The organism is Yoonia sp. (assembly GCF_042093035.1).
GTDB lineage: Bacteria > Pseudomonadota > Alphaproteobacteria > Rhodobacterales > Rhodobacteraceae > Yoonia.
Genome location: NZ_JBELFI010000010.1, coordinates 1 through 43,989, shown reverse-complemented (window position 1 = coordinate 43,989; position 43,989 = coordinate 1). Strand labels below are relative to the sequence as shown.

General features: G+C 55.9%; 45 protein-coding genes. 24 read left to right on the top strand and 21 right to left on the bottom strand.

Features of this window, described 5'->3' with window-relative positions; genetic code table 11:
- Positions 1-175: 175 nt before the first annotated feature.
- Positions 176-1,024: a LysR family transcriptional regulator gene (locus ACFDSS_RS03085; protein ID WP_375254294.1), complete on the bottom strand. Its 849-nt coding sequence runs from the start codon at positions 1,022-1,024 to the stop codon at positions 176-178.
- Between the two features lie 107 nt (positions 1,025-1,131).
- On the opposite strand from ACFDSS_RS03085, the gene ACFDSS_RS03080 reads away from it, so the two are divergent.
- Entirely contained in the window at positions 1,132-2,670 is a 1,539-nt protein-coding gene (locus tag ACFDSS_RS03080) for a trimethylamine methyltransferase family protein (protein WP_375254293.1), read from the top strand.
- A gap of 9 nt (positions 2,671-2,679) precedes the next feature.
- Positions 2,680-3,579: an NAD(P)-dependent oxidoreductase gene (locus ACFDSS_RS03075; protein ID WP_375254292.1), complete on the top strand. Its 900-nt coding sequence runs from the start codon at positions 2,680-2,682 to the stop codon at positions 3,577-3,579.
- A gap of 93 nt (positions 3,580-3,672) precedes the next feature.
- Here ACFDSS_RS03075 and ACFDSS_RS03070 read toward each other — a convergent pair whose 3' ends face one another.
- The 8 genes from ACFDSS_RS03070 to ACFDSS_RS03035 all read right to left on the bottom strand — a co-directional run bounded on the left by ACFDSS_RS03070 (position 3,673) and on the right by ACFDSS_RS03035 (position 13,448).
- A complete protein-coding gene (locus ACFDSS_RS03070; RefSeq protein ID WP_375254291.1) occupies positions 3,673-4,464 on the bottom strand; it encodes a hypothetical protein in 792 nt (263 codons plus the stop codon).
- A 20-nt stretch (positions 4,465-4,484) separates the two neighbouring features.
- Positions 4,485-4,772, bottom strand: a complete 288-nt coding sequence (locus ACFDSS_RS03065) for a hypothetical protein (RefSeq protein ID WP_375254290.1) — start codon at positions 4,770-4,772, stop codon at positions 4,485-4,487.
- 150 nt (positions 4,773-4,922) lie between these two features.
- A complete protein-coding gene (locus tag ACFDSS_RS03060; RefSeq protein WP_375254289.1) occupies positions 4,923-5,768 on the bottom strand; it encodes a dynamin family protein in 846 nt (281 codons plus the stop codon).
- Positions 5,765-7,846, bottom strand: coding sequence for a dynamin family protein (locus ACFDSS_RS03055; RefSeq protein ID WP_375254288.1), 2,082 nt, complete (start codon positions 7,844-7,846; stop codon positions 5,765-5,767). Before ACFDSS_RS03055 ends, ACFDSS_RS03060 begins: the two co-directional genes overlap by 4 nt.
- Before the next feature lie 159 nt (positions 7,847-8,005).
- Complete coding sequence (locus ACFDSS_RS03050; protein WP_375254287.1) at positions 8,006-9,322, bottom strand: hypothetical protein; 1,317 nt, start codon at positions 9,320-9,322, stop codon at positions 8,006-8,008.
- The gene (locus ACFDSS_RS03045) at positions 9,322-10,410 is read right to left on the bottom strand and encodes a PP2C family protein-serine/threonine phosphatase (RefSeq protein ID WP_375254286.1); all 1,089 of its coding nucleotides are present in this window, start codon (positions 10,408-10,410) and stop codon (positions 9,322-9,324) included. The genes ACFDSS_RS03050 and ACFDSS_RS03045 overlap by 1 nt, the downstream gene beginning before the upstream one ends.
- The gene (locus ACFDSS_RS03040) at positions 10,394-11,275 is read right to left on the bottom strand and encodes an FHA domain-containing protein (protein ID WP_375254285.1); all 882 of its coding nucleotides are present in this window, start codon (positions 11,273-11,275) and stop codon (positions 10,394-10,396) included. The genes ACFDSS_RS03045 and ACFDSS_RS03040 overlap by 17 nt, the downstream gene beginning before the upstream one ends.
- A 52-nt stretch (positions 11,276-11,327) precedes the next feature.
- Positions 11,328-13,448 (bottom strand): serine/threonine protein kinase, encoded by a 2,121-nt coding sequence (locus ACFDSS_RS03035; protein WP_375254284.1) that lies wholly within the window; start codon positions 13,446-13,448, stop codon positions 11,328-11,330.
- A gap of 465 nt (positions 13,449-13,913) precedes the next feature.
- Here ACFDSS_RS03035 and ACFDSS_RS03030 point away from each other — a divergent pair, with 465 nt between their 5' ends.
- From ACFDSS_RS03030 to ACFDSS_RS02985, 10 genes are all read left to right on the top strand, one after another.
- Complete coding sequence (locus tag ACFDSS_RS03030; RefSeq protein ID WP_375254283.1) at positions 13,914-14,891, top strand: type I glyceraldehyde-3-phosphate dehydrogenase; 978 nt, start codon at positions 13,914-13,916, stop codon at positions 14,889-14,891.
- Positions 14,892-15,602: 711 nt separating this feature from the next.
- A complete protein-coding gene (locus ACFDSS_RS03025) occupies positions 15,603-16,529 on the top strand; it encodes an ABC transporter ATP-binding protein (RefSeq protein ID WP_375254297.1) in 927 nt (308 codons plus the stop codon).
- On the top strand, positions 16,526-17,287 hold the full coding sequence (locus ACFDSS_RS03020; protein WP_375254282.1) for an ABC transporter permease: 762 nt from the start codon (positions 16,526-16,528) through the stop codon (positions 17,285-17,287). The genes ACFDSS_RS03025 and ACFDSS_RS03020 overlap by 4 nt, the downstream gene beginning before the upstream one ends.
- A 38-nt stretch (positions 17,288-17,325) precedes the next feature.
- Positions 17,326-18,120: a S49 family peptidase gene (locus tag ACFDSS_RS03015; RefSeq protein ID WP_375254281.1), complete on the top strand. Its 795-nt coding sequence runs from the start codon at positions 17,326-17,328 to the stop codon at positions 18,118-18,120.
- 160 nt (positions 18,121-18,280) lie between these two features.
- On the top strand, positions 18,281-19,057 hold the full coding sequence (locus tag ACFDSS_RS03010) for an SDR family oxidoreductase (protein ID WP_375254296.1): 777 nt from the start codon (positions 18,281-18,283) through the stop codon (positions 19,055-19,057).
- Between the two features lie 287 nt (positions 19,058-19,344).
- Complete coding sequence (gene uvrC / locus ACFDSS_RS03005; RefSeq protein ID WP_375254280.1) at positions 19,345-21,204, top strand: excinuclease ABC subunit UvrC; 1,860 nt, start codon at positions 19,345-19,347, stop codon at positions 21,202-21,204.
- Between the two features lie 53 nt (positions 21,205-21,257).
- Entirely contained in the window at positions 21,258-22,016 is a 759-nt protein-coding gene (locus ACFDSS_RS03000) for an HpcH/HpaI aldolase/citrate lyase family protein (RefSeq protein ID WP_375254279.1), read from the top strand.
- A 53-nt stretch (positions 22,017-22,069) separates the two neighbouring features.
- Positions 22,070-22,738, top strand: a complete 669-nt coding sequence (pgsA, locus tag ACFDSS_RS02995) for a CDP-diacylglycerol--glycerol-3-phosphate 3-phosphatidyltransferase (protein ID WP_375254278.1) — start codon at positions 22,070-22,072, stop codon at positions 22,736-22,738.
- Complete coding sequence (moaD, locus tag ACFDSS_RS02990; protein WP_375254277.1) at positions 22,735-22,980, top strand: molybdopterin converting factor subunit 1; 246 nt, start codon at positions 22,735-22,737, stop codon at positions 22,978-22,980. The genes pgsA and moaD overlap by 4 nt, the downstream gene beginning before the upstream one ends.
- Positions 22,980-23,420, top strand: coding sequence for a molybdenum cofactor biosynthesis protein MoaE (locus tag ACFDSS_RS02985; protein WP_375254276.1), 441 nt, complete (start codon positions 22,980-22,982; stop codon positions 23,418-23,420). The genes moaD and ACFDSS_RS02985 overlap by 1 nt, the downstream gene beginning before the upstream one ends.
- Before the next feature lie 8 nt (positions 23,421-23,428).
- Here ACFDSS_RS02985 and ACFDSS_RS02980 read toward each other — a convergent pair whose 3' ends face one another.
- The gene (locus tag ACFDSS_RS02980; RefSeq protein WP_375254275.1) at positions 23,429-24,031 is read right to left on the bottom strand and encodes a DNA-3-methyladenine glycosylase I; all 603 of its coding nucleotides are present in this window, start codon (positions 24,029-24,031) and stop codon (positions 23,429-23,431) included.
- A gap of 67 nt (positions 24,032-24,098) precedes the next feature.
- Between ACFDSS_RS02980 and ACFDSS_RS02975 the strand changes: the two genes are divergently transcribed.
- The 4 genes from ACFDSS_RS02975 (at position 24,099) to ACFDSS_RS02960 (ending at position 28,284) form a co-directional block, all read left to right on the top strand.
- Positions 24,099-24,905, top strand: coding sequence for an EAL domain-containing protein (locus ACFDSS_RS02975; RefSeq protein WP_375254274.1), 807 nt, complete (start codon positions 24,099-24,101; stop codon positions 24,903-24,905).
- A 162-nt stretch (positions 24,906-25,067) separates the two neighbouring features.
- A complete protein-coding gene (locus ACFDSS_RS02970) occupies positions 25,068-26,243 on the top strand; it encodes an acetyl-CoA C-acetyltransferase (protein ID WP_375254273.1) in 1,176 nt (391 codons plus the stop codon).
- Between the two features lie 68 nt (positions 26,244-26,311).
- Positions 26,312-27,037 carry an acetoacetyl-CoA reductase gene (gene phbB / locus ACFDSS_RS02965; protein WP_375254272.1) on the top strand — a complete coding sequence of 242 codons (726 nt, stop codon included), beginning with the start codon at positions 26,312-26,314 and terminating at the stop codon, positions 27,035-27,037.
- A 305-nt stretch (positions 27,038-27,342) separates the two neighbouring features.
- Complete coding sequence (locus tag ACFDSS_RS02960; RefSeq protein WP_375254271.1) at positions 27,343-28,284, top strand: transcriptional regulator GcvA; 942 nt, start codon at positions 27,343-27,345, stop codon at positions 28,282-28,284.
- Between the two features lie 36 nt (positions 28,285-28,320).
- Here ACFDSS_RS02960 and ACFDSS_RS02955 read toward each other — a convergent pair whose 3' ends face one another.
- The 3 genes from ACFDSS_RS02955 to ACFDSS_RS02945 form a co-directional block, all read right to left on the bottom strand.
- The gene (locus ACFDSS_RS02955; protein WP_375254270.1) at positions 28,321-28,488 is read right to left on the bottom strand and encodes a DUF465 domain-containing protein; all 168 of its coding nucleotides are present in this window, start codon (positions 28,486-28,488) and stop codon (positions 28,321-28,323) included.
- A 116-nt stretch (positions 28,489-28,604) separates the two neighbouring features.
- Complete coding sequence (locus ACFDSS_RS02950; RefSeq protein WP_375254269.1) at positions 28,605-29,360, bottom strand: tRNA1(Val) (adenine(37)-N6)-methyltransferase; 756 nt, start codon at positions 29,358-29,360, stop codon at positions 28,605-28,607.
- The gene (locus ACFDSS_RS02945) at positions 29,353-29,571 is read right to left on the bottom strand and encodes a DUF2007 domain-containing protein (protein ID WP_055297113.1); all 219 of its coding nucleotides are present in this window, start codon (positions 29,569-29,571) and stop codon (positions 29,353-29,355) included. The genes ACFDSS_RS02950 and ACFDSS_RS02945 overlap by 8 nt, the downstream gene beginning before the upstream one ends.
- Before the next feature lie 56 nt (positions 29,572-29,627).
- Between ACFDSS_RS02945 and ACFDSS_RS02940 the strand changes: the two genes are divergently transcribed.
- Entirely contained in the window at positions 29,628-30,626 is a 999-nt protein-coding gene (locus tag ACFDSS_RS02940; protein ID WP_375254268.1) for a polyprenyl synthetase family protein, read from the top strand.
- Here ACFDSS_RS02940 and ACFDSS_RS02935 read toward each other — a convergent pair.
- The 3 genes from ACFDSS_RS02935 to sfsA all read right to left on the bottom strand — a co-directional run bounded on the left by ACFDSS_RS02935 (position 30,602) and on the right by sfsA (position 33,499).
- A complete protein-coding gene (locus tag ACFDSS_RS02935; protein WP_375254267.1) occupies positions 30,602-31,594 on the bottom strand; it encodes a phosphatase PAP2 family protein in 993 nt (330 codons plus the stop codon). The genes ACFDSS_RS02940 and ACFDSS_RS02935 overlap by 25 nt on opposite strands.
- Positions 31,595-31,870: 276 nt before the next feature.
- Positions 31,871-32,743, bottom strand: coding sequence for a type I methionyl aminopeptidase (map, locus tag ACFDSS_RS02930; protein ID WP_375254266.1), 873 nt, complete (start codon positions 32,741-32,743; stop codon positions 31,871-31,873).
- 54 nt (positions 32,744-32,797) lie between these two features.
- A complete protein-coding gene (sfsA, locus tag ACFDSS_RS02925; RefSeq protein ID WP_375254295.1) occupies positions 32,798-33,499 on the bottom strand; it encodes a DNA/RNA nuclease SfsA in 702 nt (233 codons plus the stop codon).
- Between the two features lie 42 nt (positions 33,500-33,541).
- Here sfsA and ACFDSS_RS02920 point away from each other — a divergent pair, with 42 nt between their 5' ends.
- From ACFDSS_RS02920 to ACFDSS_RS02905, 4 genes are read left to right on the top strand one after another with little or no spacing between them, the layout of a single operon-like run.
- The gene (locus tag ACFDSS_RS02920; protein WP_375254265.1) at positions 33,542-34,264 is read left to right on the top strand and encodes a competence/damage-inducible protein A; all 723 of its coding nucleotides are present in this window, start codon (positions 33,542-33,544) and stop codon (positions 34,262-34,264) included.
- A complete protein-coding gene (locus ACFDSS_RS02915; protein WP_375254264.1) occupies positions 34,261-34,986 on the top strand; it encodes a GNAT family N-acetyltransferase in 726 nt (241 codons plus the stop codon). Before ACFDSS_RS02920 ends, ACFDSS_RS02915 begins: the two co-directional genes overlap by 4 nt.
- Positions 34,987-34,989: 3 nt before the next feature.
- Positions 34,990-35,556 carry a peroxidase-related enzyme gene (locus tag ACFDSS_RS02910; protein WP_375254263.1) on the top strand — a complete coding sequence of 189 codons (567 nt, stop codon included), beginning with the start codon at positions 34,990-34,992 and terminating at the stop codon, positions 35,554-35,556.
- On the top strand, positions 35,553-36,485 hold the full coding sequence (locus tag ACFDSS_RS02905; RefSeq protein WP_375254262.1) for an OmpA family protein: 933 nt from the start codon (positions 35,553-35,555) through the stop codon (positions 36,483-36,485). Before ACFDSS_RS02910 ends, ACFDSS_RS02905 begins: the two co-directional genes overlap by 4 nt.
- Here the strand turns inward: ACFDSS_RS02905 and ACFDSS_RS02900 are convergent.
- The 3 genes from ACFDSS_RS02900 to ACFDSS_RS02890 all read right to left on the bottom strand — a co-directional run bounded on the left by ACFDSS_RS02900 (position 36,479) and on the right by ACFDSS_RS02890 (position 40,481).
- Positions 36,479-37,192: a GGDEF domain-containing protein gene (locus ACFDSS_RS02900; protein WP_375254261.1), complete on the bottom strand. Its 714-nt coding sequence runs from the start codon at positions 37,190-37,192 to the stop codon at positions 36,479-36,481. The two genes, ACFDSS_RS02905 and ACFDSS_RS02900, sit on opposite strands and share 7 nt — an antisense overlap.
- A gap of 148 nt (positions 37,193-37,340) precedes the next feature.
- On the bottom strand, positions 37,341-38,246 hold the full coding sequence (locus tag ACFDSS_RS02895; protein WP_375254260.1) for a LysR family transcriptional regulator: 906 nt from the start codon (positions 38,244-38,246) through the stop codon (positions 37,341-37,343).
- A 210-nt stretch (positions 38,247-38,456) separates the two neighbouring features.
- A complete protein-coding gene (locus tag ACFDSS_RS02890) occupies positions 38,457-40,481 on the bottom strand; it encodes an FAD-dependent oxidoreductase (RefSeq protein ID WP_375254259.1) in 2,025 nt (674 codons plus the stop codon).
- A gap of 152 nt (positions 40,482-40,633) precedes the next feature.
- On the opposite strand from ACFDSS_RS02890, the gene ACFDSS_RS02885 reads away from it, so the two are divergent.
- The 3 genes from ACFDSS_RS02885 (at position 40,634) to ACFDSS_RS02875 (ending at position 43,076) form a co-directional block, all read left to right on the top strand.
- Complete coding sequence (locus tag ACFDSS_RS02885) at positions 40,634-41,617, top strand: fatty acid desaturase (protein WP_375254258.1); 984 nt, start codon at positions 40,634-40,636, stop codon at positions 41,615-41,617.
- Positions 41,614-42,462: a sugar phosphate isomerase/epimerase family protein gene (locus tag ACFDSS_RS02880; RefSeq protein WP_375254257.1), complete on the top strand. Its 849-nt coding sequence runs from the start codon at positions 41,614-41,616 to the stop codon at positions 42,460-42,462. Before ACFDSS_RS02885 ends, ACFDSS_RS02880 begins: the two co-directional genes overlap by 4 nt.
- Positions 42,463-42,701: 239 nt before the next feature.
- Positions 42,702-43,076 (top strand): GNAT family N-acetyltransferase, encoded by a 375-nt coding sequence (locus ACFDSS_RS02875; protein WP_375254256.1) that lies wholly within the window; start codon positions 42,702-42,704, stop codon positions 43,074-43,076.
- A 27-nt stretch (positions 43,077-43,103) separates the two neighbouring features.
- On the opposite strand, the gene ACFDSS_RS02870 is transcribed toward ACFDSS_RS02875, so the two are convergent.
- On the bottom strand, positions 43,104-43,595 hold the full coding sequence (locus ACFDSS_RS02870) for a fasciclin domain-containing protein (RefSeq protein ID WP_375254255.1): 492 nt from the start codon (positions 43,593-43,595) through the stop codon (positions 43,104-43,106).
- 121 nt (positions 43,596-43,716) lie between these two features.
- Positions 43,717-43,989: hypothetical protein (locus ACFDSS_RS02865; RefSeq protein WP_375254254.1), on the bottom strand; the 273-nt coding region annotated here is incomplete at its 5' end.

Sequence of the window (43,989 nt, the reverse complement as noted above, 5' to 3'; positions counted from 1 at the left end):
GTCAGGCTCATAACCTGAAGGTCGTAGGTTCAAATCCTACTCCCGCAACCAAATCGATGGTGAATATCCCTAAGTCCTCCCGAAATCGGAAACGGCTAAGGGCCGACTTTTACGCCGCACGCGACACCACAATGATGCCGTTACCGTGGCTGCGTGCTGCTCCGCCGTTCACGGATCATTGTCCGTACTGCAACTTCAGAACGCTCAAGAGTTGCCGATAGTAGCCTCGATGCCGGTGACGCATATGCAGTCCTGCGAAAACCGGTTGGGTGATGATCGGCGCATCTTTCACGCCAATGCACGTGCCTGCCGCAGTCAGCTTATTTGCAGAGTTTTCCAACACATAGGCTGTGCCAGATACCGACATCAGCAGATCGACCATGCCAGCGTTTTGCCCGATCGACAATGACGCTTCGGTCAGTTGTGGAAGAAATGCGGCGTGGGTTTGTGAGAAGGCAGGCGCATAATTTGCCAGAATGTAGCTGGATTTGTCGACATTTTCCAGTACGTCCGTTTCCGTTGAAACCATCACGTATGATACCTCTCCCAATTGTTCGAAATACAGGTCAGGCTGCATCTGCGGGGTATAGAGGACGGCGATGTCCTGCGCGCCGGACACGAGGTCTGCACACATCTGACTGGAATAATCGGCCTCAAAGAAGAAGGCCGTTTCGGGGAGGACACGCCGAAATTCGTCAATCAGCCGGTTAATCCGAATACCCAGCAAATCATGTTGAAGGCCCACACGGGTTGTGACACCTGCCAAGCCGACATCGCGCGTCGCATTCAGGGCAATCACCCAGTTGTGCCGTAGCGCGCGTGCATGTGGCTCAAACCGCAACCCTTGCGTCGTCAACGCCGTGCCCGAACGGGACCGCGCGAAAAGACGCGCGCCGACAAGCCCCTCCAAGGTCTTTATGCGACCCGACACCGTTGATTGCGTGACCTGCAGCCTTTCTGCCGTTTGGTTAAAGCTCTTGGTCGCGCAGAGATCAAGAAACGTGTCGATAAGTTCAATTTGCATTGACGCCTTATGCACTAATCGAAAAAGCCGATCAATAATGCGCTCATTTGGTGATTGATTAATTTCCGATCCGGCAAAATAATCACACCAATCGGGAGGCGAGACACATGACCACAACACGAACAAGACCAGGGCGAAGTGGCGGCCGCGCCGCGCGTGTCGCCCTGAGAAGTGCGCCGCTTGCGGAAGACGTTCGCCCGGTTCGCCCGGGCATGTCCGGGGGGCAATATAAACCCCTTTCCGATGCTGATGTTGCCAAGATACACGGCTCTGCCCTTGATGCGTTGGAGCAGATTGGCCTGTCGCAAGCGCCGCCATCTGGTGTGGAAATCCTGACGAAAGCCGGTGCGATTCTCGGCGACGATGGTCGGATCCGTTTCCCCCGTGCATTGGTGGAGGACATGCTTTACAAAGCCGCAAGAAACATCACTTTGCACGGCCGTGAAGAGAAATACGACCTCGACCTGTCAGGGTCCAAAGTCCATTTCGGGACGGCTGGTGCTGCGGTTCATGTCGTTGATCTGGAAACAAACACTTATCGCGACAGCACCGCGCAGGATTTGCATGATGCCGCCCGCATCACACATGTTCTTGATAATCTGCACTTCTTTCAGCGCGCGATGGTCGCGCGCGATGTTCTGGACCCCCTGGAGCTAGACCTCAACACGATTTACGCCGCCTGTGCCGGCACGACCAAACATATTGGCACGTCTTTTGTCGGCCCAACCCACGTCCCTCCCAGCATTGAGATGTTGCACCGGATTGCCGGTGGTGAAGATGCATGGCGCGCGCGGCCGTTCATGTCCAATTCGAATTGTTTCGTGGTGCCGCCGATGAAATTCGCGGAGGAAAGCTGCGAAGTGATGGAGGCATGTATCCGGGCCGGAATGCCTGTTTTGTTGCTTTCTGCAGGGCAAGCGGGCGCGACTGCACCAGCCCCGATCGCATTGGCCATTGTTCAGGCGGTTGCGGAATGCCTGGCTGGTGTCGTCTATGTCAACGCGATGGCGCCGGGGCATCCGGCGATCTTTGGCACCTGGCCTTTCGTGTCGGATTTGCGCACGGGTGCGATGTCAGGCGGGTCGGCGGAACAGGCTTTGCTGACCGCCGGTTGTTCGCAGATGCACAAGTTTTACAATCTGCCCGGCGGCGCTGCTGCCGGTATCTCTGACTCCAAGCTGCCGGACATGCAGGCTGGATGGGAGCAGGGTATCACGAACGTCCTTGCCGGATTGTCTGGCCTGAATATGGTTTATGAAGCGGCGGGGATGCACGCGTCGCTTCTGGGGTTCTGTCTTGAATCGCTCGTACTCGGCGACGATATTCTGGGGCAAGTGATGCGCACTGTCAGAGGCATTGATGTCACCGAAGACAATACATCCATCGAGGCGATGAAAGCGGTTTGTCTTGGCGGTCCGGGCCATTACCTGGGCTCAGATCAGACGCTTGCATTAATGCAGACCGAATACATCTACCCGACCCTTGGCAACCGGATGAGCCCGAAGGAATGGAACGAGGCTGACCGTCCTCAATTGCTGGATCAGGCAATCAAGCGCAAGAATGAAATCCTTGCCAACGAGAAGATCAAATTCGACCCTGCCTTCGATGCGGCCATGCGTGCCGACTACAATATTTTCTTCAAATAGGGGCGTTCCATGCACTACGGCTATATTGGACAGGGTAATCTTGGCGCAAACTGTGCGGCCTGCCTGCTGCGCGCGGGACTGGACGTCACTGTAACCGACATCAGCAAAGATGCTGCAGGGACTGCGATGGCAGAAGGCGCGTCATGGGCAGACACCCCGGCAGAATTGGCCGCAAAGGTCGATCATGTGATTACCTGCCTGCCATCGCCAGCAGTGTCCGAAGCCGTCAGCGCTGAAATGTTGCCGCTGATGCGGGAGGATGCGCATTGGATCGAAATGTCGACGCTGGGGCGGGAGGACGTGCTGGCATTCGAAAAAATTGCCGCCACGCATAATGTGCGGATGATGGAGCTACCTGTGACGGGTGGTGTTCACCTTGCGGCGCAGGGCAATATCACAATGCTGGCGGGTGGTGACAAGGATATGTTTGACCTGCATTTGCCCGCGCTGAAGGCGATGGGCAACCAAGTGTTTCATATGGGGCCGCTTGGCTCTGCTTCGATTATTAAGGTGATAACGAATATGCTTGCCTTCATTCACCTGAAGGCATGCGGTGAAGCGTTGATGCTGGCAAAGCGCGGCGGCCTTGATCTGGCCCAAGCATGGCACGCGATAAAAGCCTCATCGGGGACGTCTTTTGTCCATGAAACCGAAGGCGCATTGGTGCTGAACGGGTCGTATGACGTAGCTTTCAACATTGATCTCGCTTTGAAAGATCTCGGCTTTGCGATGGGCTTTGGTCGTGAATTTGAAGTCCCGCTTGATCTCGCGGCAGCGACAGAGCAAACCTACGTTGCCGCCCGTGCGGTCTATGGGGGTGATGCGCAATCGCCGATGATCGTGAAACTTCTTGAGGATCTGTTGGAGACTGATTTGCGCGCAGAGGGTTTTCCTGCACGGCTGACCTAGGGGTATTCGCCGGTCGAAAATGTCCGATTTCGGCGACGATTTTCAGGTCAGAGCGTGAAACTCAATGTACCCAAGCCATTGCCCGTGGCCCGCTCAACGAAAGATTGCCTGCCAAGTGCGGTGCAATTTACCCAACAGGGCCGGATCATGTGCTAGTAGGGCGACGTCATTGTCCGACACGATCAGGGTGACGCCGGTGTCGTCTGTCATCACACTATCGAGCGAGATCAGCTTTTGCGCGTCAGACTGCTCTGAAAGCGCAGCTTCGGCCTCCAGAAAGTCGTTTGCTTGATCTTCCCAGATTTTCTCAAGTGCCGTGACTTCACCCTCGCTGTTCACGACCTCACCAGCCCTGATATGCAGCATGGCCGAAATGCCAGCAGCATTGGTTTTCAGGAACCGCTCAATTGGTGTGCCGGTCATATCAACAGAGGCATCATCTGCCGCAACATCCCAGATATCCATCAGGTCAGCGGCGGGCACACCTCGTTCGCCGGACCCTTCAAATGGCTCTGGCGGCAAACTGCGGACCGTCACTCGGTCGGCTGCGTCAAAAACCCCTGACAGAAGCGCCAAAGCCATGTCCAACGTCTCCGGTTCTTCGCGAGAGATCGTCTTGCCGATGATCGCTTCATCAAATGTGCCACGCCCGGACACAGACGTGAAGCCACGCAAACGGCGTCCGGCAGCGACAAGCTGCACCGACGTCTGGCCAGATGAGAACACCAGCGCACGCTCCAGGATCGTTTCATCAATTTCGCAGAGCATCGCGAAAAGCGGTGATGGTGCACCCAAATCAGAGATCACCCGCGCACCGTCTTCAAACACATCATCCGTGCCGACGAAGGCCTGCAGTTTCTGCGCCAATGCTGTCAAATCGCTCATAAGTTTGATCCCGGCTTCGTCTATTCACTCTGGCCGCTGCTGATGCGGTTCACGCATGCCGTTGCATCGGCCACAAATCCATTCAGGTCCACATCCGTCGTGCAAACGCAACATAGCACGTCGTCGGGTTCATCGGCTGCTCGTAAGAACACATGAACAGCTGATTTATCTGCCAAAACAGCCGTTTGGCCCGGCTTTTCGCCCAAGACGGCTTGGCCGCTCAAACCCAATGTGGCAGCTGCCTGTTTGCACAGCCGGTCCAGCGCCTCACGTGGCAGCGTAGAGGCCGTGTCTGTGACCAAAATCATCTGTGTCGAAAGATCCGCAAATGCAATCGTGCGGCAATCCGCATGGTTTGAAAGCAAAGTATCCAACTCATCCACAACCATCTCAGGCCTACTCTACACAGTTGCTGTTTGCACCGTATTGGCAGGCCTTTCCGCAGAATGCAATCTTGCTTAATTCTGCGGCTCAATCCGGGTAATGGGACGTGTCTTGCGGCGCTCTGTGCCCTCCGGGCGGGCGACCCTGCGCGGCGAAACGGATCTTGGCACGATGGGCGCAGGTGCGGGGATCGAATCCTCTGTGCCATGGGTATAGAGCGGGTGATCCGTGCGCGCGGTGAGAGCAGAGAGTTTCTCAATCGTGTCAATCAGATGTTCTGTGAACGGGCCAGCACCACTGGCATCCCAAAGCTCATAATCCTCACCAGCCTTGATCGCTTGTAGCAGGGACACAGGAAAGATGCCGCCAAACTGGCCCTTTGTCTCACGCGAGACACGTTTGAAGACCCGCAGGCGATCACGTTCATTGGTCAATTTGTCATAGCGTGTAATCAACAGAATCGAATTTTGCTGCACGATCTCCGGCATGTTTTCCCAAACCGCCGCCTCTGATTGACGCCAGGCTTGGTTCGCGTGGGTGCACCAGATCACGGCATCGATTTCTTCCAGCATCCGTTCCCAGACGATGGATGACATATTTGGATCGGAAATACCGGGAAAGTCGATGAGATCGCAAACTTCAAGAATATCGGCCTCAATCGAGAGGTTAATGTAGCGGGTTTCTTCAACTGGCACATCTTCGAGGCGGTTAATCGATACCGGGCTTTGCGACCCATCCACATTCACCCGGTAGGGCGCCTCGCTGCCATATTTGATCCACACGGGAGAAAGCCGCGTCGCAGTCACCTTTTCAGGCAACGGGCGAACACCCATCAGGAGGTTGGAGAGCGTACTTTTTCCGGCGCTGAATTCGCCCATAAGGGCGATCCGGGGTTTGCGCGGTGCGGTGCCAGTGCTCATTCATCACTCCCGATTGCGACGGTTTCGTCGCGCAATTCCTCGAATATATATTCAAACATCTCTTCGCGTTCTTGCTGTGCTTTGATGCCGAATACGTCCTCAAGATCTTCAAAATCCAATTCGGATTTGCGGCTCAGATCGCTGAGCAGGCTGCGCTGCTCGATCAGGAATTGATGTAGCTCGCGCTCTGCGCTTTCGCGGATGTCAGTGGCCTGGCGCTGTTTCAACTCATCAACGATCGGCTTCGTTTCAGCCTCAATCAAATCGTAGAAGCCACTTGCGAATGCGCGATAGCCCTTGCGGCGCTTCCACCAGCCCTTCCACCAAGACGTCTGCAAATCGAGTGCGATCGTTTGCCCCAGAGAGACTGGCGCCGGCACTTCGGGCGGTGTTGGTGGCGTGATCGTGAAGTTCTCAACGGCCACACCAAAGGCTTCGCGACAGATATGTGCAAGGTCTTTGGCAGCAGAGGCGTAGATCTCTTCACAGGTTGATGCCACGTTGCGCCGCATCACCTGATAGCTGGTACGCAACAACATGCGCAGCCCATCCGGGCTATATTGCCAGACTTCTTCTTCGCCTTTGGTTTCCAGATGCTGCAACAGCGATTCAAGCGCGCGATCGAGGAACCGTTTGTGCGATTGGTCAACGCGACCACTGAATTGTTGGAATACCGCATCTAGCCGGTCGTTCAGCAAACTCACATTCTTTGCCTGCAACGTATCGAGATGTTTTTCCAGCTCATCAGGCATCATCACAGCAACGGTATCGCCATCCAGACGCATTGACACCATCGTATTTTGCGCACGTACACCACTGACCAGGTTCAGGGCGCGCTTGCGTGAGGCAGCCAGAATTTCGGCGCCCGATCCTTCATAAATCCGTTCAGACAGGGCGGCGTAGAGCTCCGGCATACCTGAGAGCTGCCAAACCAGTTCTTGCGTGTCCATTTCAGCGACGTCGGCGTTGATCGCTGTTTCAGCCCAGTTATAAAGTGCATCTGCGCTATCTACGTTGATGCCATCCAGTTCATTCTGGAGCGCAATATTTGCCCAATAGGCGCTGCCGAAGATGACCTGCGGGTTTTCGGGGCCGTTGTTGTCTTCAAGTGTTTGCAGGATGCTGTCGCGGATTTCCGGAACCTGCGCTGACGGATCTTGCAACTCGTCGATCCGGTTCACGAAAATCACAACTTCGCGGGCTTTCACGTTTGATATCAATCGGATAAGGCCCATGTCCATTGAGCTGAGCGCTTGATGCGCAGACAGAACCACAACGCAGATACGGCTATCGCGCAATGCATTGATCGTGATCTGCTCACGCATCATGAAGGTATCATTCACCCCCGGCGTGTCACGAATACACAGCGGAATAGGCAGCGCGCTGGAGTTCAAATACAGATCGGCGGATTTCGTAATGTCGGCAAACCGACCCTGCTGATCTTCTTGTTCGAGATCCTCAAAATCATCGCCCATACACACATAGCGCTGGATCAGATCATCCGTGACCTCAGCGTAATTATGCTTCTGGCCCAGAAGCAGTTCAAACTTGCGGCCAAGGCGCTGTTTGGTCTTATCGCGCATGTTGATGATTTGCGCGCGTACTTTTTCAAGTTCTTCGTCGGCTCCGGCACGCGCGGCCAATTCTCCGATTCGTCCACCGTTCTCGATCAGGTGATCCCATTCGTCCTTGCTGAAGAATTGAAACGCCGCAGACGGCGCATCGGGTGGCAACTGCGTGTTCAAATGCAATGAGGTCACAACCGACGTCCACGGATTCACATCGGCTGGCAGCAAATCGGGGTGGCCGACCATGGCGTTTACAAGCGATGTCTTGCCAGCTTTGACCTGACCAATCATCGTCACGCTCGGTTCAAAAGCGTGTAACTGTTTGATGAGCCTGTTTGATTTTTTCTCAGCTTCAGGACCGCCGAGGGTGACGACATCCGCGAGCGTCGCCTCAAGATCTTTGACCTCATCGTCGAATGCATCGAGCTTCTCAAGACCGAGGCGCATGAAGCTGGGCTGTGCCGTCGGGGCCGCGATGCCTCCATCGCCTGTCAGCTCGTCCATTGTCATCTCGGTTCGTCCTCAATATTCGTCATGGCGGCCTTTTAGGCTGCGGTTTGCAGCGCGTTGGCCCCCTGTGTCGTTTGCTCTGATACCGTCATATTCCAAACCAACAGCCAGCACAAATGCTTGCCATCGGCGTTATTTGGGAAAGATAGCTGCCTTTGCTCAGGCTGCAAGATCAGCCTGAATTTCGCGTTTGACTTGTAACATCAACGTGACAGCTTCAATCGCCGCGCTGTCGCGCTTTTCCATCTGCATAAGCTGGATCAGATCGGCGGCGTCAAAAGCCGTATCACGCGCCCGTTCGAGATGCTGATCGCCGTCTGTGCCGTTCTCGCTCAGGTAGTCGCAGGCCCATTGGATTTGTTCGACGCATGTCGCGATCACTTCCGCAGGCGCGGTATCGCCAAGGTCGTCCAACGCATCTTGCAAGGCCGCCGCACGATCTTGAAGTTCATCGACAACATGCACGTATGCCGCACGCGTCTCTGCGCTGATCGTGCCGCCGCTGCTGTCGTCTTCTTCCAGCGCGCGTTGTGCCGCCAGATTGCGTACAAGTGCGACACTGTCTTGTGCATCGGGTCCAGCCTGATCTGCGTTGTCTTCCTCTTCAATAATCGGCTCACGCAGCACCAAGGGTTCCCCATTCAAGGGGGCCAGAATATCCGCGTGTTTCAGCAAGAGAACCTCGGCCATATCTGTTGCAAACCGGATACCTTGATCGACTTGCTTCAAAACGGCCTTTATCAATGCAAGCCCGCCGCTGATGCGCATTCTGGCTTTGTCGACATTGCCGTCAGGTTGGCGGGCGGACAGGGCGCTGCGCACGTCAATTGGCAAAACCCTGTCGAATTCGCCCATCGTCGCCGTTTTGGCGGCACCGACGATACCGTCAAAGAGCCCATTGGCCTGCAACTCATCCATATGGGTAATCATCAAAAGTCCATGATCCTTGATGGCGTCTGGCATCTGGCTCCAGATGCTGCGTTCAAGATCGGTAAATTCCTTCGTGCACCACAACACCACATCAGCGCGTTTGGAGGCCCACTGGCTTGCACGGTGCAGCGGGGTAGGGTCCGCAGGCGCGACAGTTTCAAGAACCGAGATTTTCTTGAGCGCGGCCAAAGGCATCTGAAGTTCAACAAAGACAGGCGAAAGTGCCGCGATTTCAGCGGCATTGACCGTGGGCAGTGTGGTTTTGCTACCGTCTGGCAAGGTGCAAATCGCCTGCTCCTGTGCGGCATAGCTCAACTGCAAACTGGGCAGGCGCACGCCTTCGGTTATCACCTCACTGTTGACCAGAAGGTTCAGCAATGATGACTTGCCCGAACCGGGCAAACCCAAAAGAGCAAGACGCACGGGCTGATGCAGGCGGGTCATGGTCTTTTCTGCCTGCGTCTGGACCTGCTCAGGCAGCAAGCCGCTTTCCATTGCGCGCTGCAGTTGCGCCTCGACGGTTGTCACTGCTGATTGATTCGGCATCATTTACCTCCGGCGGCAACTTTAGCCTGCGGTGTGCCCGCATCAACCTCCTTTATATCGTCGGAACTGCTGTCGGGCTGCACTTTTTCCTGACGCGGTTTGACCGTCACCTGCCGGACAGGGCGCACCTGCTTGATTTCGGCAGCCTCCTTGACGGGTGGGGTGTCTGCCAGTGGCGTATTTTGAACCTGCGCCGCGACTTTTTCGACCTCATCGTTTTCAACGATACGCGTGATTGTTGCGATGTTGGTATCGACGTGACCGGCAGGCTTGGCGCGGATTGCGCGGATCACCGGCTTGTTGTGGTTCAGCTTGATGACAGAAAACGTGCAATTGTCCTGATCGGGATCAGCGAGCGCCTCAATCGCCTCAAGCAGGTAACCGGCAATTTCGGCAGATTTCTTGCGGCGATAGCGGTGGAGGATTCTTTGGATGCTCTCATCTTCAAGGTATTGCAACCCGTCGCTGGAAACGACGACGATATCGCCGACGTCAAGCTCAAAGGGCGCCTTGGGGCAATCCGACTTGGCGACGCGGTCACCGAGGATCACAGACGTCAGGCAGTTCCGATCCGGGTGGTTTTTCCCCGCTTCCGGGTCCAAAAGCCCGGATTTCACCATGAAATCAATCTGCGGCGCCATGGAGTGGTCTTCGTTCAACTGCTGCATCGTGCCACCGCGAAAGTGGTAAAGCGGGCTGTCACCGATGGACATCCAATACATGCGGTTCTCGACCAGAACGACCGATACAAGCGTTGCGCCCATCCCGCGCGTTTCGGGATGCGATGACACATGGTCGCGCACCACAGCATTCGCGTTGATCGCGGATGATGTCAGATAGCGCGGAATATCTGCCTCAAAGTCAGAGAAATTCGCGCTTTCGAATTTCAGCTCGCTGAAGACCTCAGTGACGACGATCTTGCTGGCAACGTCGCCAGCAGCATGACCACCCATGCCATCCGCAAGAACAACCACGCCACTGTCAGAACCGAATGGAAAGTCGGTAACAATCGCGTCCTCTTGATAGTCGCGTCCGCCCTGACAGATCGCCGAAGCGACATCAAAACGAGGTTCAGGCGATCGCCACATCTTCGTCCTCCTCGGTCGCGCCATCGGACCAGTTGAATGTGCTGTCGCAAAGCGCAACAAAGCGGAGAACCGTCTCGCCGATGCGGATTATGTCACCGGTTTTCAGCGTTTCATTGCTGATGACGGGCTTGTCGTTCAGGCGGACAATGTTTGATTTACCGCCATGGCCGAGCAGGAATTCCTTGTTTGTCGGATCATAAACGATGGCCGCATGGTTCGTGCGAGAGATCGAGTTGTCGCCAAAGTCCAGTTGCACGGCTTGATCTTCGCCGCGGCCAATCTGGGACATGCCAGCCAACAGGCTAAAGCTCTCACCACGACCGGGGCCTTCCGCGACAACGAGCCAGCCAACAGGAAATTTCACGCTCTTGCTTGGTGCGGCTGTCGGTGCATCGTTAAATAGATCAACGACAGCGCCATCGGACTGCTCAAAGCCAATCAAACGTGTCTTGGTGCGCCGTGACCGTGCGGGAGAGCGTGCAGCGGCGGCAGATGCCGCAGCGGGTGCGGGCGCTTCTGGTGCAGGTGCAGGAGCATCAGGCAATGCCATCCCAGAACCGTCGTCTTCAAGATCCCATATGTTGACCGGAGCGGCTGGCGCGGCGGGTGCTTCTACCGCCAGGTCCTCTGCCGTTTCGCTGACACGTGACGCTGCTGCGAGGCGAAGCGCATTAGGGCGGGTTGGCGCCAACGCCGGCACATCCAGAGACGTATCATCGGGCTTGGCAGCGTCGATTTCCGGAGTGGCCCTATCAAGCGCGCCGATCGTGTCACGGTAGGACTGTTCCAATTGTTCAAGGGGCTCAATCCGGTCGATTTGAGGCTCGTAGCGCTTTTTACCTAGGAGATCACGAATAAACTTCATTTTACTACCCTTCCAATTAAATCTTCATACATCAGTCCGCCAAGGCGGGGTTTCATTCAGGCACACCGGGATAGGCAAGTGATGCGACCCACAAGCTTCCATCGCGTTGTACAGCAAAGGTGAATTGTGAGACGCCAAGCTCGCGTTCGCGGGCAAATATGTCGCTGAGCGTATCACGCCCGTCGATTGCCTCGGAGGCAGGAATATAAGAGGTGACAACATCGCCAACTTGCAGACCGCCAGTTTGACCTGCGGCAAGCTCGGACACCGTTGTGCGCCAACCCGCGCCCGAAAAGACAGTTTCAAACTGGGTGCCGTCTGCGAGGGTCAGTTGTTGCACCACAGGCAAGAACCAGAACTGGTCTGATTGAATGCCGGTGCCGGGTTCCGTCGTTGAGAACGTCACCGGAAGTGTCGGTGTGAGCGCATCCACCGGGGTGATGTCTCGCAACACTGCAGGAATATCGTTGATTGCGCTGATCGGCGTGCCGTTGACAGAATTGATCGCGATGCCCGGAGCAACCCAAGATGGGGCAACCGTACCGGCGCTCTGGATGATGTTGGATGTCTCTGAGGCTGGTGTAAACGGCAGCACCACAGTCCATGTGGACGTGATTTCGGCCACGGTGGGTTCTACAATCGCAGGATCTTCGATGATCTCATTGCCGGGCGTGACCGCGAAGATATCAACGACAGGGCCTTCGCCGGTCGTGGCGATGATCGCAGGCGCATCGGGGAGGTCGAAGGATGCAATGCCGACATCTGCGATTGGAAACGCCAGAATTTGCTCGGGGAAAGTGGGGTTTGGCTCGGCAATTACGGAAGCCAGATCAGGCGTTGCAACCGGTTCTGGCCGCGGTGCTGTGGCAGGTACCTCAGCGATTGCGGCAGCCTCCGGGCCTAACGCCGGGCGAACGATTGCGACAGGTGCGTCTTCAGCCACCTGGTCTGCGGGTGTCGCTGTGACCTCCTCTTCCAGTGCTGCGGCGACTGCGTTGCCCTCTGGCGCGGGCTCTGTGACTGTTTCTGCGCCGACGGTTTCTTCAACGGCCGTGCCGTCAATGACAGGCGTTTGCGCAACAGGTGCATCGTCGCCACCGGACATCGTCATAACACCAACACCAACGAGAAGGGCCACAACGGCTGCCGAGCCCAAAAGCAAAGGCAATTTGGACGCTTGTTCTGCCGCTGGCGCAGGTCTTGCAGCGGGGATCGCGGCTTGGGCCACGTTCAACGGCGTGACGTTGCCTTCAACGCCATCCATCATCTTGACCCATTCTTTCGCGGACTGAATGCGATCTTTGGGCAAGACGGCCAGTGCTTTGTCGATGGCGGCCAGGAAATTTTCATCGTACTCGGGGAAGCGGCCCGTGACCGGCGCATAAGGGTCGGTCTCGCCGGAAGCGATGGCGGCCAGACGTGCCTGAGAGTTCGGGGGTACCTCGCCAACAATCAGATGGTAGAAAGAGGCGGCCAATGCATAAAGGTCGCTGCTTGGACCCTGCTCTGACCCGGCAATGTAGAATTCCTGCGGCGAATAGCCATCTTTCACGACACGCAACGCCGACAAGACGCGACTTTGCTTTGTGGCCTCTTCGCGGGCGGCACCAAAGTCGATCAAAACAGGATGGAGTTCCTTGTCGATGAGAATATTGTCGGGTGAGATGTCACGATGCAGGATCGATTGGTCGTGAATGAAACCGACGGCGCCCAAGACCTCTTTCAAGATCGACTTGATCTGTACAGGTGTCAGACCATGGTTGACGTCCTCGATCGTATCCAGAAGGTCGCGGCCTTCAACGAAATCAAGGGCCATATAGGCGGTGTCGTTGTCCTCAAATACCTGGTGGACACCAACGATATTGGGGTGGTCCAGCTTGGCGAGACTGCGGGCCTCTTGTACAAAGAGGCGCACGATGGATTTCAGCTCGTTCTGATGCGCACGCGAACGGGCCTGCACGACATAGCGGCTGCGGCGACAAAACGCACCAGGGAAGCATTCTTTGATGACGACCTTGCGGTCCAGGCTGTCGCGGGCAAGATAGGTAATACCGAAGCCGCCAGCATTCAGGAAATTCTCGATCGTGTACTGACCGTGCATCAACTTTGTGCCCGGCTTCAGCTCATCAATAAAGCCTTCCTTATCAGTGGTGTCTTCTATCGGTTGTGCCATTGCCATCTCAAATTTCGGTTTCTACCGCACCAAATGGGCGGATTACGGGTGTTCTTAGTCTCTGGTCTCATTGAAATTAGGCCAAAAAGTGACGCTAACTTGTTGTTTCATGGCTCTTAATCACATGCTTTCACCTTTATTACGCGCAATTTAGAAACAGTCACGGGCGATTTCTCGCCAAATTCACCTTATTTCTAACGGAATTGCCGGGCCGATTGCCGAATTCCGGGAACAGTCGCTTGGATTAGAGCTTATACCTAATCTTCAACATTCTCTGAGCGGGCGACTGCATGTCAGGCAGAACTGCCTACTATTGAAGCTGATCCAGCTCCGATTCGGAAGCGCTCCGTTAGGATATGTCCAGCAATCTCTCTTGTATCAAGGATTTTGCGGGAATCACAAAGCACATTGCGTGCATTTGCGCATTTGTGCAGCATCGCCCGACAGGAATTGGGGCAGCAGGTCATGCGGGTTTTCATAAATGGGTTTGGGCGTATTGGCCGCACGATGTTGCGCGCACATGCGCAAGGCGACTGGCCGCAGGTCGAGATTGCCGGGATCAATGACATCGCGGAGCTGGAACTTTGCGCCCATCTTTTTGCCTACGATAGTGTGTTCGGACCCTATGCCGGTGATGTGACAGCCGGCGCGGGCGCGCTGGTAATTGATGGGCATGCCATTCCGATGCATCGCAATGCGGACCTTAGCGCCATCGATCTGACGGGTGTGGACGTCGTGCTGGAATGTACCGGAAAAGCAGATCACCGGAACATAGCAGAGCGTGGCCTGAGAGCAGGTGCATCGCGTGTCCTCATTTCCGGCCCATCGGATGCAGCTGATCTGACAGTTGTGTTGGGGGCAAACGATGCCTTGCTGAACGATCAGCTTATTGTCTCGAATGCGTCTTGCACGACGAATGCATTGGCGCCTCTGGTGCGGTTGATTGACGACACGTGGGGCCTGACGACCGGATGGATGACAACGATCCATTGCTACACAGGCAGCCAGCCCAGTATTGACGCCCCGCGCGGTGATATGTTGCGAAGCCGAGCCGCCGCGCTTTCGATGGTGCCCACAACCACATCTGCACAAAGTCTGTTGAACCAAGTCCTGCCGGATATCGCTGGGCGGATTGAGGCCGCCGCGGTGCGTGTCCCTGTGGCGTCTGTTTCGGCGGTTGATTTGTCAGTGACGCTGGACCGCAAGGCTGCACTTGATGAGGTGCATGAGGTCTTGCGCGGGCAATCCGGTATTATCGGGTGGACCGACAAGCCACTTGTTTCGACCGATCTGCGCGCACGCCCTGAAAGTCTGATCGTGTCGTTGCCCGAAACCCGCGTGACCGAGGGCGGACTGGTGCGCGTATTCGGCTGGTACGACAACGAGTGGGGATTTTCCTGCCGTATGCTGGATGTGGTGATGCGGATGGGTGGGGATTTGTAGCGTGTTGAATAGCTATCAAAGTCTGCCTTTTGGTTCAGGGCCGCGACACAAAACCAATCAGCGGGCGCTGCTGGCGGCCACAGCGCGCGGCCGCCACGAACCCAAATTGACAACTTGTCAACTCCCGATTGCATATTCAAAAAAAGGGGATATGTAATGTCTGATCCGTGGGAGGGCATTGATTGTGATTGGCAAAAGGAGCCACTACCCTCACCCGAAGCGTTGGCTACAGCGACAAGGTTGGTAGTGGCAGCAAGGGCTGCAGGCTTTCCTCCAGAGTCCGCCCAAAGGGGTTATTGGCCCACTGTTTGTTTGCACTGGGATTCGGGGCGCACAGAGGTTGAAGTTTTTCCCGAAATCTTTGAGCTATACTTCCAACCGATCTCCGGGGCCGACGGACGGTTTACCGTTTTGGAGTTTGACGCGTGTGACCCGGAAGTGCTGGAGATTCTCCTCCGTGAGATCAGCAGAGTCCGATCCTCCAGAGATCAATAACGGCTTCGCCCGCAGAACTGCCGCTGATCCAGATCGCGCAATAGTCCAGACTGCGTAAGAAATGCTCAACTTTTGTGCCGATAGGGCGCGGCCACTTTATCGACTTCGAAAACCTTTTTGCACCGCCTCAAAAGCGCGCGACGTTCCGCAAGACAAACCCTTTCCCTTTCGAAGCAGCCGGATTAGACACGCCTTTCGAAATTGAAAGCGAATACCATGGCCGCCATTGTCTCTGTCCAGAACCTCCGCAAGACCTATGCAGGTGGGTTCGAAGCGCTCAAATCCGTGAACCTTGATATTGAAGAAGGCGAGATCCTCGCGCTGCTTGGCCCCAATGGAGCTGGCAAGACGACTTTGATCTCAACCATTTGCGGGATAACAGTGCCGACCAGTGGCAGTGTCACCGTCGCGGGCCATGATACCCAGACGGATTTTCGGGCAGCGCGGAATTTGGTTGGACTTGTTCCGCAAGAAATCAGTCTGGAACCATTTGAGACTGTGATGAACACTGTCAGCTTCTCTCGCGGGTTGTTTGGCAAACCGCGCAATGACGCGTTCATCGAAAATATCCTGAAGAAGCTGTCGCTGTCCGACAAGAAGGATAACAAGATCATGATGCTTTCTGGCGGGATGAAGCGTCGGGTCTTGATCGCGAAGGCGCTAAGCCATGAACCCAAGGTCTTGTTCCTTGATGAGCCGACGGCTGGTGTCGACGTGGAGTTGCGCAAAGACATGTGGGAGGTCGTGGCCGATCTGAAGGCCTCCGGCGTCACCATCATTCTGACCACACACTACATCGAAGAAGCTGAGGCGATTGCCGACCGTGTTGGCGTCATCAATAAAGGTGAGATCCTCTTGGTGCAGGACAAGGCCGATTTGATGTCCCAAATGGGGCAAAAGCAACTGAAAATCGAACTTTCTGAACCGACGCGGGCGATCCCCAAAGCCTTGGCCGGATATGATCTGGTGCTGTCCAAGGACGGGCGATCATTGGATTACAGCTATGATACCAAAGGCGAGCGGACAGGGATCACGACCTTGCTCGGTGATCTGCAAGCGGCAGGGCTCCAAATGAAAGACATTCAGACCCGGCAGAGCAGTCTGGAAGACATCTTTGTCGGGCTTGTGAAGGAAACAGCATGAACTTCAACGCGGTCCTGACAATCTACATCTACGAAATGCGGCGGTTCTTTCGGACCATGACGCAAAGCATCGTGTCGCCAGTTTTGTCGACGTCACTCTACTTTGTGGTATTCGGTGCGGCCATTGGCAGCCGGATCGATGAGGTCGAGGGGGTCAGTTATGGCGCATTCATTGTGCCCGGTCTGATTATGTTGTCAGTGATGACGCAGGCGACCTCGAACGCGAGCTTCGGGATCTACTTTCCCAAGTTCATCGGCACGATCTATGAGCTGCTCTCGGCCCCGATCAATTTTCTTGAAGTGGTGGCAGGCTATGTGGGTGCAGCGGCAACAAAGGCGCTGTTTATCGGGATTATCATTCTGATAACGGCCTTTTTCTTCGTTGACATCCAGATTGCCCACCCGATTGCGATGATGGTGTTCCTTGTGCTGACCTGCGTGAGCTTTGCATTGCTGGGCTTCATCATCGGCATTTGGGCCGGGAACTTTGAACAACTGCAATTGATCCCGCTCCTTATTATTACGCCGCTCGTTTTTCTGGGCGGGTCATTCTATTCGATCACGATGCTGCCACCGGTCTGGCAGACGATCACGCTGTTTAACCCGGTGGTCTATCTGATTAGCGGTTTCAGGTGGTCGTTCTTTGGAACGGCAGACGTGGGCATTGGAATTTCGCTATTCGCGATTGCCTTGTTTACCGCGATTTGTCTGGGTATCATCTGGTGGATTTTCCGCACCGGCTGGCGGATCAGACAGTGACCCTTGCGGGTTTGTGTGAACAGCATAGATAGAGTGTTATGAAACGCTTTATTCCCTTTATGAAATCTGGACCCTTTGTGGCCGTCATCCGGTTGCAGGGGGCGATTGTCAATTCCGGTCGTGGGCTCGATAATCCCGGCCTCGCGCCGGTGATTGAAAAGGCCTTCTCGAAAGGCAAACCGGCCGCTGTGGCGCTTGAGATCAACTGCCCCGGTGGATCACCCGTGCAGTCATCGCTCATCGCGTCGCGGATCCGGCGCTTGGCCGATGAAAAGAGGATCCCCGTTTTTGCATTCGTCGAGGATGTGGCGGCCTCCGGCGGGTATTGGCTGGCTTGTGCTGCGGATGAAATCTACGTCGATAGTTGCTCGATCACGGGATCAATCGGGGTGATATCGTCCGGCTTTGGCGTGCCAAACGCGATTGAAAAGCTTGGCGTTGAACGTCGTGTTCATACGGCAGGAAAATCCAAGTCGATGATGGACCCTTTCAAGCCAGAAAAACCCGCTGATGTGAAAAAGCTGAAGGGTTGGCTGGACGACCTGCATGGGACTTTCATTGACTACGTGAAATCACGGCGCGGTACGAAACTGAGCGACAATCCGGACCTCTTTACTGGCGAAGTCTATATTGGCCAGAAGGGTGTAGACGAAGGGCTTGTCGATGGCATCGGTCACCTTGCGCCGCTGATGAAGGAACGCTTCGGCGATAAGGTTCAATTCCGCCGTTATGGGCAAAGGAAGCCGCTGCTTCCACGCTTTGGGGCGCAGATTGTTGATGATACGGTCGCGGGCATCGAAGAACGTGCGGCATTTGCAAGGTTTGGCCTGTGATTATCAAAGCAATCTTCATCTTTCTGGCCTTCATGCTGGTACTGGCAATGTTCGGAAGATGGCGGTTTCCGGGGCAAGCGCGGCTTGCCCAGGCGAAATGCCCGAAGTGTCTGCGCTACCGGATCGGTAAAGGTCCCTGCCAATGCGAGAAGTCTCGCAAATGAGGGCGCTGGTCACGGGTGCGGGCGCGCGGCTGGGTCAGGCGATGGCGCTTTATCTGGGGCGGCGCGGCTATGATGTGGCAGTACATTATGCAGGCTCTGAGGCGGGTGCAGCAGAGACTGTGGCGCAGCTTGCAGCGATGGGTCGCAATGCGGTGGCACTACAGGCCGATCTTTTGGATGAGGCTGCAACACAATCACTGGTTTCAAGAAGCTCAGAGGCGCTGGGCGGGCCGCTGACGTGCCTGATAAACAATGCGTCGATCTTTGAATATGACAACATCGCGACGGGGACCCGCGAAAGCTGGGATCGGCATATGGCCTCCAACCTGCGCGCGCCATTTGTGCTCACCCAGAATTTTGCAGCCCAAGTCCCTGACCCTGTCTTGGACGCGATGGATGAACCCGTCGCGCAAGGGCTCGTGGTGAATATGCTCGATCAGCGCATTCACAAGCTGACGCCGGAATTCATCAGCTACACGATCGCCAAAATGGGACTGTGGGCGATGACTCGCACCACGGCGCAAGCATTGGCGCCAAAAGTGCGTGTGAACGGCATCGGTCCCGGCCCTACTCTGCAAGGCCATCGTCAGAGCAAATCGCACTTTGACAAGCAACGAGCCGCGACCGTCCTGAAGCGCGGTGCGAACCCATCGGATATCACGGCAACTCTTGGTTATTTCCTTGATGCGCCCGCCGTGACAGGCCAAATGTTGGCCGTTGACGGAGGCCAGCACCTTGCATGGGAAACGCCAGATGTGCTCGGCGTAGAATAGCGGGCCCGATAACTTGTGCACCGCATACCGCAAAGCGTTACAAAACCTTAACAAATGGCAGTGTTATCAAGGTGTTAATGCTATTTTGGAAAAATAACAACATGAAATCAACTACTTACATTATCGCTTAAAAAATAGGCACATAGACGAAGTCAGCCGAAAACAAGGGAAAATCATGGCTCATCAGGATTAGCCCACCGAGTTATCCACAGAAACGGTGGATGCCTTTCCTCTTGTTCTTGCTGCGTTACCATTGCAGCCAATCAGAGAATCACAGACCAGAGCCGATGACCGAGCAGCCGACAAAATCCGGATATGAAATTATCCATGACTATCTGCGCACACTGGACGCGTCACCGGGTGTTTATCGGATGCTGGATGGGGAAAGTCGCGTTCTCTATGTGGGAAAAGCGCGCAACCTCAAGGCCCGGGTCAGCAACTACGCGCGCGCCGGAAACCATTCGCCGCGTATCACGCGAATGATCCGCGAAACGGCGTCGATGATGTTCCTGACCACACGCACCGAAACAGAGGCACTGCTGCTTGAGCAAAACCTCATCAAGCAGCTGAAACCGCGTTACAATGTGTTGCTGCGCGACGACAAATCATTTCCCAATATTCTGGTCGCCAAAGACCATCCTTTTCCAATGATTAAGAAACATCGTGGTGCAAAAAAGCAAAAGGGCAATTACTACGGACCCTTTGCCGGTGCGGGGTCCGTGAACCGGACGTTGAATCAACTCCAGCGTGTGTTTTTGCTGCGCAATTGCTCAGACAGCGATTTTGAAACGCGCACGCGGCCTTGTCTGCAATACCAGATCAAACGCTGCTCCGGCCCTTGCTGTGGGCTGATCTCGGAAACCGATTACGCTGCCACCGTTGCCGACGCCGAGAAATTTCTACAAGGGCGTACCAAGGGTATCCAACAGGCGCTTGCAGTGCAGATGCAAGACGCGAGCGCGGCGATGGCGTTCGAACGCGCCGCCGCCTTGCGTGACCGGATCAAAGCGTTGACGCAGGTGCAGTCAGCCCAGGGTATCAACCCGCAAAGTACGGCAGAGGCCGATATCATCGCGTTGCACCGCGATGGCGGCCAGGCCTGCGTGCAGGTGTTCTTTATCCGTGCCAATCAGAACTGGGGCAACCACGACTACTATCCGCGCATCAGCGGGGATGAAGACCCTTCCGAGGTGATGGAGGCCTTTGTGGGCCAGTTTTACAGCACCCGCGAGCCGCCAAAGATGCTGATCCTGTCGCATGGTTTGGATAATGACGATCTTATGGCTGACGCTTTGGCCGAAAAGAGCGGACGCAAGGTAGAGATCGTGATCCCGCAACGCGGCGAAAAGGCTGAATTAGTGCAGGGTGCGCTGCGCAACGCGCGTGAAAGCCTTGCGCGCAAGATGTCAGAGACCGCGACCCAGACCCGCCTTCTCAAGGGTCTGGCCGAGGCGTTTGAGTTGGAAAAGATCCCGCAGCGGATAGAGGTCTACGACAACTCGCATATTCAGGGTGCCCATGCGGTTGGTGCGATGGTTGTTGCGGGGCCTGATGGCTTTGACAAAAACCAGTACCGCAAGTTCAACATCAAGGGCGAGAGCCTGACCCCCGGTGATGACTTTGGTATGATGAAAGAGGTGCTGACCCGCCGTTTCCAACGCCTGCTCAAGGAAGACCCGGACCGGACCCAAGGCACCTGGCCCGACTTGTTGTTGATTGACGGCGGGCAAGGTCAGGTCAGTGCCGTGCGCGCAATCATGGATGACCTCGGCGTCAGTGATATTCCAATGGTTGGTGTGGCCAAAGGTGAAGACCGCGATGCAGGTAAGGAAGAATTCCACCGGACGGGTAAAACCGTCATGGCGCTGCGCCACAATGACCCGGTGCTCTATTTCATTCAACGGATGCGCGATGAGGTGCACCGCTTTGCGATTGGCACGCACCGCGCGAAACGGTCCAAGGCAATCGGCGCGACCCCGCTTGACGATGTGCCGGGCGTCGGGGCGACCCGCAAACGGGCGCTCTTGGCGCATTTTGGGTCTGCAAAAGCGGTGGCACAGGCCAATCTTGCTGACCTGAAAGCTGTCGATGGCGTCTCGGCGAAGCTTGCGCAAACGGTTTATGATTACTTCCATGAGAACGGTTGACAGATTACGCCCCGCGTCGTCACCATTCGTGCAGATTGCAGGGGGTAAAATTGATGACAAATCTGAAACAGCGACTAAATGACACCAACGATCGTCTGACGGCGCATGTTTGCACCATTCCTTCCGCGACAGTGACCCAGGCGATGGCCGCCGCTGGCGCCGATGCAGTGATTATTGATATGGAGCATGGCGCGGTCGATCACGCCAGTGCGCACGCGATGATAGCAGCAACACAAGGTACCAAATGCGCGCCAATCGTGCGTGTCGCCGAGAATGACCCGGTGCAGGTCAAACGCATTCTGGATCTTGGCGCGCAAGGCATCTGCTTTCCGATGATCCGAAATGCCGATGACGCGCGCAAAGCCGTTGCGTCATTGCGGTATCCGCCGCACGGCAACCGCGGATTTGGACCTTTCATCGCCCACTCCGCCGCCGGTGTGTCCCTTCTGGAGTACAAAGATACGGTCGATGGCACGTTGACGTGTATGTTACTGGTCGAAACCGCCGACGCGATCGAAAACATCGACGAAATCGCTTCCGTTGAGGGGATTGACCTGCTGGTGCCTGCCCAATTCGACCTTTCAACCGATCTTGGAATATCGGGGCAATTCGATCATCCTGATTTCCAGGCCGCGATTACGAAAGTTGAAGCTGCTGCGCATGCACATGGTATTGCGCTGGGCAATGTGGCGCTGGCACCCGAACAAGCTGCCGGGCTATTTGCAAGAGGATATCGTCTGATCTGTGGTTTTGACCTGCTCTGGCTAAAGGCGAAAACCGCGGAAACCCAAAGCTGGCTCACGTCCGCGTAATTCAGCGGCGCAACCTGCTTTCCACCGCTGACACAAGCCGCTACACCAACAGTATGAACCTGAACCTGCCCAATATCCTGACGATTCTGCGGCTCGCTGCGGCCCCAGGTGTTGTGCTGATGTTTTTGTATTTCGCCCGTCCCTATGCAGATTGGTTCGCGCTGATCCTGTTTGTCCTCGCTGCTTTCACGGATTTCCTTGATGGGTATCTGGCGCGCGCCTGGAAGCAGGAAAGCAAATTGGGGGCAATGCTCGACCCGATTGCAGACAAGGCGATGGTGATTATCGCCTTGGTCGTCATCACTGGTTTTTCCAACATGAATCCATGGATTCTCTTGCCTGCGACATTGATTATCTTCCGTGAAGTCTTTGTCTCTGGGCTACGTGAGTTTCTGGGTGATACCGCCGGAACGCTCAAAGTGACCAATTTGGCGAAGTGGAAAACCACTGCCCAGATGGTTGCGATTGCCATGCTTTTCGCCTCCGGAGCGTTTGAGCATTACTTCGGGATGCAATCGCGCGAATTGTCGCCGGAGATGGTTGAGCTGGCGATTTCTGGCGATGGACCAGACGCGCTCGGTCTTTGGTGGAAGTATCAGGGCATGATGGTAAGCTGGTGGGGTGGAATTATCATGCTGTGGCTTGCTGCGGTGCTGACAATAGTGACGGGTTGGGATTACTTCCAGAAATCGCGCCCCTATTTGCGGGATACGGATACATGAATGTCGTCTACTTTGCATGGGTGCGCGAACGCATCGGATTGCCGCAAGAAGCTGTGCAGACGCAGGCCGCGACAGTCAACGATCTGATCGCAGAGCTTGTGACACGCGAAGACCGCTATGCAGCCGCCTTTGCTGACACAAGCGCATTACGGGTCGCATTGGATCAGGAATTATCCCATTTTGATGCACCACTCGATGGCGTGAAAGAAGTTGCATTCTTTCCCCCAATGACAGGTGGCTAATGCAAATCCGCGTCCAATCGGAACCCTTTGACACCGGTGCAGAACTCAATAGTTTTGCACAGGACCGAAAAGACATCGGCGCAGTGGTCAGCTTCACGGGGATTGTCCGCGATACCCAAGGCGACTTGAAAGAAATGCTGATAGAGCATTACCCCGGCATGACCGAAAGCGCGATTGCCAGGATTGCAGAAGAAGCCAGGCAGCGTTGGAAACTGGCGGATGTGCTTGTCATTCACCGTTACGGGCCATTGAAACCGGGTGCGCCGATCATGATGGTCGCAACGGCGTCGGCGCATCGGGCTGCGGCGTTTGAGGCGGCGGATTTCTTGATGGATTACCTCAAATCCCGTGCGCCATTCTGGAAGAAAGAAGTCACTGCCGAGGGGGCAGCCTGGGTTGCCGCGAAAGATGCTGACGAAAATGCACTTGACCGCTGGTAAGCGGCGTTTTATAGCCCGTCTGGCCAGATCTCTTTCGGATCACGTGCGAAATTCGTGCAGGCTGCGTGCTGCGGGCAGGTCGTCAGGTGATTGTTGATGAGCCCCGTGGCCTCCATGAAAGCGTAGATAATTGTCGGCCCACAAAACTTGAAACCGGCTTTCTTGAGATCCTTGGACATCTGCGCGGTGAGTGGTGATTGTGTTGGAATCAATGCGCGGTCAGCGTGTGTTGTGGTTAGGGGAACCCCGTCCACATAGCGCCACAAGAAGCGATCGAATCCGTCTGATTGTTCGATCCTCTGCCATGCGCGCGCGTTTGTGATTGTAGCCTCGATCTTGCCACGGTGCCGGATGATGCCAGCGTCTTGCAACAGGCGTTCCACCTCTGCGTCGCCCCAAGTGGCGATCAAGTTGGGATCAAATCCGGCAAAGGCGGCGCGGAAATTCTCGCGCTTTTTCAATATTGTAATCCAGGACAGACCCGCCTGAAACCCATCCAGAACCAGTTTTTCCCACAGCGTACGGCTGTCATATTCCGGTACGCCCCATTCGGTGTCGTGATAATCAAGGTAAACCTGCTCAGGTCCAGCCCAGCCACAGCGCTCAGTCATTTTCATTCCTTAAGAGGTTGTTAGGTTTCACAAGCGTAATCTCCACGGATCAGTATGGAGGCGCGTAATGCAAAACGCCACGCTCAGAAGCATTGAAATGTCCGATCATGCGGTTGTTGATCCGCTTCAATATGCCATGGCCAGTCAGGCGGCGGGTGTGAACACGATGGTACGCAATGCGCTTGTCGCCGGGCGGGCACAGTTGGCGTTTCATCCTGTCGTGACTGCGGATGGGTCGCAGTCCGTTGCCTTTTATGAGGGGCTCGTTCGGCTGACAGGTGAAGAGGGGCGGGTCATTCCTGCTGCGCATTTTATGTCCGCGATCGAGGGAACAGCGCTTGGGCGTCAGGTTGATTGCACGGCGCTGCGCCTGGCGTTGCAGCAGTTGCGCCAGAATCCTGACTTGCGATTGTCGGTCAATGTCTCTGCACGGTCGATTGGAGATGGCGAATGGCGGCGTATTCTCGATCATGGGTTGCTTGATCGCGATGCTTTGGGGGAGCGACTGATCTTTGAAATTAGCGAAACATCGGCAATGCTTCTGCATGAAAATGTGATCCGTTTCATGCATGAAATGCAGCCGCGCGGCGTGGGCTTCGCGCTGGATGGTTTCGGGGCGGGCTTTACGGCGTTTCGCTATTTGAAAGATTTCTTGTTCGACCTCGTCAAAATTGACAAAGGCTTTGTGAAAGGCGTGGAACATGACCCCGACAACCAGGTCTTGATTGAAGCATTGATTGCAGTCGCTCATCAGTTTGAGATGTTCGCGGTGGCAGACGGCGTCGAAACCGCGGATGAGGCGGCATTCCTGACGTCGTTGGGTGCTGATTGCCTTCAGGGGTATCACTTTGGCGTGCCGACACTCACGCTGTGATATCTTGATCTTTCGGGGGTTGCGCTGCGCGCATAGGGGCTTTGATTTGCCCTACGTCAACTTTGCCCTTACCCAAACGGCCAGCGGCAGTTTGGGCTGACTTGCACGAAAGACGTGTAAATGGCACCGTCCTGCCAGGGAACAACCTGAAGAGGACACATCATGACCAACGTCGTAATCGCGTCAGCCGCCCGGACAGCCGTGGGCAGCTTTGGCGGATCATTTGCAAACACACCGGCCCACGATTTGGGCTCTGCCGTGCTCGAAGCTGTCGTCGCCCGCGCAGGGATCGATAAATCCGAAGTTAGCGAAACAATCCTGGGTCAGGTTTTGACCGCCGCGCAGGGTCAGAACCCTGCACGTCAGGCCCATATCAACGCCGGTCTACCAACGGAGTCCGCTGCGTGGGGGATCAATCAGGTTTGCGGTTCCGGCCTGCGAGCCGTGGCGCTTGGCGCCCAACACATCCAGTTGGGCGACGCGTCTATCGTGGCCGCTGGTGGTCAGGAAAACATGACACTGTCCACACATGCCGCACATCTGCGTGCAGGCCAGAAGATGGGCGATATGAAGTACATCGACACGATGATCCGCGACGGTCTCTGGGATGCGTTCAACAACTACCACATGGGCCAAACAGCTGAAAACGTAGCAGAAAAATTCCAAATCACGCGCGATATGCAGGACGAATTCGCGGTTTCCTCGCAGAACAAAGCGGAAGCGGCACAAAAGGCCGGACGCTTCGATGACGAGATCGCTGCCTACACCGTAAAAACCCGCAAGGGTGACATCATTGTCGACAAAGACGAATACATTCGTCACGGCGCGACGATGGAAGCTATGCAGAAATTGCGCCCTGCGTTTATGAAAGACGGTTCCGTTACCGCCGCAAACGCGTCTGGCCTGAACGACGGTGCTGCCGCAACTTTGCTGATGTCCGCTGACGAAGCCGAAAAGCGCGGGATCGAGCCTTTGGCCCGTATCGCTTCATATGCAACAGCCGGTCTTGACCCGTCGATCATGGGCGTTGGCCCGATTTACGCATCGCAAAAGGCGCTTGATAAAGCAGGCTGGTCAATTGCCGATCTCGACCTTGTCGAAGCAAACGAGGCTTTCGCGGCACAGGCTTGTGCGGTGAACAAGGAAATGGGGTGGGATCCGGAAATCGTCAACGTCAACGGCGGCGCGATTGCAATTGGGCACCCAATCGGTGCGTCCGGTTGTCGCGTCCTGAACACCTTGCTGTTCGAAATGAAACGCCGCGGCGCGAAAAAAGGCCTCGCAACGCTTTGCATCGGCGGTGGCATGGGTGTTGCCCTTTGCGTTGAGCGTCCCTGATCCAAATCAAGGCGGCGTGTCATGGCGCCGCCTAAACCAACGACATTAATATCCTAGGAGGAACGAATATGGGACGTGTTGCACTTGTCACTGGCGGCTCGCGTGGAATTGGCGCAGCTATTTCAACAGCACTACAAGATATGGGTTGCACCGTTGCCGCGACCTACGCAGGCAATGATGAAAAAGCTGCGGCTTTCACAGCAGAAACAGGCATCAAGACGTACAAATGGGACGTCGGCAATTACGAGGCCTGCCAGGCAGGTATCGCACAGATCGAAGCGGATCTTGGCCCGGTTGAAATCCTTGTGAACAACGCGGGCATCACCCGTGATGCGCCTTTTCACAAGATGACCCCACAGCAATGGCACGAATGCATCGACACCAACCTCAACGGCGTCTTTAACATGACACACAATGTTTGGGGCGGGATGCGCGCGCGCAAGTTCGGCCGTATCGTGACGATCAGCTCAATCAACGGTCAAAAAGGGCAGTTTGCCCAAGCCAACTATGCAGCGACCAAGGCTGGCGACATTGGTTTCACCAAATCACTGGCACAAGAGGGCGCGCGCGCGGGCATCACGGTGAACATCGTCGCACCCGGTTACATCAACACGGAGATGATGAGCACGATCCCTGAAAAAGTGATGAACGAAGTGATTCTGCCGCAGATCCCCGTTGGCCGCCTTGGCGAAGCATCTGAGATTGCACGCGCTGTCTGCTTCCTTGCATCGGACGATGCGGGCTTTGTCACCGGGTCCACATTATCCGCAAACGGCGGCCAGTATATGGCTTGAAGCCGAACAGCTTTAAATAAAAAGGGCCGCGCCGTGAAAGCGTGGCCCTTTTTGCATGTGGCGCGTTGATTTCCCCTTAGTGGCGGAACGTCAACCAACGGAAAGCCTTGCGGGCCGCTTCGGCGCGCTCATGATGGGCTTGTGCGATTGCTTGGCGGATGCGCGGGCTTGTTGTTGTCTCATACATTTTGAAGTTCCTTTTGTCAGTGTCTTTGTTTGTCTTGATGTTCTCAATATGGGCATTTACCGCCCCTTTGACAAACGAGACTTTCTATTACTTCAGTTAAGCTGTATTAAACTGAATTATGTCAGATAGATTGCCCCCCCTTACTGCACTGCGCGCTTTTGAGGCCGCAGCGCGCCATATGTCATTTGCCCGCGCTGCTGATGAGTTAAACGTCACGCCCGCTGCTTTATCATATCAAATCAAATCATTAGAGTCGGATTTGGGTCAACCTGTATTTCGACGTCTCAATCGCGCGGTAGAGTTGACAGAGGCGGGACGCTGCCTTGCGCCCGGCGCAAGGGACGCCTTTGCAACCCTCTCTGCGGCATGGCGATCTACAAAAAGACTGAATGATAGCGGCATACTCACAGTCACTGCGGGCCCAGCTTTCACATCCAAATGGCTTGCCCCGCGGATGTATGATTTCGCCCAAGCCCATAAGGAAATAGAGCTACGGTTTCTGGCGACTTTGCGTTTGATAGACTTCGATCGCGATGAGGTTGATGTCGCGATCCGTTTTGGCCTTGGCGGGGACAAGGGTGTATATGCGCGGTCATTGATCCAGGAATGGATGACGCCCATGATGACGCCGAAAATGGCCGAGGAATTCGACACGCCTGAAAAGCTCGCTCAGGCGACGCTTGTGCATGATGATTCGATCAGCTTCTTTAAGGCACCGACGGATTGGGCTGCTTGGGCGCGCGCGGTCGGGGTTGATCTCGATACAAGTCATGGCCCGCGATTTTCGCAGGCGGACCATGCATTGGATGCGGCGATTGCCGGGGCGGGGGTTGTAATGGGGCGCGTATCGCTTGCCACGCGCGCGTTGGAGGCCGGTCGTTTGGTCGCCCCGTTCGAGGTGGGATTGATTTCTGAGGCGCAGTTCCGGTTCATTTGTCCAAAAGGCAATGAAAAACGCCCGCATATCGCGGCGTTTGAGGCTTGGGTCATGGAGGAAATAAAAACGTCGACCAAATTTGCAGATGGTCGACGACTTGTTCATGCGCGGGATCTGCTCTGACTTTGCCGTTCTGGCGCTGCTCGGAGCGTCCGTTGGTTAATGGGTGCTGAGGCGGGTAATTTCTTCCTTCAGCATGAGCTTTTGTTTCTTAAGCTTCGCTAGCTCGATGTCGTCAGTAGCAGGGCTTCGCTGCATCGATTCGACATGTTCCGAGAGGTGTTGGTGTTTTTTCTTCAGTTGCTCCAAATGCGAACTCAAGCTCATGTGTGTACTCCTCTGGTTGATGATATCTGATTGCACCACATCAAACGCAATCTGTCACGCCGCAAGGCAGCAAATCAGCATGGAAAAAACCGTCGCATTGAAAACCTGAGATTTTCTCAAGGCAGGATGCGCAATTCTTCGCCACTGCGCAAAACGTCACGGACATCTGGCGTGTAACTTTCCTTGTCTGTCACGTGAGATGAGCCTTCGTGCATGACCAGTGTTGGCGCCATGCGAAACGCAGCACGACCTTCCTGACGGGCTTGCAGCAGGAATAATTCGGGCGCACGCCCGTCACGACCCGCGATCGGGCGCACAATGATGGCGCCAAGACGCCCCTCCAGCGCCGAAAGGACTTCAGGTAGGCGCTCCATTCTCTGAATGATCGTCATATATCCACGCGGCCCGACCCGCTTTGCGCCAACGGCAATCCAGTCGGAAAGAGGCGTGTCGCCTCCAAAGGCAATGTCACGGCCGGCGTCAGTTGCTGATGTCCCCGCGCCCCTGTCGAAATAGGGTGGGTTCATAATCACATGCGCAAACCGCCGCTGGCGCAAATCAACAGGTAGCGCACGTAAATCGGCTGTGATGACTTCAAATTCAATCTGGTTTTCTGCGCTATTGCGCCGGGCAAGTGTCGCATAGCTTTCCTGCAACTCCACGCCGGTCACCCTCACGCCGGGCACACGTCTGGCGATACAGAGCGAGGCAACGCCAACACCGCAGCCGAGTTCCAAGATATGGTCCCCGCGCCTTGCCGCGATAGATGCGGCAAGGATGACCGGATCGACGCCTGCCCGATAGCCGACTTGCGGCTGCCAAATGCGCAATTGGCCACCGAGAAATTCATCCTGGGTCAGGGCGTCAGTCACGGCCCAAGTCAATCTCACCGTCGCGCATGACCGCCTCTGCCATGAACAGATCACGGTCCAAAACCATCAGACGGCGTGGCATAATGCCAATGCTGCCTTCAAGGACGCTCATATTTACGTCGAAGGTGAACCAGTCTATACCCTCGCTGTCCAGCAGGGCGGTTGCAAAGGCGATGACCGTGGGGTCATTGGTGCGCAGAAGCTCTTTCATAAACTATGACCTAAGACGGCGCGACGCGGTTGTCTATTCACATGACGGAAACTTCAATGAGTCTCGATCAAGCCGCAACCAAACCACATGAGCAACTGGCTGCGGCTTTGGCAGATGATCTGACGGCCGTGAACGCGCTGATCCGAGAGCGCATGGCGTCCGAATATGCGCCGCGTATCCCCGAAGTCACCGCCCATCTGGTTGAAGCCGGCGGCAAGCGTTTGCGCCCGATGCTGACATTGGCCGCCGCGCGTATGTGTGGATACAAGGGCCCGTATCATGTGCATCTGGCCGCGACGGTGGAATTTATCCACACGGCAACATTGCTGCACGACGATGTTGTTGACGAAAGTGCGCAACGCCGAGGCCGTCCGACGGCGAATCTGTTGTGGGATAATAGCTCCAGCGTGCTGGTTGGCGATTACCTCTTTGCGCGCTCTTTTCAGTTGATGGTCGAAACTGGATCTTTGCGAGTGCTGGACATTCTCGCGAATGCCTCTGCCACGATTGCAGAAGGTGAAGTTCTTCAACTTACCGCAGCCAGTGACCTGGACACATCTGAGGCAATTTACCTCCAGGTTGTGCGCGGCAAGACGGCGGCGCTCTTTTCGGCTGCAATGGAGGTTGGCGGAGAGATAGCCGGGCAGGATGCCGCAACCAAACAGGCGTTGTTTGATTACGGTGATGCTTTGGGCATCTCATTTCAGATCGTTGATGATCTGCTCGATTACAGTGGCACGAAGGCCATTGGCAAGAACACTGGCGATGATTTTCGTGAGCGGAAACTGACACTTCCTGTGATCCGCGCTGTTGCCGCGGCCAGTGAGGAAGACCGCGCGTTTTGGGTGCGCACGATCCAGAAGGGCCGTCAGGAAGAAGGCGATCTGGAACACGCTATTGCGTTGTTGGGAAAGCACGGCACGATGGAAACAACGCGGCAGGATGCGATTGCTTGGGCTGACAAGGCGAAGGCGTCGCTTGATGTGATCCCGGACCAGCCGCTGAAGAAAATGCTGGTTGATTTAGCGGACTACGTGGTTGCGCGTATCACCTGAGGCTGGCCGTATAGCCCCACGATGTGCCCGGCTATCCGCCAGATAATCCCCACGACGACAAGCGAAACCAAACCATCGACAAAGTAGTGCCAGCCGAGGTGGACAGATCCGATCCAGATGATACCGGCATAGAGTGCGACGACGATTCCGAAGGCACGGTTCAGGTTCCAGGCCGGAAAAACCCAAAGAAACACAAGCACCATGTGCATTGACGGCATCGCAGAGATACCTCCACCAAACCGGATTTCACCATTCTCTTGCAACCGCAAAAGATACTCACGAATAGGGGCTGCGGTCACCGGCCCGCCCCCCGCGTCGAGCTGGGCCTGCAAACGATCGATGAGCGGACCGAAGGTGCTGCCGTCCCCATAGAGTGCCCCATCAAACACAGGCCCTGCGGATGCCAGCGTGCTGGCGCCGATCATTCCGATCACCGGCCAGCTTGCCAGATAGGCCAGCATATAGGTCTGCCGCAGCGCCGTCAGTCCCGTTGAGGTGATGGCCAACAGAAATATCAGTAACATCGGGAAAAACGTCGGATGGTAGAAAAAGTCGATCCACTTGGTTGCGGCTGGGGTGTTGAAGATTCTATGGGTCACGATCCAGCCATCATTTCCAGCAAAAATCATCCTGTCCCAGGCAATAAACATCGCATCAAAACTGTAACCATTCGCCCCGACGACGGCACCCTTGTAGACGGTAAAGCTCGCCAGTGTCGCAATCAGTGCCACTGTTGCGGTCAATACATTCATCCAAGGATAATTGCGCAAATAGCCTTTGTACCAGGCCAGCCGCTCCGCTTGGCTGATCGTTGTTCCGCGCTCACGGTAGATTTTGTAGATCGTTGAAAGAACGAACTGCACCGGTACCAAAAAGACCACTGCACCAATCACGCCTGCGCCATAGGATTTTGCGATCCGGAAGTAATCGTCCCATATTCCTTCTGCCGAAAGTACCAATAACGCCACCGCAGATAGGGTGACAATCAGGCATGAAAAAGAAAACCGGGCGCTCTGCATAAAGGTTATTTCACTGCCAATTGCGGACGTTTTAAGGCAGGGATAGGACATACCCCTGCCTTTTGCACTGCATTTCCGCGTTCAGTTGCGTGAAGGCCCATTCGCTGCGGCGCGCGCCGCTGCTTTGTCCGCATTGTTACCGCTTGTGGGACTTCGGCGATCTTCTTGTCTTCGGCAGCCGTCAAGTCAGTTTCGATCGCATCACCTATCCGAAATTCCCCACCTTTAAGCACTAAAGGTCGGGTGGAAGCGGCCTGAGGGCGAGTTCGTGAAGATTTCACACCCCTCCGCCGTGATCCCGATGGAGTGCTCAAATTGCGCTGAAAGCGATTTGTCGCGTGTCACCGCTGTCCAGTCGTCGCGCAGGACCTGCGTATCCGGGCGTCCAAGATTAATCATGGGTTCGATCGTGAAAATCATACCCTCCTCCAGCAATGCGCCCGTGCCCGCACGCCCGTAGTGCAATACATTGGGCGGGGCGTGAAATACGCGGCCAAGCCCGTGACCGCAGAAATCACGCACAACCGACATTCGGTGGCTTTCGGCATACATTTGGATAGCATGTCCGATATCGCCGAAGGTGTTGCCTGGCTTTGCGGCCGCAATTCCCTTCATCAGCGCGTCATGGGTGACCTGGATCAACCGTTCCGCCTTCTTGGACGGTCTGCCCGCAACATACATCCGACTGGTATCGCCAAACCAACCATCGACAATCACGGTCACGTCGATATTCACGATATCCCCCTCCTTGAGCGCATCACCATCGCGGCGCTTTTCAAGGTTCTTGGAAATCGTCTCACTTGCGGCCTTCGGAATTGGGGCGCCGGGGATACCGTGACAAACGACGTGATTCACGGAAATACAGCTCGCGTGCTGATAGCCCTTATATCCGATTGTGGCAGAGACGGCACCCGCCTCATCAACCCACTGCGTGATAAGGCGGTCCAATTCTGCGGTTGTCGCCCCGGGGATCACATGGCCCGCGATGTCATCAAGGATTTGCGCCGCCAGCGCCCCGGCTTTTGCCATGCCGGCAAAGTCGCTTTGTTCATAGATGCGGATGCCATCTTTGGTCAGGCGGGCTTTGTTCGTGTCCAACGGTCTGGTTCCTTCTGGTTCAGCCCCGCACATAATCTGGATTTGTGCTGATTTCTAGGGCTGGAAAGGGATCGGTTCACCCAATCGCACGCCGGAGGGGTCGATTTCGCAGGCTTGGACGCGGACCGCGACGCCCGCGGCGGTCGCCTTTGCAAATGCGGACGCATAAGCAGGGTCGATATCACTGGCGAGGGTCATGGCCGTGCAGTCGGTGCGTTGAACGAGGTAGAGCATGATGGCGCGATGGCCTTGGCCCACCATTTGCGCCAGCGCGTGAAGGTGTTTTGTGCCTCGGGCGGTGACGCTGTCGGGAAACTCTGCAAGGCCGGTTTGACGGCTCAAGGTCACACTTTTCACCTCAAGATACGTATCAGGTCCGTCGCCACTGAGCAGGAAATCGACGCGGCTGTTTTCGCCGTATTTGACCTCAGAACGGACAAGGTCATAGGCGGGCAGGTGCGGCACGTCATGCGCGTCCAAAGCGGCCTTCAGCGCGCGATTGGGCAGGCTCGTATCGACGCCAGTGAAATGCCCGTTTTCATGATCGACCAAACGCCAGCCGAATTTCAGTTTCTTTTTCGGGTCATCATTTGGCTCCAGCCAGATTTGCGTGTCAGGCTCGGCCAGACCGATCATCGGACCGGGGTTTGCGCAATGGGCTGTGACCACTCGCCCGTCTGCAAGCCGCACATCCGCCAGAAAGCGCTTATAACGACGGATCAGGCGGGCGGGGATCAAAGGCGTGGCAAATTCCATGGTGCGACCTATAACCATTTGCACAAGACAGGAGAACCACCTATGCCAAACCCCAGCGCTGCGATGCTTGTAATCGGAGATGAAATCCTCTCAGGGCGGACGCGGGATGCGAATATGCACTATCTGGCGGGGCAACTGACCGCGCGGGGTATCGACCTAAAAGAGGTACGGGTCGTCAGTGATGATCGCACGGCGATTATTGCGGCGGTGCGTGCGTTGGCGGTGGCATATGATAACGTCTTTACGAGCGGTGGCATTGGGCCGACCCATGATGACATCACCGCAGACTGCATCGCCGCGGCCTTTGACGACACGATTGATGTGCGCGATGATGCGCGCGCCTTGTTGCAGGCCCACTACGACCGGTCCGGGCAAGAGCTCAATCAAGCGCGACTGCGTATGGCGCGCATTCCTTCGCGGGCCTGTCTAATTGACAATCCGGTCAGCACTGCACCCGGCTTCAGCCTCGAAAACGTCCATGTGATGGCCGGTGTGCCGTCGGTGTTTCAAGCCATGGTCGCCAGCATTCTGCCAAGCTTGACAGGTGGCGCACCCCTGCTTTCGCGGACATTGCGATTGATGAAGGGTGAAGGGGACATCGCGGGACCGTTGGGCCAGTTTGCGCAGGCGTTCCCTGATGTGTCTGTCGGTTCCTACCCATTCCAAAAGGACGGGATTTATGGCTCAAACATCGTCGTGCGTGGTTCGAATGCTTCGGATCTGGACAGGGCCATGGCAGCTTTGGCGGCAATTTTTGAGGTATGACACGTCCGACAAAGCAAATGATCTACGCGCTGATAGATGGCACCTGGCCCGCCTGCGCGAAACGGGCGGTTGGGCCTTGGATGGTGCGCGTTGACGGGCAGGGCGGTAACCGCGTCAGCGCGACCACGGCCGAAGGCATGGTGTCCGACGCTGATATCCCCACCGCCGAGGAAGCCATGAAATACGTCGGCCAGAAACCGCTTTTCATGTTGCGCGACGGCGATACTGCGCTGGACCAACTGTTGAAAGCCCGCGGCTATCGGTCCAGAGATATCACCAACATGTATGTCGCGCCCGTCGATTTGATCGCGACGCGACGGCCGCCGCCGGTCACCACATTTGAAGTGTGGCCACCGCTGGCCACACAGGTAGAGATCTGGAAGTCAGGTGGCGTTGGCCAAGGGCGGCTGGACGTGATGGACCGTGCCCTGCAACCCAAGACGACTTTGCTTGGCCGCATCGACGATACGCCAGCAGCGACCGGTTTTGTCGCGAAGGCAGCAGATTGCGCGATGATCCATGCGTTGGAAGTCGCCCGCGAATACCGACGCAAGGGCTTGGCGCGGCACCTGACCCGCGCCGCCGCATTTTGGGCGAAAGAGCAGGGGGCATCCTACCTGACCCTTTTGACAACGCAGGCGAACACGCCCGCGAATACGCTCTATGCTTCCCTTGGGATGACGCTTGTGGGACAGTATCACTATCGCGTTTTGCAGGAGTGAGCAGTGACAGACCTACCCACCGCCCTTGATTTACCAATGGTCGATCCGTTGCCGGAGGCCACGCAGAGGTATTTTGATGTCTGTCAAGACAAGCTGGGAATGGTCCCGAACGTGCTGCGGGCCTATGCCTTTGATATTGATAAATTAAACGCATTTGCGGCGCTCTATAATGACGTGATGTTGGCGGACTCGGGGCTCTCCAAACTTGAACGTGAGATGATCGCGGTTGTCGTGTCCTCCATCAATAAGTGCTACTATTGTCTGACCGCCCATGGCGCGGCGGTGCGGCAGTTGTCCGGTGATCCCAAGTTGGGCGAGATGCTTGTGATGAACTGGCGGGTTGCGTCGCTCGATCGACGGCAACATGCGATGCTGGAATTTACCGAGCAGATGACCGTGGCGAGTGCCGGGATTGTCGAAAAAGACCGTGATGCTTTGCGGCAAGTCGGTTTTTCGGATCGCGATATCTGGGATATCGCCGCCGTTGCTGGCTTTTACAATATGAGCAATCGCATCGCCTCTGCCACCGGTATGCGCCCGAATGACGGCTATCACGCGCAGGCGCGATGAGACGGTTTCTCAACGCGATATTGTTCTTGCTGCCCGGCTTGTCCTGGGCGCAAACGCTGGAATTCCCCAGCAATGCAAGCTTGACCACTGAAGTTTTCAGCCCGTTGGACAATTACGCGTTTCCGACGGGCGAATGGGCCGATGGCGTGGTTCCTACACAGTTGACCGAAGGCGCCTTAACACAGCAGGCATGGCGCATTGAAACGACCTCTCTGACAACGTTGCAGATGATGCGACCCTTGCGCGAACAGTTGCGCAATGATCGCTTTCAGATCGTATTCGAATGCGCCGATGCGACCTGTGGTGGGTTTGATTTCCGCTTTGCAGTCGATGTTCTGCCCCCGCCAGAGATGCAGGTCGCGCTCGATGACTTCCGCTTTTTGACCGCACGCAAGACCGGCGGTTCGGGGGCTGATATGGTATCGCTGTTAGTGAGCCGCACTGCGCAGGCGGGCTATGTTCAGGTAACGCGCGTTGCGCCGACAGAAGCCCAACCGCTCACTCCTGAAGCCGCAGTTGCGATGGGGCAACCTTTGCCTTCTGCGCTCGGTTTTATTGCCAGGCTCGAAACAACCGGCCGCGCGGTGTTGTCCGATTTGAGCTTCGAAACGGGGTCGGCGCAGCTGGCAGTTGCCGAATTCGGATCGCTGGCCGCACTTGCGCGCTATCTGCAAGCCGACAACAGCAGACAGATTGTGCTTGTGGGGCACACGGACGCGAGTGGTGAATTGGCACCGAACATCGCGCTTTCGCAGCGCCGCGCTGCCTCCGTTCTGGAACGGCTTGTCGCAGACTATGCGATTCCGCGCCGTCAGCTAACCGCGGAGGGTGTCGGGTTTCTTGTGCCACTTGCGACCAATGAGACGTTAGAGGGACGCAGTAAAAACCGTCGCGTTGAGGCCGTCCTGCGGTTGCAAGCCGATCAGTGAAGTGCGGCGGTTCCATCTGGATTGCCAGATTGAGCAATCGGTGACATGCTCTCATCCCAGATTGCCAATTGCGCGCGACCGTTGGATTTGGCCCAATACAGTGCCTTGTCGGCATAGTTGCACATTTCATCCAGGCTCAGATGCGGGCGGTCGATGACGGCACCAACTGAAAGGGTCAGCTCAATATGTGCGCCTGCGTCAAGATTGATGCGAAGTGGTTCCGCCAGACGATGACCGATAGCGCGTGCTTCTTGCAGTGTTGCGCCTTGCACATAGATAGCGAACTCTTCACCGCCAATCCGCCCGACGACGTCGTGACTGCGCAAATTGCGGCGAAGCTGCTGTGCAATCCTCTTCAAACAGCGGTCTCCGATCTGGTGCCCATGGGTGTCATTGATATCCTTGAAGTTGTCAGCGTCCAGCATTAGCAGAACGCCCTCGCACTTGGACGCGCGTCTCTTGCTCGTTTCGTCAAAAAATGCCCGCCGATTATCCAGTGCGGTCAGCCCATCTTTTCTGGCAAGCCGCCACAATTTCCGTTGTAACTCTATCTGAAACACGGTGACTGTCAGAAAAAATGCAATCAGCGGCCCACCGACGATGACGGCGTGGCTGATGTAGTATCGGGCTTCGTGCAATTGATGCGGGTCGTAGACGACGCTGAAGAGCAGATTGAGCAGCGCGACGAGCCCGACAAGCGATAGCAATCTGATCGCAAAGCCAAAAGCCCCTTTTGGGGCCAACAAATACATCAGCCTGTTCACGACATCCTCCGACTTGGTATGTCGGGGATATTGGAGCGGCCTTTAGATTAGTTTAATGCGGACTTGGTTTTGGCAATTTGACGGGTTTGTTTCACCAGTCATTGGGGCCTTTGCCGGCAAAGGCATGTACCAGAAAATCGACAAATGCACGCACTTTAGGCTGCACAAATCGACCCGGCGGATAGACCGCGTAAATGCCCTGCGTTTCGACCGGAAGTGTCGGTATGACGTCTTCGACCAGCCCCTGCCGCATCGCATCTGCATAAAGAAAGCTGGGTAAATAGGCGATGCCAAGACCGCCGATGCAGGCATTCAGAAGGGACTGACCATCGTTGACTGTCAGCCAGCCTGCCGTGCGCACCTGTCGGCGCTCACCAGAGGGGGCGGTCAGTCTCCAGACTGCGGAATTGGACTGGTTTGAATAGTGCAGGAGTTTGTGCCCATTCAAATCGTCAATTTTCTCCGGTCGCCCGTATTGCGCGAAATAGGCAGGGCTTGCGATCATGCGTTTTGTGGTTTCGGTCAGCTTGCGTGCGCGCAAAGTGCTGTCCTCCAGCTCTCCTATCCGGATCGCCATGTCGAAACCTTCTGAAATCAGCTCAACAAATCGGTTGTTCAACACCATGTTGACGGTAATGTCGGGAAAATCCGTGAGGAAACTGCCCAAGGCAGGCGACAGATGGTTCACCCCAAAATCAGTCGCAACGCTGATCCGCAAAAGCCCGGAAGGGGCGACCTGCATCGAGGTCACGAGGGCGTCGGCTTCGCCTGCATCATTCAGAACGCGGCGGGCACGGTCATAATAGGCCAGTCCGATTTCGGTCGGGCTGACGCGGCGGGTTGTGCGGTTCAGAAGTCTTGCACCAAGACGTGTTTCAAGCGCCGATACATGTTTGGAGACAGCGGACTTCGAAATACCCATCTTCTTGGCAGCATCCGTGAATCCACCCTGGTCCACCACGGTGGCGAATGCCTCCATTTCCGTCAGTCGATCCATAGGCGTGTCCATTCCCAAATACTTCTTCCTGTAGATTGATTGCGCGCAATTCAGGCAGGAATTGGACAAATGCCTGACAATAAGGGGGTATCAACAGGTTTTGATGCCAAAGCGGAAACAGCGAATTTCGCTCTCTGCGCCATAAAAACAAGGCTATACGTTAATTTTGGATGGCGTTTTGGCAGAAAAACGGGGTTTCGGATTTTTGCCTTAAAGCGCTGCCGCCAGCCGCGTGCCTTGGTCGATCGCACGTTTTGCATCCAACTCAGCGGCGACATCCGCACCGCCAATGACATACACTTTGCGGCCTTCTGCGCGTAATACATCGGCCAGACTGCGCTCTGGCAACTGGCCCGCGCAAAGCACAATGGTGTCCGCGACGATCACCCGAGGGTCTTCGCGCGACTCACCTTTGCTGACATGCAGACCTTGGGCATCAATCTTTTCGTAGTTCACCCCGCCAATCATATCGACATCCTTCATCTGCAGCCCGGCCCGGTGGATCCAGCCGGTGGTTTTTCCCAATCGCCGCCCGAGCTTTTCGGCCTTGCGCTGTAGCAAGGTCACTTGCCGCGTGGGTGCATCCGGCTGCGGGCCTTCGGGTCGTAGGCCCCCGCGTGTTTCGGCAGGATCGCCAACGCCCCACTCTGCGAGCCAATCCTTCAGGTTCTCAGTCGGGCTTTTAGCGGTCACGAGGAACTCCGCAACATCAAAGCCGATCCCACCAGCGCCGATAATGGCGACCTTTTCGCCGACGGGGGATTTGCCGCGCAACACATCAATATAGGACAACACATTTGGCCCATCCTGGCCAGGGATCTGTGGGTCGCGTGGGGCAACGCCCGTTGCGATGATGATTTCTTCGAAATCCGCCAATTCAACCGGGGTCGCGGTTGTGTCGAGTTGCAGCGTAATCCCCAGTTTTGCGACCATCGTGCGGTAATAGGCGACGAGCCCCCAGAATTCTTCCTTGCCGGGGACTTGCTTGGCCATGTTCAACTGTCCGCCAATCTCGGCCGCCTTGTCAAAGAGAGTGACAGAATGCCCGCGCTCGGCTGCGGTGATCGCTGCAGAAAGGCCCGCAGGCCCTGCACCGACGACGGCGATGTTCTTGCGGGTGCCAGTTGGCGTGATCGTCAGTTCTGTTTCATGGCAAGCACGAGGGTTGACCAGACAGGAGGACAGCTTGCCGCTGAAGGTGTGATCGAGGCAGGCCTGATTGCAGGCAATACATGGTGCTATCTCAGCGGATTTACCGGCGGCGGCCTTGGCGACGAAATCCGCATCTGCAAGGAAAGGTCGCGCCATGCTGACCATATCCGCACAGCCGTCGGCAAGAACGGCTTCGCCAACTTCTGGCATGTTGATGCGGTTGGAGGTAATAATCGGGATACGCACCTCACCCATCAGTTTTTTGGTTATCCAGGTGAAGGCGCGGCGCGGCACTGACGTGGCGATTGTCGGGATCCGCGCCTCATGCCAGCCGATGCCGGTATTCAGGATTGTTGCACCAGCATTTTCGACCGCCTTGGCAAGCTGCACGACCTCTTGCCAGGTTGATCCATCTGGGACCAGATCGATCATTGAAAGGCGGTAGATCACAATGAAATCCGTCCCGACAGCTTCGCGCACGCGGCGGACAATTTCAACGGGTAGGCGCATCCGGTTCTTATAAGAGCCGCCCCAGCGGTCGGTCCGTTTGTTGGTATGCGTGACGAGGAATTGATTGATGAAGTACCCCTCGGAGCCCATGATTTCGACCCCGTCATATCCGGCCTCTTGCGCCCGGTTTGCGGCGGTGACGATATCGTTGATTTGCTTTTCGATCCCGTCTTCATCCAGCGCTTTGGGCGGGAAGGGTGATATCGGTGATTTGATCGCAGAAGGGGCGACACATGCGGGCGAATAGGCATAGCGGCCCGCGTGCAGGATCTGCATTGCGATCTTGCCATCAGCATCATGGACGCGGTCCGTTACGATGCGGTGGTTGGTGATGTCGTCATGTGAAAACAGCCCGGCGGCACCGGGAAACACGCCACCTTCAGCATTCGGGGCCATGCCGCCCGTGACCATTAGCCCGACTTGCCCACGCGCCCGCGCGGCATAGAACTCAGCCACGCGGTTCCAGTCCTTGGTCTCCTCAAGACCTGTATGCATCGAGCCCATCAACACGCGGTTCTTCAGGGTCGTGAAACCAAGGTCGAGGGGTGAGAGCAGCGTGGGATATCGGGTCATAAATGCGCCTCCGGTTTGGGCAATGATGGCGAATGCGGCCCTGCCCGTCACCCCCAAACGCCGCGTCATCTAAGCCGATGGACGTCGTGTCATTCAGGGTTTGTAAATGTGCGGGCTGCGGGTAGTCTTTGGAGAACTTTTCGGAGGTAGAGATGGACGCCAGCTTTTCACGACGCGATTTCTTGACCCCTGCGCAGTTACGCGCCCTTACGGAGCGCTCTGATTTACAGGGTGGTTTGCAAATGGGGAGCCATATCGGGGCGATTTTGTTTGTCGGTGCCCTGCACGCGCAGGCGATGGGAACGGCTTGGGTCTGGGTGACAGGGTTGGCGTTGGGGATTTTGTTGAATTTTCTCTATGCCGCGCAGCACGAGCTCAGCCACGCGACCGTTTTCAAAACACGAAAGTTGAACGAAGTCTTTGGGCGCGCCATCGGCTTCATCCAGATTTTTCCGCGCGATTTTGACCAGATCATGCATTTTGCGCATCACCAATATACCCAGGATTGGGACCGCGACGGCGAACTTGTGCGCGAGCCGTATACGCTTTGGACCTATTTGCTGTGGCTGAGCGGGATCACCTATTGGCGCAACCGTTTTTTCGGCGTGATCCGGCGTGCCAGCGGTGTGGTGATTGAACCGTTCATTCGGACCGAGGAAGAGGCCAAGGTCGTCTTTGAAAGCCGTATGCATTTGGCAGGCTACGGGCTAGTCGCGTTTGGTAGCGTCATCTTGGGGTCATGGGCCGCGCTGACGTTCTGGCTGTTGCCCATGTTGCTGACCAAGCCGATCCATCAGCTACAGAACACAATCGAGCATCTGGGGTTGAGCCATGAAAACGATATCATGGAAAACACCCGCTCGACCCGCGCCAATGTGGTGCAACGCTGGCTTTGCTGGCAGATGCCCTATCATACCGCGCATCACACCTTCCCGGCAGTGCCGTTCTGGAAGCTGCGTGAACTGAATGCGAAGATTGAGGAAAAGGCAGGTCAGGTACACCGCATGGGCTGGCTCGAATTCCAGCGCGAGGTGATCGCGAAGTTGATGGCCAAAGATGAAAGCGCATATCCGATGGATGAGGTCTGGATCATTCCGCGCAGCGGTGGCCGTGTCACACGGATGCCCGCAGAGTGAGGCGGCTTCAGGTCTATACATCTCTTTGGGCGATGCAGCCGCATGACCAAAGTGGCGTCAAACTGCCCCACGATCAGGTCTGTGAAATGGTCGCGGGTGCGGGCTTTGACGGGATGGCAATTGATCTTGGCGCCTCTGACGTGGCGGTCGCCCATGCGGTCCGCCCGCATATGGAGGCGAATGGGCTGACGCCGCTGATTGTCGCCTTTCCAAAGACGATGGAGAGCTTGGAAGACACGCTGCATATGGCCGCTGATTTTGGGGCGCCTTTCGTTGATGTCATCGGGCAGGTGATGCCCATCGCACTTGATGATATGGTGCCGGTGATTGAAACCTGGATTGGCATGGCGGACCGGATCGGCGTGCCGGTACAATTCGAAACCCATCGCAATTGCATTACAAATGACCTTTACACAACGCTGCAACTGCTGGATCGGATCCCTCAGATGCGGATCTGCGCCGATCTTTCGCACTACGTTGTGGACCGCGAGTTTTGGTTTCCATTGTCAGAGCATGACCGGGGCCTAATGAGCCAAATCCTGAAACGATCCGATAGTTTTCAGGGGCGGGTGGCGTCGCGCCAGCAAATCCAGTTGCAACTGGATTTCCCACAGCACCAAAAATGGGTCGCGCTTTTCAAGGGCTGGTGGCGCGAAGGGCTTGCAGATTGGCGGGCACGAAATCCGTCCGGTGACTGCATATTCGTCTGCGAACTTGGGCCGCCAGAATACGCAATGACGGGCCCGGATGGGCGCGAAATGTCGAACCGTTGGAAAGAGGCGCAAGTCATCAAGGGATGGGTGCGCGAACTGTGGGAAGAACTGGGCGGTGATGATGACATATAGGAAACGCAGGCCATGACCGTTTCAATCGGCGCGGCGACAGCCAGCGATCCTTCAGATACTGTTGCTGATTTAATCTGGACCGTGGATGTCCCCCTCATGCGCTTCCTATTCGGCACCATAGACCGTTGGCGACGGGTTTTTGCCGATGAATGGCCGGAAGAAAACGGGATCGTTTGCCATGCGCAGACTACTTTGGCGCGTGATGATGACGTGCTCTTGGGGTTCTCGCCCCGCATACGATGCCAGAGTTTGACGCCCATTTTGAAGTCAGCCGATCCCGACAGAGCCAGAACGAAAAACCGGATTTCAGGGCGCACCTTGACAGGGCCTTCGGACTGATGGAGCAGCTTTTCCCGCATGGGCTTCGAGGGTCGTATCTTGTCTTTGACCCTGCCGTATCGCATACGGCACGGCATCAGGGAATTGGACGCAGGTTGATTGATGTCGCGATTGCCAAGGCGAAAGTTGCGGGATGTCAAAATATCTGCCTTGATATGGCGGCGGATAACCGCGCAGTTGCCTTCTACAAACGCATCTGCATATGGTTTTGCCGATATCCAGAGACGCGCAGTGCTCTCTGCAATCGGTGCAAAAAACCCGCCACGTTGCCGTGACGGGGTCTCAGAACGCCTGAAAAAACTTTATGGCAGCAGAACGGAATCAATCACATGGATCACGCCGTTGGATGCGATGATATCCGCTGCGGTGACCGTGCTGTCGTTCACCTTGACGCCATCACGGCCGTCAATGTGGACTTCGGCACCGTTGACTGTTGCAACGCTCAGGCGTTGTCCGGCCAATTGGTCGGACGTTACCGCGCCCGACACGACGTGATATGTCAGGATGGCTATAAGCTGGTCCTTGTTTTCCGGCAGAAGCAGCGATTCAACCGTTCCGGCTGGCAAGGCGGCGAAAGCTTCGTCAGTTGGTGCAAATACAGTGAATGGGCCTTCGCCCTTCAAGGTATCGACCAGCCCTGCAGCGGTCACTGCGGCCACAAGCGTGTTGAAGCTGCCGTTGGATGTGGCGATATCTACGATGTCCGGCGCACTCTCTGCGAGGGGCGCACATGCAGCGGCGATGGCGACGCCAGCGGCGAGGATGCTGGATTTGATAGCAAAACGACGGTTCATTGGGTGTCCTTTCATGTCCCTGTTAACGAAATTAATACGGGGCAGGGCATGAACTGGTTCTCATTCTGACAAAGAGTTCATCAGTTGATATAAAGTCATCCGCTTCAGAGTAATTTGCGTATCATCGGCCTTCCGCGCAGTGCCGACGGAACCCCGCTTTGAGGATATCCAGCTCACTGCGCAGCAAATCAATCTCGGCACGCAGATCTTCGGACGCCAGAGCGCCTGCCAAAATGGAAAAATGCGCGAGCGTGTGCCCTTGGGCATCACACACCACAAAGGTTTGGATACCCTCACTAATTGCAGCAGAGGGGATTGGGGCAGTTATCCGCCAATGCGCGCGTGCCACATCAAAGATCAGTTCCACATCATCCAGCGGACGATCTTGAAGACA

Bases quoted from the DNA above. Each gene is read 5' to 3' on its own strand.
- ACFDSS_RS02905 (WP_375254262.1), top strand. From the start codon at position 35,553: ATGAGACGGTTTCTCAACGCGATATTGTTCTTGCTGCCCGGCTTGTCC.
- uvrC (WP_375254280.1), top strand. From the start codon at position 19,345: ATGACCGAGCAGCCGACAAAATCCGGATATGAAATTATCCATGACTAT.
- ACFDSS_RS03010 (WP_375254296.1), top strand. From the start codon at position 18,281: ATGAGGGCGCTGGTCACGGGTGCGGGCGCGCGGCTGGGTCAGGCGATG.
- ACFDSS_RS02970 (WP_375254273.1), top strand. From the start codon at position 25,068: ATGACCAACGTCGTAATCGCGTCAGCCGCCCGGACAGCCGTGGGCAGC.
- ACFDSS_RS02890 (WP_375254259.1), bottom strand. From the start codon at position 40,481: ATGACCCGATATCCCACGCTGCTCTCACCCCTCGACCTTGGTTTCACG.
- ACFDSS_RS03055 (WP_375254288.1), bottom strand. From the start codon at position 7,846: ATGACAATGGACGAGCTGACAGGCGATGGAGGCATCGCGGCCCCGACG.
- pgsA (WP_375254278.1), top strand. From the start codon at position 22,070: ATGAACCTGAACCTGCCCAATATCCTGACGATTCTGCGGCTCGCTGCG.
- ACFDSS_RS02955 (WP_375254270.1), bottom strand. From the start codon at position 28,488: ATGAGCTTGAGTTCGCATTTGGAGCAACTGAAGAAAAAACACCAACAC.
- ACFDSS_RS02915 (WP_375254264.1), top strand. From the start codon at position 34,261: ATGACACGTCCGACAAAGCAAATGATCTACGCGCTGATAGATGGCACC.
- ACFDSS_RS03085 (WP_375254294.1), bottom strand. From the start codon at position 1,024: ATGCAAATTGAACTTATCGACACGTTTCTTGATCTCTGCGCGACCAAG.
- ACFDSS_RS02940 (WP_375254268.1), top strand. From the start codon at position 29,628: ATGAGTCTCGATCAAGCCGCAACCAAACCACATGAGCAACTGGCTGCG.
- ACFDSS_RS03015 (WP_375254281.1), top strand. From the start codon at position 17,326: ATGAAACGCTTTATTCCCTTTATGAAATCTGGACCCTTTGTGGCCGTC.
- ACFDSS_RS02895 (WP_375254260.1), bottom strand. From the start codon at position 38,246: ATGGATCGACTGACGGAAATGGAGGCATTCGCCACCGTGGTGGACCAG.
- ACFDSS_RS02885 (WP_375254258.1), top strand. From the start codon at position 40,634: ATGGACGCCAGCTTTTCACGACGCGATTTCTTGACCCCTGCGCAGTTA.
- ACFDSS_RS02875 (WP_375254256.1), top strand. From the start codon at position 42,702: ATGCCAGAGTTTGACGCCCATTTTGAAGTCAGCCGATCCCGACAGAGC.
- ACFDSS_RS02960 (WP_375254271.1), top strand. From the start codon at position 27,343: ATGTCAGATAGATTGCCCCCCCTTACTGCACTGCGCGCTTTTGAGGCC.
- ACFDSS_RS02980 (WP_375254275.1), bottom strand. From the start codon at position 24,031: ATGACTGAGCGCTGTGGCTGGGCTGGACCTGAGCAGGTTTACCTTGAT.
- phbB (WP_375254272.1), top strand. From the start codon at position 26,312: ATGGGACGTGTTGCACTTGTCACTGGCGGCTCGCGTGGAATTGGCGCA.
- sfsA (WP_375254295.1), bottom strand. From the start codon at position 33,499: ATGGAATTTGCCACGCCTTTGATCCCCGCCCGCCTGATCCGTCGTTAT.
- ACFDSS_RS03030 (WP_375254283.1), top strand. From the start codon at position 13,914: ATGCGGGTTTTCATAAATGGGTTTGGGCGTATTGGCCGCACGATGTTG.
- ACFDSS_RS03035 (WP_375254284.1), bottom strand. From the start codon at position 13,448: ATGGCACAACCGATAGAAGACACCACTGATAAGGAAGGCTTTATTGAT.
- ACFDSS_RS03045 (WP_375254286.1), bottom strand. From the start codon at position 10,410: ATGTGGCGATCGCCTGAACCTCGTTTTGATGTCGCTTCGGCGATCTGT.
- ACFDSS_RS03060 (WP_375254289.1), bottom strand. From the start codon at position 5,768: ATGAGCACTGGCACCGCACCGCGCAAACCCCGGATCGCCCTTATGGGC.
- ACFDSS_RS02920 (WP_375254265.1), top strand. From the start codon at position 33,542: ATGCCAAACCCCAGCGCTGCGATGCTTGTAATCGGAGATGAAATCCTC.
- ACFDSS_RS03020 (WP_375254282.1), top strand. From the start codon at position 16,526: ATGAACTTCAACGCGGTCCTGACAATCTACATCTACGAAATGCGGCGG.
- ACFDSS_RS02975 (WP_375254274.1), top strand. From the start codon at position 24,099: ATGCAAAACGCCACGCTCAGAAGCATTGAAATGTCCGATCATGCGGTT.
- ACFDSS_RS03000 (WP_375254279.1), top strand. From the start codon at position 21,258: ATGACAAATCTGAAACAGCGACTAAATGACACCAACGATCGTCTGACG.
- ACFDSS_RS03050 (WP_375254287.1), bottom strand. From the start codon at position 9,322: ATGCCGAATCAATCAGCAGTGACAACCGTCGAGGCGCAACTGCAGCGC.
- ACFDSS_RS03080 (WP_375254293.1), top strand. From the start codon at position 1,132: ATGACCACAACACGAACAAGACCAGGGCGAAGTGGCGGCCGCGCCGCG.
- ACFDSS_RS02985 (WP_375254276.1), top strand. From the start codon at position 22,980: ATGCAAATCCGCGTCCAATCGGAACCCTTTGACACCGGTGCAGAACTC.
- ACFDSS_RS03025 (WP_375254297.1), top strand. From the start codon at position 15,603: ATGGCCGCCATTGTCTCTGTCCAGAACCTCCGCAAGACCTATGCAGGT.
- ACFDSS_RS03065 (WP_375254290.1), bottom strand. From the start codon at position 4,772: ATGATTTTGGTCACAGACACGGCCTCTACGCTGCCACGTGAGGCGCTG.
- moaD (WP_375254277.1), top strand. From the start codon at position 22,735: ATGAATGTCGTCTACTTTGCATGGGTGCGCGAACGCATCGGATTGCCG.
- ACFDSS_RS03075 (WP_375254292.1), top strand. From the start codon at position 2,680: ATGCACTACGGCTATATTGGACAGGGTAATCTTGGCGCAAACTGTGCG.
- ACFDSS_RS03070 (WP_375254291.1), bottom strand. From the start codon at position 4,464: ATGAGCGATTTGACAGCATTGGCGCAGAAACTGCAGGCCTTCGTCGGC.
- ACFDSS_RS03040 (WP_375254285.1), bottom strand. From the start codon at position 11,275: ATGAAGTTTATTCGTGATCTCCTAGGTAAAAAGCGCTACGAGCCTCAA.
- ACFDSS_RS02870 (WP_375254255.1), bottom strand. From the start codon at position 43,595: ATGAACCGTCGTTTTGCTATCAAATCCAGCATCCTCGCCGCTGGCGTC.
- ACFDSS_RS02945 (WP_055297113.1), bottom strand. From the start codon at position 29,571: ATGAAAGAGCTTCTGCGCACCAATGACCCCACGGTCATCGCCTTTGCA.